The organism is Rhizobium sp. 10PS4 (assembly GCF_032464805.1).
GTDB classification, from domain to species: Bacteria; Pseudomonadota; Alphaproteobacteria; order Rhizobiales; family Rhizobiaceae; genus Rhizobium; species Rhizobium laguerreae.
Genome location: NZ_JAWDIW010000004.1, coordinates 282314 through 339105 on the forward strand (window position 1 = coordinate 282314; position 56792 = coordinate 339105).

Consider the following 56792-nt stretch of genomic DNA (forward strand, 5'->3'; position numbering starts at 1 on the left):
ATACCAAAGCCCTCCACGGAGACGATCATGTCGAATGGTCCCAGCGCGGTTCTCACTTCCGATGAGATCGACGCGATTGCACGTGACGTCGTTGCAGAAGGACAGGCGGGCCGCAGGCAGGCGGCATGGCAGAAGATCCAACCATTTCGAAAGGCCCAGCGCCACCAGACTGAGGCCGCGATGGCATTGTTATGGATAGTCGAGGAACAAAGCCTCGCAAGGGAAGAGGCGACAGACGTTCTTTCCGAGATCGCAGATGCCCACGCTGACAACATCGATATCCTTTCGGCGCTTGGGCTATGCCTAGAAGCCGTCCGCGACATCGATGATCTGAACGCGCCACCGCCGGAACACCCGATATTTCAGACGATGGTCGCGAAGCTGGACCGCTTAGCCAAGCTCCATGAGGGGCGGCCTGAACAGGAGCAGATACTGCGTGGGCTCGCCACGTCGGCGCGAATGATGGCGCGCCAGATGGATGCAATCGCCGAGAACAGTCTCTGGAAACTCACCGAAATCGATCCACGGAATAGCGCGTATCAATACAATTTGGGCCTTTTCTACAAGACGCGGGGCAGATTCGCAGAAGGCGCAGCGGCAGGCCGGGCTGCTGCAAGCCTGCAGCAGGAGGTTATTGACAGCTCCGAGTGGAACCTTGGAATCTGCGCCACCGGCGCAAGGGACACCGATACCGCTTTGAACGTGTGGAAGCGGATGGGACAGAAGATCGAGCTTGGACGGTTCGGGCTACCGGAAGGTGGGTATCCGGCCTGCAAGGTGAGGCTTGCCCAGCGGCCCCTTGCTGAGCGGACGGCGGAATCTGATGATCCAGGGGAAGAGGAGACAGTATGGATCGAACGTTTAAGTCCGTGTCATGGCATTATTCGCAGCGTGTTGTACGGCAATCTCAGCGTCGACTATGGCGATGTCGTCCTCATGGACGGCGCCCCGATTACGCACCACACCTACGGTGAACAGCAGATACCGGTCTTCCCGCATTTGGCAACGCTTCTGCGCCGGAACTACCAGTTCTTTGCTTTCGCGGGCACGCAAGAGACAGCGCGGCAATTGGTCGATCTGAGTGAGGAATTGGATGGGGACGCCGTTATCTATTCGCACACCGAGAGCCTTAAGATCATGTGCGCAAATTGCTGGCGCAACCCCGATACTGATCACGTAGATCATGAGAAAATGGAAAAACACGTCGTCACCGGTCGCATTGCGGCGCCGCCCGACATCGCACCTGCACGACTTCTGGATCTGATCGACAGGGGAATCGAAAAGCGAGGAACTTGCCAGCTCTATGCGCCCGATCTTTGCGCAGCAGCGGGGCAGTTGGCGCGCGAGCGGATCGACAGACGTCGGTTTGCTCTATTGACGGACAACTAGCGACATTCCTGCTCGGAAAAATCGCGGCCAAGCGCGCGCTGGAGTTCTCCACGAACACGCTGATCCCGGTCCATCTCCGCGAGAAGACTGCGGAATGCTGGAGTTGACAGCAGTCGGTAGTGCGCGATTGTATGCAGTCCTGCACCACCACAGCCTGGACAATGCCCACCCGAAATACCGAGAAGATGAAGCTCCATGACGATCCGCAGCGGCAACACCGATCGATCGACCCGGCTCTGCCGCGACGTGCTCTGCCTCGACGATTTTGAAATAAAGGCGCGACGACATCTGCCAAAGCCGTTGTTCGGTTATATCGCCGGCGCGACCGAGACCAATGCGTCGCTGCGGCATAATGCAGAAGCTTTCCAGGCCTATGCCTTCCGGCCTCGTGTCCTTCGGGACGTCTCGAAACGCAGCACCGAGACTAGCCTGTTCGGCAAGACCCATGCCGCGCCGTTCGGCATCGCGCCGATGGGTATCAGCGCGCTGATGGCCTATCGAGGTGACATCGTGCTTGCGCAAGGAGCGGATCAATCGGGAATCCCGATGATCATAAGCGGTTCATCACTTATCCCCTTGGAAGAGATAGCTGCAGTTTCGCCGCAAGCATGGTTTCAGGCCTATCTCCCCGGCGAGCCCGACCGTATCGACGCTCTCATCGATCGCGTCGGCGCGGCCGGCTTGCGCACGCTTCTGCTGACCGTGGATACAGCCACGCTGCCAAACCGAGAAAACAATGTAAGGGCAGGATTCTCGACGCCTCTGCGTCCCGGTCTCCGCCTGGCATGGCAGGGCATCTCGCACCCGCGCTGGACCACCGGCACATTCCTGCGCACGATCGTCCGGCACGGCATTCCGCATTTTGAAAATTCCTATGCCACAAGAGGCGCGCCGATCATCTCCTCGAATGTCGCGCGCGATTTCGGCAGGCGCGACCATCTCAACTGGAACCATCTGGAGCGGATACGCAACAGGTGGTCCGGCAAACTTGTGGTCAAGGGGATCATGCATCCTGATGACGCGGCCCGGGCTGTCGACACCGGGGCTGATGGCGTGATCGTCTCCAACCATGGCGGCCGCCAGCTCGACGGCACCGCGTCTCCCCTTCAGGCCCTTCCGGAGATTGCGTCCCGTGTTGGCGACCGCGTTGCCGTCATGGTCGATGGCGGTTTCAGGCGTGGAACGGACATCATGAAGGCCCTCGCGCTCGGGGCCTGTTTCGTGTTCGTGGGCAGGCCGTTCCTTTATGCCGCAGCCGTCGCGGGCCTACCAGGCGTGCTCAAGGCGGCCGATATCCTGAAGACGGAATTGCATAGCAATATGGCGTTGCTCGGCGTCAACAAGGTGGGCGATATTTCCGCGGACTACATCACCCGTGCATGAAAAGCCGTCGAGCCACCGAGCATGGCAAGCGACCCTGCCGGTATTCGTCGGCTACGGCCCAAGACGTAAAGCTGTTTCTCGCAGGGCTCACTTGCCCGAAAAAGTACCCGTCAGGACCAATCAGGTGGCCGTAAAACAATCTGTAACGTTGACCGGCTAACGATGGACGGGCGACATTTTGCGTCGCAATATGATTCCTTTCCAATCCGGGGCTTGATGATGCTTCAGTACGATCTCGTTGTGGTGGGCAGCGGTCCCGCAGGGCGCCGCGGCGCGATCCAGGCGGCAAAACTCGGCAAGAAAGTGCTTGTCATCGAGCAGGGCAAACGCGTCGGCGGCGTGTCCGTGCATACCGGCACCATCCCTTCCAAAACGCTGCGCGAGACTGCGCTTAATCTTTCCGGCTGGCGCGAACGCGGCTTCTACGGCCGGTCATACCGCGTCAAGGAAGAGATCAGTGCAGATGACCTGCGCCGCCGCCTGCTGATTACGCTCAATCACGAGGTCGAGGTGCTGGAACACCAGTTCGCCCGCAACCGCGTGCAGCATATTCGCGGCAAGGCGAGCTTCATCGATGCGTCGACGCTGCAGGTAATCAAGGATGACGGCGAGACCACGCAGGTCACCGCCGCCAGCGTGCTGCTCGCCGTCGGCACAAAGCCGTTCCGCCCCGATTACATGCCCTTCGACGGCAAGACCGTTCTCGACAGCGACGAACTGCTCGACATCCAGGACCTGCCGCGATCGATGGTGGTTATCGGCGCCGGCGTCATCGGAATCGAATATGCGACAATCTTCAGCGCGCTCGACACCGCCGTCACCGTCATCGACCCGAAGGCGACAATGCTCGACTTTATCGACAAGGAAATCATCGAGGATTTCACCTACCAGCTGCGCGACCGCAACATGAAGCTGCTGCTCGGCCAGAAGGCCGACAAGGTGGAGAGGCTCGAAAACGGCAAGGTCGGACTGACGCTCGACAGCGGCCGACGCCTGACGACCGACATGGTGCTTTTCGCCGCCGGGCGCATGGGGGCGACTGATGCGCTGAATCTTCAGGCCATCGGCCTCGAAGCCGACAGCCGCGGCCGTCTCAAGGTCAATCCGGAAACGTTCCAGACATCGGTTGCCAACGTCTACGCCGCCGGCGACGTCGTCGGCTTTCCGAGCCTTGCCTCGACCTCGATGGAACAGGGCCGCATCGCCGCCCGCGTCGCGGTCGGCGCAGTTGCCAAGGAGCCGCCGAAATATTTCCCCTACGGCATCTATGCCGTGCCGGAGATCTCGACCTGCGGCCTGACCGAAGAAGAGATGAAGGAGCGCGGCATTCCCTATGAATGCGGCATCGCCCGCTTCCGTGAGACGTCGCGCGGTCATATCATGGGCCTCGACACGGGGCTTTTGAAGCTGATCTTCTCGCTGAAGACCCGCCGCCTGCTCGGCGTGCATATCGTCGGCGAAGGCGCCACCGAGCTGGTGCATATCGGCCAGGCGGTGCTCAATCTCAAAGGGACCGTCGAATATTTCGTCGAGAACACCTTCAACTATCCAACGCTCGCCGAAGCCTACAAGATCGCCGGCCTCGATGCCTGGAACAGGATGGGCGACATCAAGTCGGAGCTCTAAAGTCCGTCGCGTCGTCAAGGGAACTGCCGTCTCAGTCCGGCCGCCAAAATGGAGGCGAATGACATTGCGCATCATCTCGCTGAACGCATGGGGCGGCAGGCTTCATGAGGCGCTGATTGAATATATGACGGCGGTCGATCCCGACGTGCTATGCCTGCAGGAGGTTTTGCGCGCACCCGGCACCCGCTCGGGCTGGTCGGTCTATCGGGACGGCGATGTCGAGCTGCCGCAGCGCTTCAATCTCTTTACCGAGATCAGCACCGCCCTGCCCGGCCACGACGGCTTCTTCTGCCCGACATCGAGAGGCGAACTCTTCGACGGCGATACCGCCATTGTCGCCGAATTCGGGCTGGCGACCTTCGTGCGCAAAACGCATTCCGTCATCGCCCAAGGGTTGGATTTCGTGCATGGCCGTTTTTCCGCCGATGGCTGGGGCGAGCATCCACGGCCGCGAAACGCCCATTGCATCCGTCTCTTCAGCCATGAGCACGCTTCTACCGTGACCATCGCCCACATGCATGGCCTGCGCGATCCCGCAGGCAAGGGCGACACACCGGCGCGCGAAGAGCAGGCCGCAGCGCTGGTCAAGCTCATCGAGGGCGTCTGGTCCGGCGACGAAGGGCTCATCGTCTGCGGCGATTTCAACGTACTGCCTGATAGCGCGACCTTTGAGATGCTCGCCAGACTCGGGCTTTCCGACCTGGTCACCGGAAGCGGCCTTGTAGACACGCGAACCTCCTACTATCTGAAGCATGGCCGCTTTGCCGACTACATGCTGGTGACGCCGGAGGTGAAGGTTGCCAAATTCGAGGTGGTCGAGGCGCCCGAAGTCTCCGACCATCGCGCATTGCTGCTCGATATCGGGTAGTATATTGAGGAATGATACACCTCGCGAAGCGTTTGCGCGCCGTACCGTTTTTTTACGCCTTAGTTTGACCTACTAAATCGCATTGGTATGTCGTGCCTGTCTATGCCTTCAACGCCATTTTTTGCCTTCGGGCAAAAGCTTCTAAAGAAAGATAGATACTCTTGTCCCATGTCTTGGAAGCTGCGCGCAGACGTTTTCAGCTGATCCTGATCAAGCCGTCGCATTATGACGACGACGGCTACGTCATCCGCTGGTGGCGGGCGATGATCCCCTCCAATTCGCTGGCGGCGCTCTACGGCATTGCCGCCGAATGCGCCGAACGCAAGGTGCTCGGAGACGATACGGCGATCGATATCACCGTGATCGACGAGACCAATACGCGGATCGATATCGCCGGACTGCTGGCGCAGTTCAAGCGTCACGACAATTTCGGCATGATAGCGCTCGTCGGCGTCCAGACCAACCAATATCCGCGCGCTCTCGATATCGCCCGTCCCTTCCGCGATGCCGGCCTGCCGGTTTCGATCGGCGGCTTCCATGTTTCCGGCTGCCTGTCGATGCTGGATGGCAAGGCGGTCGGGCTCGACGCCTGCCGCGACATGGGCATCTCGATGTTTGCCGGCGAAGCCGAGGGCCGGCTCGACATGGTGCTGCGCGATGCCGCCGCCGGTGAGCTGAAGCCGCTCTATAATTTCATGAACGACCTTCCCGGCATCGGCGGCACGCCGGTTCCCTTCCTGCCGAAGGACAATATCCAACGCACGCTCGGGCTCAGCACCAGCTTTGATGCCGGACGTGGCTGTCCCTATCAGTGCTCGTTCTGCACCATCATCAACGTACAGGGACGCAAGTCGCGCTTCCGCTCGGCCGACGACGTCGAAAAGCTGGTGCGGATGAACTGGGCGCAGGGCATCCACAAATTCTTCATCACCGACGACAATTTCGCCCGCAACAAGGATTGGGAAGCGATCTTCGACCGGTTGATCGAACTTAAGGAACGGGACGGCATTCCGCTCGGCCTGATGATCCAGGTCGACACGCTCTGCCACAAGATCCCCAATTTCATCGAGAAATCCAGGCGCGCCGGTGTCACCCGCGTCTTCATCGGCCTCGAAAACGTCAATCCGGACAATCTGACCGCCGCCAAGAAGAACCAGAACAAGATCACCGAATACCGCAAAATGCTGCTCGCCTGGAAGGCGCAGGGCATCATGACGCTCGCCGGTTATATCCTGGGCTTCCCCGCCGACACGCCGGAATCGATCCGCCGCGACATCACGATCATCCAGGAAGAGTTGCCGCTCGACGTCATCGAATTCTTCATCCTGACGCCGCTGCCCGGCTCCGAGGACCATCAGGTCCTGTGGAAGAAGGGCGTCGAGATGGATGCCGATCTCAACATCTACGATGTCGAGCACGTCTGCACCGCCCATCCGAAGATGAGCAAGCAGGAATGGGAGGACATCTACCACGAGGCCTGGGCGCTCTATTATTCGCCTGAACATATGAAGACGCTGCTGCGCCGCGCCGTGGCGACCGGCGTACCGCTCGCAAGGCTCGTCAAGGTTCTGGTCTCCTTCGCGACCACCGTGCCGCTGGAAAATGTGCACCCGCTGCAAAGCGGCCTGCTGCGCCTGAAGACGCCGTCGGAGCGGCGCCCGGACCTGCCGCGCGAGAATCCGCTCGTCTTCTGGCCGCGCTTTGCCTGGGAAACCTTCCGCAAACATGCTTCGCTCGCCGGCACGATCATTGGCCTGACGATTTCGGCGTTCTTGATTTCAAGGGACGCGAAGTCGAAGACCTACATGGATCAGGCCCTGACGCCGGTCGCCGACGACGAAGAGGAAACGCTCCACCTCTTCACACAGACCGCCGGCGGCGCCGCAGCCGTCAACCACGTCAGGAAGGTCGCGCAACTGACCGCGCATTGAGTGGCAATTCTTGAACGGCGGCTGACGCCCGAACACATGGGCGGCAAGCCGATACATGTCGCTAAAGCGCGTCGCATCAATCAAGTTTGACAACGCGCTTTGAAAGCTCCGACTTGCCGTTTAAGCGACTTGGATCATCTTTGTGGTCTCGGCCACTTGCAGCGTGTCGACGAATTCGACGATCTTGACCGGTTTCCCATCTCGGAAATGGATCTTGTCGACGAATTCCGTATGGAAGCTCACGCCCGATGGGATGTGCCTGACCTCGCCTTCGCGGTGGGCAAAGACCATATGCTCATCCTCGTCCACATAGATACCGGCTGTCCTGATATTCGATAGATCCCATACAGTGATAAGCTGCGTTATCGCCTGGCGAAAAGCATGCCCGCTTGATTCAGTCGAAAAAGGCGCCAGCCGTGTATTGCCGACCATGCGAAAGGTGCAATTCTCGCCGATCAGCGCAAGGGTAGCTTCGACATCGCCACGGTCACGCACAGCATAGATTTCCTCCACGAGCTTCTTCATGTCTTGCTTTGCGGTCATTTTCAGGTCCCTCCACCATTAGCGAAATTTGCATCTAATTATACTTCCATGCAACTCTTTGTTGTTCCTAATGAATAAACACAATGGAGTAGGCGGCGAGAATGAAACTGACCTGGACAATAGAAAAAGGCCCCGCACGACGGCGAGGCCTTCCAAACTTCTGAACTGAAAAGCGATTATTCGGCGCTTTCGTCAGCCGCCTTCTTCTTCGGAGCAGCCTTCTTCTTCGGCGCGGCCTCTTCGCCTTCACCGGCGTCAGCTGCTTCGGCCTTGGCGGCAGCCTTCTTCTTCGGTGCTGCCTTCTTGGTTTCGGCCTTCGCTTCGCCTTCTTCCTCGGCGAGCAGCTCTTCCTTGGTCACCTTCTTGTCGGTGACGTCGATTTCGGTCAGCAGGTGATCGATGACCTTCTCTTCGAAGATCGGGGCGCGGATCGAAGCGGCGGCACCCGGCTGGCTGCGGAAGAATTCGAGGATCTGCTTTTCCTGGCCCGGATACTGGCGCAGCTGATCGTAGATGGCGCGCTGCATCTCGTCTTCGCTGACTTCGACGCCGGCCTTTTCGCCGATTTCGGAGAGAACGAGGCCGAGGCGAACGCGGCGCTCGGCGAGCGTCTTGTATTCCTCGCGAGCCTTCTCCTCGGTCGTGTCTTCGTCCTCGAAGGTCTTGCCGGACTGGGCGAGGTCGTTGTTCACCTGGCTCCAGATGCCGTTATATTCGGCGTCGACGAGCGAGTTCGGGGTCTCGAACTTGTACATCTCGTCGAGCTGGTCGAGGATCTGACGCTTCAGCTTCTGGCGGGTCAGCGAGCCGTACTGCGATTCGATCTGGCCACGGACGATTTCCTTCAGGCGGTCGGCGGATTCGATACCGAGCTTGGAGGCGAGTTCGTCGTTGATCTCGACATCGGCAGGTGCGGCGACTTCCTTGACTGACACGTCGAAGGTCGCTTCCTTGCCGGCAAGGTTCTTGGCCGGATAGTCGGCCGGGAAGGTCACAGTGATGGTCTTCTCGTCGCCGGCCTTGACGCCGATGAGCTGGTCTTCGAAGCCCGGAATGAAGCGGCCGGAGCCGAGCACCAGCTCAGCGCCCTGGTCGGTGCCACCTTCGAAGGCTTCGCCATCGACCTTGCCGACATAATCCATGGTGATGCGGTCGCCGTTCGCGGCCTTGCCGGTCTTGGTTTCGTAGGCGCGGGCGCTTTCGGCGACCTTCAGGACCTGCTCGTTGACTTCGTCGTCCGAGATGTCGATGACTTCGCGCGTGACCTTGATGCCCTTGACCGACTTCAGTTCGATCGGCGGCAGCACTTCATAGGAGAGCGTGAATTCGAAATCCTGCTCGGCGGCGAGGATCTTGTCGGCTTCGTCCTTGTCTTCCGTCATGGCGATTTCCGGCTGCGTGGCCGACTTCTCGCCGCGGCTGGACAGGATGGCCGCCGGCTGCTCGCGGACGATCTCGTTGACGAGGTCAGCCATGATCGACTTGCCGTAGACCTTCTTCAGGTGAGCGGCGGGGACCTTGCCCGGACGGAAGCCGTTGATGCGAACCTTGTCCTTCACATCGGCAAGACGCTCATTCATCTTGTCTTGCATGTCCTTGGCCGGGATAACGACCTTGATTTCGCGCTTCAGCCCTTCAGCGAGCGTTTCGATAACCTGCATGTCTTCCTACCTTCATTTCGTGGCGGCCGTGCCCAGACGCCGTTCGTTTCGATGAGCACGACGCCGGCGATCCTGCCGCGCGTGGCTTTTCCCAATTCCATATCATTCCGCCCAAAGCGGAATGGCACTCGCGGGCTATTCGGGACAACTCTCAATTGTTCTGGAACAACCGATTCCTAGTCTCCCGCCTGCAAACAGCTTGGTGCGGGTAGAGAGACTTGAACTCCCACGCCTTGCGGCACCAGAACCTAAATCTGGCGTGTCTACCAATTTCACCATACCCGCGTTCACAAAACCGCATGCCTATGCCTGCACATGAGGCCTTCCGGAGCGCGGCGTCTCTATATCACCCGATTTGGTCGAGGCAAAGGAAAAATGAACGGGAAATGACAGGGGATTTGCGGCCCTGGAGCCGCCCTGCCCCGAAGTGTGACGAGATCAGTAAAGCGGCTCGTCGTAAACCGGCTTGCCGTCAACGAGAAGGCTGCGAATCTGTGCGCTTCCATCAGGCGAGACACGCACTGCGATGGCGACGTTGCCGTCATTGCGGGCCTGCTCGAGCGGCTTGCCCTCGCCTTCGGGAACGTAGTAGCGCTCGATGCCGTATTCGACACGCATGCTGTCGCCGGCGGCAAGGCCGCCACTATAAAATGGCTGGCTGCGCAGGATTACGGTTTCCGGCTGCGGAGGCAGGTCGTGAAAGGACGATTCGGTCACCGTCCAGAAACCGTCCTCCTGCTTCTTCAACCGGACCCATAACATCCGTTCGCCGGCCTCGGCTGGAATACCGCCGGACACCGTCTGCACCGGCACCGAGGAAATGTCGTAATTCAAGACGACATAGTCGCCGCGCAGGAAATCGCGCGGATCGACGGGCGCCGTCTTCAGCAGCACCTCGGCGCCGTCGCTGAGGATCGATGCCCGGCTCTGGATGATCGTGCCGAGGATAAGGGTCTGCAGACCGGCGACGATGATGGCCGAAAGCAGATAGCCCTTGCCGGATTGCAGCCTTGCGATGAACGAGTTCATGCCCGCTCCCCCTGTGCATTCGCCGAAAAACGCCGTTCGAGACGGATGACCATCCAGGCGACCAGCGCGACCACGAGACCGGAGAAGAGGAAGAGGCTCGACGTGCCGAGGATCGAGCCGACGGTGACGGAGGCGAGGTAGAGCATCTCCGCGGCAAAGGTCGTATAGGCGAGATATCGCACCGCGCCATTATCCCTGCCGCGCAAGACGATCGCCAGCACGGAAGCGGCAAGCGTCGCCACTCCGAGCACCACCAGCCCCCAGCCGTCCTCGATCTCGAAATGCAGCAGCAGGAAGCCGATTACGGCGACGAGGAAGCTGTAGAAGGCTGGAGCCGCACCAGCGCTTCTGACCAAGGAGGCAATGGGCCGGAGCGGCAACGCCGTAAGGACGAAGGCCGCCATGCCGCCGATCGCGAAGGCAAGCGCGACGGCGATCTCCTCATAAAGAGTATAGAGCCAGGCGAGCCAGCCGATCAGCAGCAGATAAGCCAGGTGGCGGGCTCGCTCGGCGCCGGTATACCGCACCAGTCCGATGACGATCACCGCCATGATGGGCGCCATCCAGGGATCGAGACCGATCCAATGCGTCTCGTTATTCTCAAGATAGACGGCGAAGGACGCCCAGGAGAGGAAGCCGGCGACGACGGTCACGGCGCCCGAACGGAACAGGATCGCCGAGATCGTCGCAATCGCGAACCACAGATACATCACCGTCTGCTCGTCGCCGGAGAGATGATACATCTGCCCGACCAGCGAGATGGCCCCGCCGAAACTCATCGCGCCGATGACCAGCAAGCCGCCTGCGGCGGCTGTCGCACCGCGGGCAAGCATTCGGGCGGCGGCGATATGCACCACCCATATCAGGACAAGGATGCCCACCACGCGCACCAGGCGCGGGATGGCCTCCCAGTTGGAGGCGACGACCAGCAGGATGGCAGCTGCAAGCAGCACCGCTGCCAGCGCCATCAGCACCCGGCCGAGGCTGAAGCTTGCCGGGCGGCTGTCATATTCGGCGAGAAGCGCACCTGCCGTTTCCTGCCCGAGCAGGCCCTTGCCCACCCAGAGCGAAAGATCCCGCTCCAATCTGCCGCGATACATGCTCAACCCCTCGAATTCCGCAACGTCGACTGCGGCGCTGCAGCTCACGCCGTTATAGACGCAGCACGGATGTTCGCAAACGCTCTTGCGACAATTATACAAGTTCCTCACTGGTCTAAATAGTATCGAGTGTTAACCGGCCGCTAACGTCAGAAGCGCCAATATAGGCATATGGACGGAGAGGCATGCGATCCATGCATATCCCCCATGAATTTATTGCACTGCACAATACTCATTAGTCATACTATTGATCAGCGCATCGAAGCACGGGGATGGCGCCCCGGCCCGGCATCAGCCGGACGCCCGCGGATGCATTGTCCGTGACGAGATTCGCAGCCGCGCACTCCTCCTCCCAGCGCGCTGCGATAGACTGGCAACACTCCTCCTCCCAGTTGTCAGTCACCATAACGCGCCCGCCGGATCCTCCCCCGGCGGGCGTTTTTGTTTAGCCAGAGCTTCATTAAAGCCTTGGCGGCGAGAGGATTTTGGTCGCATGGCGCCGTCATGCCACATTGTCGTCACGCCGCCCCACCAACTCCGCGAGGGGATGGGCGACTTCCGATCCGAAGCGGAACGGCTCTTTGCAGCGGACGCACAGGCGGAATCGCCGGGGGAAGGAGCGTTTTCTGTTATGGCACCCCATTCGCCTCTCTCAATCGAACTGCTTTTCAAAAGTCATTCTGCCTATTCGTTGACCAAAAAATGGTAAGTCTGCGTCAAATACCCTTTGAGCAATGCATGCATGGCATAGGTGATCTGAAAACTTGTCTATTTTAGTCTTTCGCGTCGCAACATATATTCCAGTCATCAAATAGAGGTCAGCGCCGATCGGTAGCTGCTGGCGGATGAAACCCTCGGAAAGGGGCTTAACATGAACTTCTCTCGCTCTTTCAATAACTGGCGCAAGTATCGTCAGACCGTCACCGAACTCGGCCGCATGACCAACCGCGAATTGCACGATCTCGGCATCGACCGTTCGGACATCCATCGCGTTGCCCGTGAGGCTTCTCACCGCTAATTCCAGGCGATCCGCTGCTCCTCCCAAGCAGGATTGTTCTCGATTTAAACGCCCGCTGTACCCGCAGCGGGCGTTTTCTTTTGCCTGCATGGGGCTGTCGCGGCGGTTGCAGGTTTTTCCCACTCCTTAGCCCGCTCAAAAAATATCCTCTGCTTAATTGAAGAGCATCATAGTGCACAATTGCATGGCAGACGCCTTTTATTTGCACTGCACAATCGGACGGTTCTCGCCTATATAAACGTCAACCGCAGAGAGACAGGCGATCCCGCCGTCCCGCGGACATAGGAAGAAGACAATGAACCCGATCCGCATTGCAAGAAGCTGGCTCAGCTACCGTCGTACGCTCAATGAACTCGGCGGCCTTTCGAACCAGACCCTGTCCGATATCGGCGTCAGCCGCTACGACATCCGGAATATCGCATCCCGCTCGTTCCGCTAATAGCGAGTACGATGCTTCCAAGACGGCGCCCAAGGGCGCCGTTTTTGATTCCGGGGTGTTGGATCGCACCTGCCGACATGATATCAGCCGTGAATGAACACGATCTCCTCCTATTCCCCTATCCATGTCGTCGGCGGTGGGCTTGCCGGCTCGGAAGCCGCCTGGCAGATCGCCAATTCCGGCGTTCCGGTCATCCTGCATGAAATGCGCGGGGTGCGCGGCACGGATGCGCACAAGACCGACGGTCTTGCCGAACTCGTCTGCTCCAACTCTTTCCGGTCCGACGATGCGACCAGCAATGCCGTCGGCGTCATCCATGCCGAGATGCGTATGGCGGGCTCGCTGATCATGGCCGCTGCCGACCGGTGCCAGGTACCGGCCGGTGGTGCGCTCGCCGTCGATCGCGATGGCTTCTCCGAGGCGGTGACCAAAGCGGTCCATGACCACCCGCTCATCACCGTCGTGCGTGAAGAGATCACCGGCCTACCACCGAAGGACTGGGATCTAACCATCGTCGCCACCGGACCGTTGACGGCGCCGTCGCTTGCAAGCGCCATCCAGACGGAAACCGGCGAAGATTCGCTTGCCTTCTTCGACGCCATCGCGCCGATCGTCTATCGCGAGAGCATCGACATGGATATCTGCTGGTATCAGTCGCGCTACGACAAGGTCGGACCCGGCGGCACCGGCAAGGATTACATCAACTGCCCGATGGACGAGGCGCAGTACAATGCCTTCGTCGACGCGCTGATATCAGGCGACACGGTCGGTTTCAAGGAATGGGAGGGCACGCCTTATTTCGACGGTTGCCTGCCGATCGAGGTAATGGCCGAACGCGGCCGCGAGACGCTGCGCCACGGACCGATGAAGCCGATGGGGCTGACGAACGCGCATAATCCGACGGTCAAGGCCTATGCCGTCGTGCAGCTGCGGCAGGACAATGCGCTCGGCACGCTCTACAATATGGTCGGCTTCCAGACGAAGCTGAAATATGGCGCGCAGGCAGATATCTTCCGGATGATCCCAGGTCTGGAAAATGCCGAATTTGCCCGTCTCGGCGGTCTGCACCGCAACACCTATATCAACTCCCCCACCCTGCTCGATCCGTCGCTGACGCTGAAATCGCGGCCCGGCCTGCGCTTCGCCGGCCAGATCACCGGCTGTGAGGGTTATGTGGAAAGCGCCAGCGTCGGGCTGATGGCCGGGCGTTTCGCTGCCGCGGAACGCAAGGGCGAGGCGATCTCGCTACCGCCGGCGACGACGGCGCTCGGCTCGCTGCTCGGTCATATCACCGGCGGGCATCTCGTCACCGACGAGGAGCCGGGCAAACGATCGTTCCAGCCGATGAACATCAATTTCGGGCTGTTTCCGGAGCTTCAGCCGGGTTCGATCGTCAAACCCGAAGGCGTCAAGCGCTTCCGCGGCAAGGACAAGACGATCATGAAGCGGCAGCTGATCGCACGCCGCGCGCTCGCGGACTGCGCCGCCTGGCTCGGCCAAAATTCGACGTTTGCCGAAAGCGCGTGAGCAGCCACTTCTACTGCTGGTTCGCCGCCGAAATATTGCCGGGCGGCAGGTCCTTATCGGGCTCGGCGATATAATTGCCGAGCAGCCAGAGCGAAACCTCCGAGGCTTCCTTGGCGGTAGCGAATTCGAAATTGCCGTTGTGATGGGGTGCATCGAGGAAGTCGATCACCAGTCCCCTGCCCGTTTCCGAGCCGATGACGCGCACCCGGCCCGGCTCGATCACGTGGCAGGAGAAATGGCGCGACATATTGCGCATGAAGCCGGCCTTGTTGTCGTGCAGGCGCACAAAGACGGCCTGGCCGTTTTCCGTCGCCTGCAGCTGACGGATCGCCTCGTTCGGAAAGGCACGGCCGAACTCGATGATGGCGAGGCCCGTGTCATGCAGGCCATCTTCCTTGTTCTGCGAGGCCATGCGCGTTGCCACGAAAGCAAAAAAAATGACGATGACGAAAAGGACGCACCAGACGATAATGCCCACGCCGAGTCTCCGTTCAAAGGGTAGCGGTGGAAGCCTTGTAACGCGCGAGACTTGCGCGAATTTGACCGATATCAGATTTTTCGGCGTGCGGCAGCCAGCCCCATCCGCAGCTGGCGGCGCCATTGCGGCGGCTGCAGCGACCGGTCGAACACCAAGGCCCCGCGTTTCTGCGCCATGACGAGCACCGGTTCGGCAAGCGTCGCCGGCAGGAAGGCTGGAAAGACGGCCGGCGCAATCGGCCCCGCCGCCCTCGCCTTTGCCAGATGTTCGCGACCGAGGCCGGCGAAGGCCTCGATGGCGGCAGAGATGCGCGGCCTGTCTTCGCCGGCGAGGAAGGCATCGCGGTCGAGACCGGTGGCGGAAAGGATCTGCAGCGGAATATAGATCTGGCCGCGGCGGCGATGCAGCGGCATCAGCAGCAACAGCCCGGCGACCGCCTGGGCGACGCCGGCATGGCCGGCGGCGTCGGCCGAGCGTGCGGCCTCCTCCGGCGAAAGCACCAGGCTTGCGAGCTGAATCAGCGCCGATGCCGTTTCGCCGGCATAGCCTTCAAGCGACAGACGTGTCTCCATCGGATCGTCATAGAGATCGAAGGTCCGGGCCTCGATCATGTCGATCAGCGTCGTGCGCGGCAGGCGATGCGTTTCGATTGCGGTGAGAAGTGCTGCGGCGACGGGATTGGCCGCCGTCGAGCCGTGCGCGCTGCCTTCCAGAAGATCGTGCCAATATTGCAGCCGCACCTGACCGGGCAAGGGCTCGTGGACGAGATCGCGGATGCGGGCAAGCTCGGCGTTGAAGGCGTAAAGAGCTGCGAGCGCGCCGCGCTTTTCCTCCGGCGACAGCAGACAGGCGAGATAGCGGTCGCGATCGCTGTCACGCAGCATCGCCAGGCAGATCTCCTGGTTGGTCGCAATATGCGCATCAGTCATCGTCAGACCGCAATCAACGCCGCGGCGACGGCACGCTGCTCTGCGAGCATGATGTTGAAGGTGCGCACTGCAGCCCCGGTGCTCATCGGATCGGAGGAGATGCCGCGCGACTTCAGCGCCAGCCTCAATTCTTCGGGCAGACGGCGAAGCTCGGTTCCAGTACCGACGAGCAGAACCTCGATATCGGCGGCCTCATCCAGCACCCGACGAAAATTTTCAGGCGACAGCGGTTTCGACATGTCCATATCCCAGCCATGAATGCCGGAGGGCAGGCAAAGGATCGAGCCGCGATGCGACATGTCGGCAAAACGAAAGCCGCCATTGCCGTAAGCATCGATCGGAGCGCGCCCGGGGAAATGCGCGGCGCGGATTTCTATGCCTTTTGCCATGTTTTCAAACCACCGTGCCGGATTTTACACCAGCATCCGTCTTGTTGCTCTCTTCCCCGTCGGGAGCCTCTGGCCGCAGCCGGAAGACGATCAAGACAGGAGCGGCGATATAGATCGAAGAGAAGGTGCCGAGAGCAACGCCGAAGAGCATCGCAAAGGTGAAGGAACGGATGACTTCACCGCCGAAGAGAAGGAGCGCCAGCAAGGCGATCAGCGTCGTCGCCGCGGTCAGAACGGTGCGCGACAGCGTCTGATTGATCGAAGCATCGATCAGGATCGACAGCGGCATCTTCTTGTATCGCTTCAGATTCTCGCGCATTCGGTCGTAGACCACGACCGTATCGTTCAGGGAGTAACCGACGATGGTCAGCACGGCGGCGACGCTCGTCAGGTTGAACTCGATGCCGGTGAGGACGAAGAGGCCGAGCATGATGATGACATCGTGCAGCGTTGCGACGATGGCGCCGACCGCGAACTGCCATTCGAAGCGGATCCAGATGTAGATCAGGATCGCCGCAAGTGCTGCAAGCACGCCGAGCGTCGCCATCATCGTCAATTCGCCCGAGATGGCAGGGCCGACGACCTCGACGCGGCGAAAATCATAATCTTCCTGGAACTCGCCGCGCACCAGCGTCGCCGCCGACTGCTCGGCATTTTCGCCGCCGCCCTGGGAAGCGATGCGGATCCGCGCGTTCGCCGGCCCGCCCGTGGGCTCGACATTGATCTCACCGAGATTGAGATCATTAAGGCGCGCGTTGAGATCGGCGATGTCGGCATTGCCTTGCTTCGCCGTCACCTCGATGAGCGAACCGCCGGTGAAATCAATGCCGAGATGCAGGCCGACGGTGGCAAAGGCGGCCATGGCGATCAGCGAGATGACCGCCGACGCCGTAAAGACATAACGGCGGATCCCCATGAAGCGGATATTGGCGTGTTCGAAAAGGTGCGTCAGAACGCTCTTCGGCAGATGCCGGGGATGGCGCCTTCTCAACCAGACGGCAACGATCGAGCGTGTCAGCGTGAAAGCCGTGAAAACGGTCGTCAGGATGCCGATCGCGAGCGTCACGGCGAAACCGCGGATGGATTCGCTGCCGAGGAAGAAGAGGATGATGGCGGCAATGAAGATCGTGACGTTCGCGTCGACGATGGTTGCGAATGCGCGCGAGAAACCGCGTCCGACGGCCTCCGCAAAGGAATGGGTGGTTTTTTCCTCTTCGCGAATTCGCTCATAGATCAGAACATTCGAGTCGACCGCCATGCCGACGATCAGCACGATTCCGGCAATCCCCGGCAAGGTGAGCGTCGCGCCGGCAAGGCTGAGCACTGTGACGATGAGGATCAGGTTGAGGAAGAGCGAGGCGACGGCGATGAGGCCGAGGATGCGATAGAGCGCGATCATCAATGCCGCGACCAATACGACGGCGACGAGGCCGGCAACGAGACCGTTGAAGATGGAATCGGCGCCGAATCTCTGACTGACGCTGCGTTCCTCGACGCTGGTCAGCGTCGCCGGCAAGGCGCCGGCGCGCAGCATGATCGCAAGGTCGCGGACGCCACCCTCGGAGAAGTTTGCCGAAATCCGGCCCTCGCCGCCGGTGATCGCCGCATCGATGACCGGTGACGACATCACCTGGTCGTCAAAGACGATGGCAAGGTGCTTGCCGATATTCTGCCCCGTCGCCTGCGCCAGCCGCTCTTTGCCTTCGGCATCGAGACGGTAGGCGATCGAGGTGTCCTGTGTCTGTGGATCGACGACAGGCTCTATATCGACCATGTTGCTGCCGGTGATGAACGCTGTGCGGTCGACAAGGTACGGCACCGGCGGATCGTCAAGCGAATAGAGCACCTGCGATGTCGCCGGCCAGCGGCCGTTCAGCGCCTCCTGCCCGGACATGCTTTCGTCGATCAGATGAAAGGAAAGTTTGGCCGGCTGGTTGAGGATGTTCTTCAGCCGCTCCGCATCGATCGATCCCAGCACCTGCACGACGATGCGGTCGGCGCCATCGGGGCGAACGAGGAAATTATCATTGCCCAATCCGGCGATGCGGCGGCCAACGATATCGAGCGAGCGGGTCCGGGCGGAAGCGACGTCAGCAGTAATGCCGGCGTCGGAAATCTGCAGCGAGAGCTGCCCCTGATCACCCTGCTGCAGAGCGACCTCAGGTCCCGAATGTCCACCAGCCATCGTCAAAGGCTTCAGGAGATCGACCGCCGCCTGTGTCTGGGCCGCATCGGTGATCCGCACGGTAACGGTCTGGTCATTGCCGGTGAGCCCGGTATAGCGGATGCCGGCGCCGCGCAGCGCGTTGCGCACATTCGCGACCACCTCTTCCAGGCGGTCCCTGACGATATCGGAACGCTCGACCTTCAGAACGATATGCGAGCCGCCCTGCAGGTCGAGACCAAGCACGACGCGGTCGTGCCGCAACCAGTCCGGCAGGGAGGATCGCTGCGCCTCGGTCAACAGATTGGGCGCAGCGATGACGATGGCCGCAAACGCGGCCAGCCAAATCAGAAGTGTTTTCCAGCGGGAAAAATGCAACATTCTCTCGACGATCTTCCGATCCGGCGATCCTGCCGTTATCGCTTGTTACGCCGCGTCGGCCTTGACCGGTTCACCCTTGACGCGAATTTCGGAGATGCCGCTGCGGACGATGCGCACGCGCACGCCGTCAGCGATCTCGACTTCGACTTCCTTTTCGTCGATCACCTTGGTGACCTTGCCGACGAGGCCGCCACCGGTGACGACCTGGTCGCCGCGACGGATCGCCTTCAGGGTTTCCTCACGCTTTTTTGCCTGTGCGCGCTGCGGACGGATCAGCAGGAAGTACCAGACGACCATCAGCGGCACGAACAGGATGATCATTTCGAAACCGGAGCCGCCGAATCCCGTTGCGGTATCGGTCGCGCTCTGGGCGAATGCCGGGGTGATGAACATGCTAAACTCCTCAGGCTTGGGCGGCGGAACTCCGCCTCTCTTTTCAGGTTGCCGGACTATAGTTACGGCTTCGATGAATGCAACAGAAACAGCCGGAAACAGTACCGATTCCGCTGCCTCATAACCTTTCCGCCGCCAAAACGCCATGCTAAAGCGCGTCGCATCGAACTTGATCGATGCGACGCGCTTTAGCTCTTTTGTTTTCAAGCATGTCGTTATCCCGGAACCGTTCCACACTTCCGGGCGACATACATTAGCGGCATCGAAAGATCAAAGCGGATTGCCGCAGTGAGACATCAGGAGGCCACCGATGACCGAGGAAATCAACACAGCCCTGCTTGCCGAGCTGAAACGGCTCGCAGACGCCGTCGAGCGTCTTGCCGGACCGGCACCCACCCTCAACGACTGGGATGCTGCCGACTGTTTCGTCTGGGCGCCACTGCGCCAGCATCTGCAGCCGGTCAAAAGGCCGAACCGGGTGGCGTTGACGCTCATCCGCGGCGTCGATCACGTGCGCGACATCCTGCATGAGAATACGGTGCGTTTCGCCGAGGGCTATGCCGCCAACAATGTGCTGCTCTGGGGCGCGCGTGGCATGGGCAAATCCTCACTGGTCAAGGCCGTGCACGAGGATGTCAGGCGCGAAAACAGCGCCTCGCTGAAACTGGTCGAAGTCCATCGTGAAGATATCGCCAGCCTTCCCAATCTGCTCGACCTCCTGAAGGACACGCCGTACCGCGTGATCGTCTTCTGCGACGATCTCTCCTTCGATCACGACGATACCGCCTACAAGTCGCTGAAGGCGGCGCTCGACGGCGGCGTCGAAGGGCGGCCGGACAATGTGCTCTTCTACGCCACCTCCAACCGGCGCCATCTCCTGCCGCGCCACATGATGGAAAACGAGCAGTCGACGGCGATCAATCCGTCGGAAGCGGTCGAGGAGAAGGTTTCGCTTTCCGACCGCTTCGGCCTCTGGCTCGGCTTCCACAAATGCAGCCAGGAGGATTATCTCGGCATGATCGACGGCTATGCCGATCACTTCAAACTCGGGCTCGAACGCGACAAGATGCATGCCGAAGCGCTGGAATGGGCAACGACGCGCGGCGCACGCTCCGGCCGCGTCGCCTGGCAGTATATTCAGGACTTGGCCGGACGCATGCGGGTTCACATAGACCGGGACTGAAGCGCGTCGCGCCAATTCAAATTCAGGCGACACATGTCGTTATCCCAAAACCGCTGCACGATTTGATCGGCATCCAAAAGACAAAAGCCCGGCTGATGGCCGGGCTTTTGCGATTCCTGGCACGCTGTACCTATTCCAGGAAAGTCATCGGATTGACCGGAGACGCGTCCTTGCGCACCTCGAAATGGACCTGCGGCTGCTTGACGTCGCCGCTCATGCCGGAGACGGCGACGGTCTGGCCGCGCTGGATCTTCTGGCCGCGGGTGACGCTCAGCGTATCGGCGTTGCCGTAGACGGTGACGGTGCCGTCGTCGTGACGGACGAGAACCGTGTTGCCGAGTTCCTTCAGGCCGTTGCCGGCATAGATGACGACGCCGTTTTCGGCGGCTTTGATCGGCGTGCCCTGCGGGACCGAGATGTCGATGCCGTCATTGCGGTTGCCGTTGACGTTGGCGCCATATGAAGCAATGACCTGGCCGCGTACCGGCCAGCGATATTTGCCGATGCCGGTCGATTCCGGCGCGGCGGAGCTGACGTCAGACTTCTTCTCGACATCGTCGACGGTCTGAGTGGCGGCCGGTGCCTTATAGGGCGCGGGCTGAACGGAAGCCGTCTGCTGGGCAGCCGCCGGCTGGGTCGGCTTCGGATCGACCTTCTCAGCCGGGATCGAGGCGGTCTTGATATTGTCGGCGGTGCCGTTCGGGATCTTCAGAGCCTGACCGATGCGGAGCGAGCTGGCCGAAAGATTGTTGGCGGCCTTGAGGTCGTCGACATTGCTACCGGTCGCCTTGGCAATCTTTGCCAGGGAATCGCCTTGCTTGACGACATAGGTGCCGGCAGGCGCCTTCGGATCCTTGCCGGCGCCGGCGGGAAGTTTGCCGGTGACATCGCCACTCGCCAGCGTCTTGTCGCGGGCGGAATTGGCGTTTGGAACGACGGCGACGTTCTGCTCAGGTGCCTTCGGCGCCGGGATCTTGCCGGGCTTGGAAAGATCAGCCGCCTGCGACGCCGCCTTGGCGGCATTGCCGCCGTTGAGGGTCGGGATGAGGACCGCCTGGCCAGGCTGGGCGGCAGATGCCGTCTTCAGGTTGTTGACGCGCAGAATTTCTTTTTCGGGTACGCCAAAGCGCCTCGAGAGCGTGGCGATGCTTTCACCCGGACGCAGCGTCACCGATGGAGCGTTGGTCGCGGACCAGCCGGAAACCTTCGGCGTCGTGCCGGTCGTCAGCGCATCAGGCATCACCTTGGGTGCCGCCGGCGCCACCAATCGGGGCCTTTCGACCTGCGGCGCAGCTGGGAAAGGCTGGGCGAGCGCAACTTCCTTTTCCCGCTGCCGGGATGGTGCCGCCGCGGTCGGCGCGGCCAGATCTGAACGCTGCACTGAGACCGGCGCGGAAGCGAGACGTGCGCTCGAGCTCGACGTGCGGGTCGGATCGTAACCCTGGCGGGCGGGATAAGGCTGGTTCAGTGCGTCATTGCCGCCGCCGTAGCCTGACTGGCCGGCAACGGCCGAACTGCTAAGATCGGCGCGCGGCACCGGATCGCCCTGAGAACCGTTCATATTCCTACGCGGAATGGAACTTGTGGTGATCTGGTCCTGCCCGGAGGAGGAAAACAAGCCGCCAAACCGTGTCACATCGGAACTGCAGCCTGTTGCGGCACTTGCCAGCAGGCTAACAACCAGAAGATTACCGGCCGACTTCCCGAACTTTGGCGAAAGACTGAAACGCATGACTCGACCCACTGAGAACGCAACCATTTGTGAGTCTATTAAAACGCGTTAGTATTACCACGCGGTTAAGATGCTGGAATCAGTGCGATTTTTTTGAGAAGTTGATAACCATAGCTTACAGGTGAAAAATCGCAGTGCCTAAAGCAGCGAGGCAAGCCGCGGAACGATCGGCAGATAGGGCGCCTCGAATAACTCCTCGCGTTCGAAGCGGCTGCCGGTTTTCGTCAGTCGCACCATGCGACACTCGTTCTCGGAAATCATCAGCGGCGCGATCATCGAGCCGCCGGAAACGAGCTGGTCGGTATAAAAGCGCGGCATCGCGTTGAAGGCGGCCGTCACCAGGATGCGGTCGAAGGTGCCCTCACCCTGCATGCCGGCGCTGCCGTCGGCCTGGCGGATGACGACGCTGCGCAGACCAAGCGATTCCATGCGCCGCTGCGCGGCTGATGTCAGCGTCTTGTAGCGGTCGATGGACAGAACACGCTCGGCCAGGCGGCCCATCACGGCGGCGGTAAAGCCGCTTCCAGTGCCGATCTCCAGGACGCGCTGGCCGGGCTTGAGCTTCAGGTGATGCAGGATGCGGACGGCAAAATCGATGCCTTCGAGGAAGGAACCGCATTCGATCGGGATCGTCCGGCTCGAATAGGCGTCGTCGGCGAATTGCGGCGGCACGAACAACGAACGCTGCGTCTGCTCGACCGCCGTCAGCAGATCGAGGTCCGAGATGCCTTCGGCACGCAATCTGAGGACGAGCGCCGCAAAGCCCTCCTTCTCCGCCAGTCTTGCCGTCAAACTTGTGCTCCGTATCCCAAGGCCCGCGCCACGCGGTCCGTCACGGAATAATCGGTCAGATCCAGTTTCAAAGGCGTTACCGAAATCTTATTATGCTTCAGGGCGTGAATATCGGTGCCTTCAACGAAGGCGCCGGCGCGTTCGCCAAACTTCAGCCAGTAGTAAGGAAAGCCCCGGCCGTCGGAGCGGGCGTCGACCTGCAGATTGAAGGCGAGCTTGCCCTGCATGGTCACCTCGGCGCCGTCGACCTCGTCGGGACGGCAGTTCGGGAAATTGAGATTGAGGAACGTGCCCTCCGGCAGGTCCAGAACCATCAGCTTTTCCAGAAGAGCCGGCGCATGCGTCTCGCAGACCTCCCAGGGTACGATGCGTGCGCCGTCCTCATAGAGATAGGCCTGGCTCAGCGCGAAGGAGCGCACGCCCTGCATGGTTCCTTCGATGGCGCCGGCGATCGTGCCGGAATAGGTCACGTCGTCGGCGACGTTCGAGCCTGAATTGACGCCTGACAGGACGAGATCCGGCTTGATGTCCATCACCTGCCTGATGCCCATGATGACGCAATCGGTCGGCGTGCCGCGCAGGGCGAAATGCTTGTCGGAAATCTTGCGCAGCCGCAAAGGTTCTGAAAGGCTCAGCGAATGGGCCAGGCCGCTCTGGTCGGTCTCGGGCGCCACGATCCAGACATCGTCGGACAGCGTGCGCGCGATCCGCTCCAGCGCGGCAAGACCTTCGGCGTGAATGCCGTCGTCATTCGTAAGCAGGATGCGCATCGCCTCAGGCCGCCCGTTCGATCTTGGTCAATCCGCCCATATAAGGCAGCAAAACGTCCGGAATCGTGACCGAACCGTCCTCGTTCAGATAATTTTCAAGGACGGCGATCAGGCAGCGGCCGACGGCGGTGCCGGAACCGTTCAGCGTGTGGACGAACCTGTTGCTCTTGTCTTCCTTGCCGCGGTAGCGCGCATTCATTCGGCGGCCCTGAAAATCGCCGCAGACCGAGCAGGAGGAGATTTCACGGAAGGCATTCTGTCCCGGCAGCCAGACTTCGAGATCGTAGGTCTTGCGCGCGCCGAAGCCCATATCGCCGGTGCAAAGCGTCATCGTGCGGAAATGCAGGCCGAGGCGCTTCAGCACTTCCTCGGCGCAGGCGGTCATGCGCTCATGCTCGGCAACGGCGCTCTCGGCATCGGTGATCGAGACGAGCTCGCATTTCCAGAACTGATGCTGGCGCAGCATGCCGCGCGTATCGCGGCCGGCGGAGCCTGCTTCCGAACGGAAGGACGGCGTCAGCGCGGTGAAGCGCAACGGCAGATTTTCCTGATCGAGGATTTCCTCGCGCACCAGATTGGTGAGCGTCACTTCGGCCGTCGGGATCAGATAGCGGCCATCCGTGGTCTTGAAGAGATCCTCTTCGAACTTCGGCAGGCTGCCGGTGCCGAACACCGCTTCAGCGCGCACCATCAGCGGCGAGCTGACTTCGGTATAACCGTGCTCGCTGGTGTGGAGATCGATCATGAACTGGCCGAGCGCGCGCTCGAGCTTGGCGAGCGGTCCGGTCAGAACCGTGAAGCGCGAGCCGGAGAGCTTGGCGGCGCGCTCGAAATCCATATAACCGAGCGCCTCGCCGATTTCGAAGTGCTCCTTCGGCGTGTGGTTCCAGCGCGGCTTTTCGCCGACGGTGCGAGTGACGACATTGTCATGCTCGTCCTTGCCGACCGGGACATCGTCGAAAGGTATGTTCGGGATGCGCGAGAGCGCGTCATTGAGTTCGGCCGTTAGTTGCCGATCCTCCTCCTCGATCGCCGGCAGCAGAGTTTTGAATTCGGCGACCTCCGCCTTCAGCTTATCGGCAAGCTCGCTATTCTTTTGGGCCATCGCCGCACCAATTTCCTTGGAGGCGAGGTTGCGGCGGGACAGCAAGTCCTGCGCCTTCTGCACGGCGGAACGCCGCTTTTCATCGAGAGCGACAAGGCTTTGGGCAAGAGGTTCCGCGCCGCGCTTGGCTAGGGCGGCATCGAGCGCTTCGGGATTCTCACGGATCCATTTGATATCGAGCATCGTCGTTCCAGGTCGTTGCAACAGAGGTGGCCCGGCCAAAGCCTGATATGGCCTCGACCGGATGTTACAGCGCCGCCCTGTCTTTTCAGACGCGCAAAGGACACCGCAACACTTTGAATTGCTGCCTAAATCCTTAAACCGATTCCGATTTAAGGAATACGCAGTCGACGGCGTTCATGAAGGGATTTCCGGGATCGCCGCTCAGACGCTGTCCGTCTTGGCAACGTCTGCGGATCCGGTTTCCTTTTCGACCGCCCGCCGGGCACGCTGGCGCTCCACGAGTCGCGCCGCATAGATGGAAATCTCGTAGAGAAGGATCGTCGGTATCGCAAGGCCGATCTGGGACATCGGGTCCGGCGGCGTCAGCACGGCGGCGACGACAAAGGCGAGGACGATGGCAAACTTGCGCTTTTCGGCGAGCCATTGCGACGTCAGAAGACCGACACGGGCGAGCAGCGTGGTGATGACCGGCAGCTGGAAGACGAGGCCGAAGGAGAAGACCAGCGTCATAATCAGGCTCAGATATTCCGAGACCTTCGGCATCAGCGAGATCGCTATCTCGTCATGACCCGGCGCCTGCTGCATCGACAGGAAGAACCACATGACCATCGGCGTGAAGAAGAAATAGACGAGCGCACCGCCCATCAGGAACAGAACCGGAGAGGCGACTAGGAACGGCAGGAAAGCCTGACGCTCGTTCTTGTAGAGGCCGGGCGCCACGAACTTGTAGACCTGGGCAGCGATGATCGGGAAAGCGACCACAAGGCCGCCGAACATCGCCACCTTGACCTGGGTGAAGAAGAATTCCTGCGGCGCGGTGTAGATGAGCTGGGCCTTCTCGACGTCGAGATTAGCCCACTGGACCGCTGTCTTGTATGGGATGACCAGATAATTGAAGAGATCCTTGGCGAAAAAGAAGCATGCGATGAAGGCGACGAAAAATGCGCCGATCGACCACATCAGCCGCGTGCGCAGCTCCATCAGGTGCTCGATCAACGGCTGCGGCTTGTCTTCGATATCACCGCTCATGCCTCGTCCTTCTTTGTCTGCGCAGGCTTCTTCGGCGTTGGAGGCTTCCTGACTGCCGTCATGCGTTTCGGCTTTTCCATAGGCACGGCAACGGCGGCCGCAGCATCGACCTGGTCGGCAGGCTTGACGCGCGGCTTGCGCACGGCCTTCGGCTTCGCGACAACCGTATCAGCTTGCACAATCGCTGCGGCGACGGGTTCCGACGGCGCAGGTGTCGCTACCAATGGCGGCGTTTCTGGCAAGCTCATCGAAGGCGTCGGGGCTGCGACGGCATCGGGCGGCACCTCGGTCTTGTTTTCCGTGACCGTGGTCGCCTTCTGCAGGTCGGCCTTGATCTCGTTGCCCATCTGCCGAAGCGGATTCATCGCCTCGCGCAGACTGTTGACCGGGTTGAGCTTCTGGGCGTCGCTGATCGTCTGGCGGACATCGTCAAGCTCGGCTTCGCGCAACGCTTCATCGAACTGCGCACGGAAATCACCCGCCACCTTGCGGGCGCGCTGCGTCATCTTGCCGAAAGCGCGCAGCATCGGCGGCAAATCCTTGGGACCGACGACCACGATCAGTACGACCGCGATGACCAAAAGCTCGGTCCAGCCAATATCGAACATGCAAGGCTCCTGGACGGGAAGCGCGGGGGCTGCGCTTTTTCCCGGACTTGGTTACTTCGTTTCGTCGGCCTTGTGATCGACGGTCTTTGCCGTGTCCGGCGCGTCTTCGTCCGTCATGCCCTTCTTGAAGCTCTTGATGCCCTTGGCAACGTCGCCCATCAGTTCCGGGATCTTACCGCGACCGAACAACAACAGCACGATGACCAGAACGATCAACCAGTGCCACATGCTAAAACCACCCATTACGCTAACTCCCTGTTTCTATGTTCTCACGATGTAAGGATTTCCGACACCGTTTCCAACATCAAGCCCTTTGGATTGAGCTTAATGTCACGGTATCGCCCTTTGTGACAAGCCGTTGACCCATCGAAAAGTGGTGGCCGCCATTGTTTTCGCCATGCATGGCGAAAGCAAGACGCAGACCCCTCAATCTTCAGGGGTGCCGCGCGGTGCCAGCAACCCCAATTCCTCGAGGTCCATCTGGGTGATCGGGTCTTCGTCCTCGGTCAGTTCGTCGTTCATCAACGGCGAGGGAATGTTGAAGTTCGCCGGAATGCGGCCCGACAGCAAGCCCGCTCCCTTCAACTCTTCGAGACCGGGCAGGTCACGCAGCTCTTCGAGCCCGAAATGGTCGAGGAAATCGCGCGTCGTGCCCAATGTCACCGGCCTGCCCGGTGTGCGCCGGCGGCCACGGAACCGCACCCAGCCAGCTTCCATCAGCACGTCAAGCGTGCCGCGCGAGGTCTGGACGCCGCGGATATCCTCGATTTCGGCACGCGTCACCGGCTGGTGATAGGCGATGATCGCGAGCACTTCCAGTGCGGCGCGCGAAAGCTTCTTCACCTCATTGTCATCACGGCGGATGACGAAGGACAGGTCGGCGGCGGTGCGGAAGGCCCAGGCGCCTTCGACCTGCACGAGATTGACGCCGCGCGGCGCATATTGCTCCTTCAGGCGCAGCATGATCGCGTGCACGTCGGTCTTCTCAGGCAGGCGCTCGGCGAGGAAGCCTTCGGAGACCGGTTGCGAGGAGGCGAAGACCAGCGCCTCGGCAATGCGCTCGGCCTCGATCTCGGCCTGCAGGTCGCGGCCCCTGTCTTCGAAATCGCCTTCGAAATCCTCTTCGCCCTTCAGATCGATCAAGCCGGCCGCTCCTGTTCGACCACCTGCAGCGTGGCATGTTTCGGACCGCGGCGCATGTATATCGGCTGAAAGGCGCCGTCCTGGCGGATTTCGAGCTTGCCCTCGCGCACCAGCTCCAGCGAGGCGGCAAAGGCGCTGGCGATTGCCGTGACGCGCTCTTCGGGCGCTGCGAGATACCGCAGCAGATAATGTTCCATCGCCGTCCAGTCGGCGACCTCACCGATCATCTTGGTCAGCAGTTCGCGGGCATCGGTCAGCGACCAGACGGTGCGCCGCTCGATCGTCACCTGGGTGACGGCATGGCGCTGGCGCAGCGCCGCATAGGCGGTCAGGAGATCATAAAGGCTCGCCGCATAAGCGGATTGCTGCCGGTCGGGAATATGCTCGGGCGCGCCGCGCACAAAGATATCGCGGCCGAGGCGATTGCGGTTGACGAGGCCGTCTGCCGCCTGGCGCATGGCTTCGAGGCGTTTCAGGCGGAAGGCGAGCGTTGCCGCCAGTTCCTCGCCGGAAGGGCCGTCATCCTTGACCTGCTGGGGAATGAGCAGCTTCGATTTGAGATAGGCAAGCCAGGCCGCCATGACGAGGTAATCCGCGGCAAGCTCAATGCGGATACGCCGGGCGCTTTCGATGAACAACAGATATTGCTCGGCGAGCGCCAGCACCGAAATGCGCGACAGATCGACCTTCTGGTTGCGGGCGAGATAGAGCAACAGGTCGAGCGGGCCTTCGAAGCCGGCGACGTCGATCACCAGCGCCGGCTCGTGGCTGGCGCGCTCGGCACCGTTATCCTGCCACAGCTTGTCCATCGGCGTTGCCGCCTGCGGACGTTCCGTGCCCTTGACCGTGTTCACCTAACTGCTCCCTTACGATCAGACCGTCGCAAACATCGCCTCGAATTCCGCCCTCAATTCCGCTTCATCGGCGGTATCCGGCGCCGCGAAGCCCGCTTCCACCGCTTTTGCGCGGGCAAGCGATATGCCGGCGAGCGGCGGAACATTTGCCACAACCTCCCGCATCTCGTCCATATTGCCATTGCAATGCAGCACGATATCGCATCCGCCTGCAATGATATTCGCTGCACGTTCACCGATCGTGCCGGAAAGAGCGTTCATCGAGCTGTCGTCGGAGAGCAGCAGACCGTTAAAGCCGATGTGCTCGCGGATGATGTCGTCGATCACCTTGCGCGAGGTCGTCGCCGGATTGTCCGGGTCGATCGCGGCGAAAACGACGTGGCAGGTCATGGCCATCAACTCGTCCTTCATCGCGACAAAGGGCGGGAAATCATGGAGCTCCAGCTCATCGCGCGAAACGGCGACGACGGGCAGTTCCAGATGTGAATCCGCAAAGCCGCGACCATGGCCTGGCATATGCTTCATGACAGGCAACAGGCCGCCGGCCCTCAGCCCCTCGGCAGCCGCCCGGCCCATCGCGATGACGGTCTGCGGATCGCCGCCATAGGCGCGGTCGCCGATGACGTTGCTGCTGCCCGCGACCGGCACATCGAGCACCGGCAGGCAATCGACATCGATGCCGAGGCTCGAAAGGTCGAAGGCGTGCAGCCGCGACATCAGCCAGGCGGCGCGCAGGCCGAGTGCGGGATCGCGGCGATAGAGATCGCCGAGCGCCTGACCGGAAGGATAACGCGCCAGAACGGGTGGACGGATGCGCTGGACACGGCCACCCTCCTGGTCGATCAGCACCGGCGCATGCCAGCCGACGCTGTCGCGCAATTCGGCGACGAGATCGGCGATCTGCCGTGCTTCGGAGATGTTGCGCCCGAAGAGGATGAAGCCCCAGGGTCGTTCGCTCCGGTAAAAGGCTTTCTCTTCGGATGTGAGGGCAAGGCCGCTACAGCCAAGGATCATCGCTTTTGATTCGGTCATGCAAGAATCATAGACGGCGCCCGGCCAAATGCGAGCAAGGTCGGGCTCGATGCACAAAAAAGAGCGGCGGGCCGATCCGGCCCGCCGCTCTTATATTCAGACGCGATCCTACCTGGAGATCAGGCAGCTTCCACCCGCCGCGCGATACTGTTCGCAGAGTGCTGCGGCCTCATCCTTGGAACCGGCCGGAATGCGGACACGGTAGAAAGTACCCTTGCCGGCGATATCGGCCCTGCGGATCTCATGACTGCGGCCGCCAAGCACGCTGGCGAATTTCTTCGACAGGTTGGCATAGGATTTGGTCGCCTCGTCTTCCGAAGGCAGGGAGGCGATCTGGATGCCGTAGCCGCCGGCGGATGCGGCCTGCTGCGGCTTTGCGGCGACTGGTGCTGCGGCCGCGACCTCCGTCGTCTTCGGTTGCTGGGCGGGCGGGCGGACATTGCCCTTCTCGGTCACTGTGCCGACGACGTTGACGGGCTGGTCGGCCGGACGCGCTGTCGGAATGGGAGCGGTATCGGCAATCCCCGAAGTCTTGACAGGGCGCACCGGCGAAGCGACCGGAGCCGGGTTTGCGGCCTGCGCGTCGGCACTGCCGGCGAGCGGCGGCTGTACCGGCGCGGTTTCGACGGGGGCTGCAGAACGCGCATCGGCGGAAGCAACCTCGGCGCTTGCCGGGAAGCTTGCGGCCGTTCCACCGACGGGAGGTACAGCCGGGGTCGATTGCGCGGACGGGGTCGACGGAGCCGTCAATGCCGGCTGAGCCGGCGTCATCGGCTGGGCAGACGGCGTCGCCTGAGCAGACTGCGTCGCCTGGGCAGACTGTGTCGGCTCGTCGACGGGTGCCGGTTCCTCGCGGGCGACCAACGTACCGTCAGGCTTGACGATCATCGTGCGGACCTTGCGCGGCGAAACGGATGGCGTCTTGTCAGTGTTGGTTGCCGAAGCGTTGTCGACGTTGTCCTGGGTTGGCAGCAGACGCGGATCCTCCGTCTCACCGACCGCAGTCGGCGTGACCTGATCGTCGACGCTGGCGTTCTCGTCGTCCTCGGGCAGCGCTTCCGGTGTCAGCGTGCGCTGGACGACATCGACGGGCGCCTCATCGGAAGAAACGAGCGCCTTCTGCTTCGGCTCTTCGGCAGAACCCGCAACGCGGTCGTAGACCGCCTTATCCTGGTTCGGCACGGTCTTGCCGCCAGGATTTTCCGGAACGACCTTGACAGGCTCCTTGTCGGCGGTGATCACGCGCGGCTCGCCGATTGCTACAATGCCGAGCCCTTCGCCGTTCCAGACGGAGGAATAGACGCCATAACCGACGCCGGCAAAGACCACGAGCACGACGGCCCCGGCAAGCAGTTGGCGCATCGACCGAGCGCGGCTGAAATCAGCGGCCTGGCTTGCCGATTCAATGCGGACCTCGGAGGTCTCGCGGCGCTCGACAGGCTCGCGCACGCTGCGGCGGAAATCTTCCTCCAGCGCCCGTTCGAAATCATCGAGGCCATCGGCGATGGTGGGCTTGACCGGCTTTGCAGCGGCGGCGGCCGTATCCCGGACCGGCGTCGGCGTTTGCCGCGGTTTGGCCGGTTCAAAGAAGCTGGCAATCTCGGCGTCGAGATCGAAATCGAAATCCGCAGATTTCGCGACCGGCGCGGGCTGCTCGACCGGCGGCAGCGCCGGCACGTGCATGTCGTCGACGGCCTCGGGACGATCCTCCGGATCGGAGATCATCGCCGGATCGAATGGCAGATCTTCGGTCGATTCGGAGACAGGCGTCCAGTTGAAAGCCGGAGCCGGAGCTTGAGCTTGAGCCTGCGGCTCGGGAACGAAGGCCGGAGCGGACCGTGCAGGAGCGGCAGCAGCCTGCTCAAAAGCAGGAGGAGCCGGCGGCTCAGGAGCAAAAACCGGAGCGGGCCGAGGAGCGACGGCAGCGGCCTGCTGGGGAGCAGGGGCTGGCGGCTCAGGCTGCGGTGCTGGCTCGGACGGCTCGGAGAAATCGAGATCGGTCAATTCCAGCTCGATGCCGGCAAGATCCAGCTCGAAATCATGGCCGGCGAAGGGGTCGTCGGCTTCCGGTGCCGGCTGCGGCTCCGGCGAATATGCCGCTGCGGCAGGCTGAGGCGTACCGACCTCGGTATGCGGCGCGATCGGTCTTGCGGCTTCGGCCGCATAGACCGGAGCCGGCTCAACCGGGGCAGACCGGACGGGTGCTACGGCGAGCGGTGCGGGCGCGATCACCTCGGACTGAACAGGTGCGGCGGCGGGAGCGGCCGCTGCCTCGATCGATGCGGGCTGTGGCGAGACGGGCGCCGGATTGGCACGTTGCGGCACCGGATAACGCGAGATGTCGGCGAGCAGATCGTCGAGATCGAAAGTGCCGGCGGTGTGCGGAACTTCAGGCACGACCTCGGTCAGCGCAGCATCGGCCTGGATCTCGCCTTCGACGGCGGCGGCGATGAGATCGAAACCGGCCTCGGACCCGAAATCCTCCAGCTCTTCCTCGACTTCGACGAATTCTTCGGCCTCGGCGGTCTCTTCCGGCGCGATCACCTCATCATGGCGATCGAGCTCGGCGGGAAAGCCAAGTGACGGAGAAGCGGATTCGAATTCCTCGGAAGGCTCGACAGCGGCGACAAGCGCCGGCGGTTCGACGACAGGTTGAGGCTCGACCACAGGAAGATCAGCGGATAGCGCTTCAGCAACCGGTGCGGCGACCGTTTCGGCCACAGGCTCCGGCAAAACAACCGGCTCCTCGCGCCTCGGGGCATGGAAATTGGCAAGCGGCAGCCTGATGCTGGCAGCCGACCATTGCGGCGCCTTGGCGGGCTGCGCCAGCGAAGAGACCGGTGCTGCGCCGATCGACAGCTCAAGCTCCTCGATCAGGTCGCGCGCCCCGCCGAAGGCCGATTGCACCGATGCCTCGGGCTCGGGGGAAGACTGCTCCGCCCAGTCGGCGGCAGATGCGTCCTCATTCCCTGCGGCGGGCAAAGCTTCTTCGGCCTCAACAGCGGCGACGGAAACCGAAACCGGCTCAGGAGCCTGCGCATGTTCGGCAGCGGAAGAAGCATCGAGAACGGGCTCGACGTAATCTTCAGGCGTGAGGTCGTCAGAGATCGGCTCGGCGGGCCGGTCGAGCTCTGCAAGCGGACGTGGCGAATCGTAGCGGTCGAACTCGCGCCCAAGCTCGTCCTCGAGATCGAGGGCAGGCTCGCGGCGTGCGGTCTCCGTCACCGTATTCGCTGCAACACGCGGCTCGAAGCCGACGATACGGGCCAGTTCAGCCAACGGATCATCGTCGGCAAACAGATCGCCTTTTCCGCGCGTATCATACGCAAGTTGTTTATCAGCCATGCCTATTCCCACTCGCAAACGCCAACGCTCAAATGCCAGCGCATTGTGGGGAAATGGTGACGTTATCGCATTTCGTCCGGTGCGGCAGTGCCTGTAATGGCAAGTCCCGACTTCAAAACCGACGCGACGGCGTACACCAGCCCAAGTCTGGCAATACTTGATTCTCGGTTTTTATCATTAACAAATCGTAATTCCGGCTGATCTTTACCTTTGTTCCAGTGCGCGTGGAAGGAACTGGCGAGGTCGTAGAGGTAAAAAGCGATACGATGCGGCTCCTGCGACTGGGCCGCCGCCTCGACGATACGCGGGAATTCAGCGAGCTTGGCGACGAGCTGCAATTCGGCGGGATCGCCAATGCCTGCAACGGTTTTCGCCAGTTTCTCGTGGGAGAGGTCGAGGTCGGGAAAAGCCTCCCTCGCCTGCCGGAAGACCGACATGCAGCGAGCATGCGCATACTGCACATAAAAAACAGGATTATCTTTCGACTGTTCCGTCACTTTGGCGAAATCGAAGTCGAGCGGCTCGGAATTCTTGCGATAAAGCATCATAAACCGGACCGAATCACGGCCGACTTCTTCGACGACGTCCCGAAGCGTGACGAAATCGCCCGAGCGTTTCGACATCTTCACCGGCTCGCCGTTGCGATAGAGCTTGACGAGCTGGCAGAGCAGTACCGTCAGCTTCGCCTTACCATCCGAAACACCGCGTGCAACCGCTTCCAGGCGCTTGACGTAGCCGCCGTGGTCGGCGCCAAGCACATAGATCATCTCGTCGAAACCGCGGTCGAACTTGTTCTTGAAGTAAGCGACGTCGGCGGCGAAATAGGTGTAGGAACCGTCCGACTTGATCAGCGGTCGGTCGATATCGTCGCCCACCTCGGTCGAACGGAACAATGTCTGTTCGCGATCTTCCCAGTCCTCGGGAAGCTGGCCCTTCGGCGGCGGCAGCGTGCCCTTGTAGACATAGCCCTTGAAGGTCAGGTCGTTGATCGCCGTGCGGATCGCAGCTGCAACATTGGCATGCAGGGTGCGTTCGGAGAAGAAGACGTCGTGATGGACGTTCAGAGCCGCCAGATCCTCACGGATCATCACCATCATCGCATCGATGGTGCGATCCTTGACGATCGGCATCCATTGGTCTTCCGGCATGTTGTGCAGCCGCACGCCGTAATCGGCGGCAAGCGACTGGCCGACAGGCACGAGATAGTCGCCGGGATAGAGACCCGAGGGGATTTCGCCGATCTTTTCGCCGAGCGCTTCGCGATAGCGCAGGAAGACGGAACGGGCGAGCACGTCAATCTGCGAGCCGGCATCGTTGATGTAATATTCCTTCTCGACGCCGTAACCGGCAAAAGCGAGCAGGTTGGCGAGCGCGTCGCCCACGACGGCGCCCCGGCAATGGCCGACATGCATAGGGCCGGTCGGATTGGCCGAGACATATTCGACATTGACCTTCTTGCCCTCGCCGAGCGTCGAGCGGCCGTAATCGGTGCCGGCGCCGATCATCGAGGCGAGCAACCGCTGCCAATAGCCGACCGCGAGACGGATGTTGATGAAGCCGGGACCCGCGACCGAGACATCGGCGACGTCAGCATCCTCCTTGAGCTTGGCGATGATGACGTCGGCCAGCGCGCGCGGATTGGTCCCGAGCGGTTTTGCCAGCACCATTGCGGCATTGGTCGCGACATCGCCATGGCTCGCGTCACGCGGCGGCTCGACGGTGATGCGGCCGAAATCGAGCTCGGATCGCTTTTCCCTGACCAGATCGATCTGTTCAAGGGCGGTTTTGATCCTGGCTTCGAAGTCGGTAAAAAGGTTCATCGCACTCTTCCATGCATAGGCTGTGCCAAAGGCTCAAATCGGCCCTCAGCGTGGGCGACCGCTGCCTATCGCAAATCCGGAGTGTGGTCAAACAACCGCCTGTGGGCGCTGATGGCATAGGTGTCGGTCATGCCGGCGAGATAATCGCCGACATGACGGGCCTTCGGCGCATCGGACAGGCCGGCGATATGATCGACCCAGTAATGGCTCTGCATCTCCTTGGGATTGGCCATGTAGGCGTCAAAGAGATCGGTGACGATCTGGGCTGCACCGGCACGGATGCGCATGATATCGGGATTGCGGTAGATGCGTTTGAAGAGCATGGCCTTGATCTGCTTGTCGGTCTCGGCCATCCCCTTGGAAAAGGTGGCGATAACCTGGTCGGCAGCGCGGATGTCGGCCGCATTCTCGGGGCGGAGGAGCGACAGGCGCTGCTGTGCCACGCCAATCACGTCTTCGACCATGCGGGTAATCTGGCGGCGCATGATCTCATGGGTGAAACGGCTCGGCTCCAGATGCGGATATCGCGCCCTCACCTCGGCCATCAGCCCGGCAAGAAACGGGATTTCCTCCAGCATGTCGAAAGTCAGGTAGCCGGAGCGCAGGCCGTCGTCGATATCGTGGGTATTATAGGCGATGTCGTCGGCAATCGCCGCGACCTGGGCCTCGAGGCTGGCATAGGTTGCAAGCTCGAGATCGTGCAGCTCGCAATAATCAAGGATCGGCTGCGGAACGGGACCGCGGGTACCGACACCATCAGCCGTCAGAAGTGGGCCATTGTGCTTGACGAGACCTTCGAGGCTTTCCCAGGTCAGGTTGATGCCGTCAAATTCGGCATAACGCCTCTCCAGTTTGGTCACGATGCGCAGCGATTGGGCATTGTGATCGAAGCCGCCATAGGGCAGCAGCACCTCGTGCAGCGCGTCCTCGCCGGTATGACCGAACGGCGTATGGCCGAAATCGTGCACGAGCGCCACGCCTTCGGCCAAATCCTCGTCGAGCTTCAGGGCGCGGGCAAGTGCGCGGGCGATCTGGGCCACCTCGATCGTATGCGTCAGCCGGGTGCGGTAATGATCGCCGTCCTGGGCGATAAAGACCTGGGTCTTGTGCTTCAGCCGGCGGAAGGCGGTGGTGTGGACGATGCGGTCGCGGTCGCGCTGGAAATCGGAGCGCGTCGGGCTTCCATCCTCCTGATAGAGCCGCCCGCGCGTCGTCCAGGGGTCGGCCGCATAGACCGCCCTCTCACTGCTGCCGAAACCCAAAGCACGCGTATCGATCTTCATTCTTCACCGTCATCCCGCATGTTGCCGCATCTGCCCATTGACGCCGCCTAACGCTCTTCATACCTATAGCCCGATGAAACGGCAAAGAGGCGCTTTCTTAATCGCTTCGGCGCATCATCGCCTTTTCGCGAATATCATGGTAAGTTTCTTTGATATCAGGCATTTGAACATTCAAGTGCCAAAACCCATTCTCTCCGGATCTTGACCCCGGCAGGAGGAAACATGACGGATACGAGTGTAACCCTTTCAGATGCGGCGGCAAAGCGTATCGCTGCGATCGTCGGCGCCGAAGCCGGCAAGAGCGCCTTGCGCGTTTCCGTCGAAGGCGGCGGCTGTTCGGGCTTTTCCTACAAATTCGATCTTGCCGACAGCGCCGCCGACGACGACATCATCGTCGAAAAGAACGATGCCAAGGTACTGATCGACAGCCTTTCGCTGGTTTATATGGCGGGCTCGGAGATCGACTTCGTCGACAATCTGCTTGGCCAATCCTTCCAGATCAAGAACCCGAACGCGGTGGCAAGCTGCGGCTGCGGCACCAGTTTCTCGATCTGAGCGTCTAAACGCACATACGTCCCATCAAACCGGCCGAAGAATTGCTTCCGGCCGGTTTATCGTCTTGTCCGGGGATGAAAGACCGCGATAAAAGAAGCGCACGCAGCGAACAGGGCGAAGAGATGAAGATCGCGACTTGGAACATTAACGGCGTCAAGGCGCGCATCGACAATCTCACGCAATGGCTGAAGGATTCCGATCCGGATATCGTCTGCCTGCAGGAGATCAAGACGGTCGACGAGGGTTTTCCGCGGCTGGAGATCGAGGCGCTCGGCTATCACGTCGAGACGCACGGCCAGAAGGGCTTCAACGGCGTCGCGATCCTCTCCAAGAGTTCACCTTTCGAAGTGAACCGCGGCCTGCCCGGCGATCCCCTGGACGAACAGGCGCGTTTCCTCGAAGCGGCGTTCACGCTGTCCGACACGCGCATCCTGCGCGTCTGCTGCATCTACCTGCCGAACGGCAATCCCGTCGAAACGGAGAAATATCCCTACAAGCTCGCCTGGATGGAGCGCCTACGGACGTTCGCCGCCGAACGGCTGGCCTATGAGGAAATGCTGGTCCTTGCCGGCGATTACAACGTCATCCCGGAACCGCACGACTGCTTCGACCCCAAGGTCTGGGAAAACGACGCGCTGTTTCTGCCGCAGACGCGGGAGGCTTTCCGCCGGCTTGAAAATCTCGGGCTGACGGATGCGGTGCGCGCCACGACGGACGCGACGCAGTTCTATTCCTTCTGGGATTATCAGGCCGGCGCCTGGCCGAAGAACAACGGCATCCGCATCGACCATCTGCTGCTGTCGCCGGAAGCTGCCGACCGGATGACGTCGGCTGCGATCGAAAAACATGTGCGGGCTTGGGAAAAACCGTCCGACCACGTGCCTGTCATCGCCTATTTCGATTTCGCGGGCTGAGGCCTTCCGCCCAGCCTCAGTCGTCGGAACCGCTCGCGATCGTGTGCGACAGCGATACCGCTGTGCGGCGGTCGGACTCGTTTGCAACCGAGAAGGCCTGCTCCTGCAGCGCTTCCATCCAGCCGCAGTCCTTGGGCTTGCAGCGGTCGAGTGCTGCCGTCATCAGCGCCAGACCACGGGCCGTCTGGCCCTCATCGAAAAGAATATTGCCGAAGACCGCCATGGCGCCAGGATGGCCGCTCTTGCGGGCCTGGTTCAGCCATTTCTTCGCCTGCTGCGGGCTGGACTTGCCGCCCTCGCCGGCCAGCATCATCTGAGCCAGCTGGAACTGCGCCTCGGGCACGCCAAAGGTGGAGGCCACCTGAAAATAGAGCTGGCGCGCCTGGCTGAGGTCGGTCCTGACCGGACTGCCGGCGATGCCGTGCTTGTAATAGTTGGCGAGGGAGAGCAGCGCGTTGACGAAGAAGCCGGTATCTTCCGAGCCGGGTTCGACGCCCTGCTGGGCGATCTCGCTGTAGATCTTGAAGGCTTCGAAATCGTCCTGCGTGACACCGTCGCCATCGGCATACATGTTGGCGAGCGCCCAGCGCGAGCCGGTGTGTCCCTTTTCGGCGGCGTATTTATAGGCTTCGACCGCCTCTTCCTTCTGGCCGTTCTTATAGGCCTTGAAGCCGAACTTGAAGAGATCGAAGGGTCCGGATTCCTTGCTGACGCCACCTTTGATGTCGAATGCGCGGCACGGACCGGACAGCGCCAGCGCTATAGACATGCCCACCAGCATGAATTTGAACAGTTTGAACTCGGACGTCACCATTTCAACCGATTTCTTTCGCTCATCCCAGGCAGGCGGCAACGGCGCTCATGCCGTGCATCCCGCGGATGTATTTCTTCGAGGCGAGCGATCCCGCGGCGAGCTCCATGGCTCCTTTACCCGCGTCGCATTCAGCCCACTGGCCTTTTCTCAAAGGCGATATTCTCAGCCCATCCTTCAGAACCACCCGGCTCCCGGCATGGCTCGACTGCAATCTCTGTGGCACTCTTCCGGCAGGTGCGGCATCCGCCTTCCCGCCTTTATCGCATTCGTAAACGGCAAATGTGACGAAAGCGGTATCGACATTTCCGGCAAAGCCGGGCTGCTCAGCTGAGCGGGTCGAAAATAACCACAATGCATGAACCGACGACCTCATCGCGAGGTCGGATCGGCGACCGGAACAGCCTTGTTCGGAAAGCGAAACGACCGCAATCAAACGATTGTCGCCAATCGCGCCGTACGATCTGATGTACCCGGAAAAAAATCGACCCATACTACTATTTACACGCACCGTATGCCTGCCGTCACCTCGCCCGCAAATATCGCTGCGCCCTCTTTGTGGCGGGAAATGGACAAATTCGCCCTACCGCCACCATAAGCCAAACGTCGTAAAAATGTGTTGCTGAATCGTCACAAATTGGAACGTCGATTTGTCTTGCGACGCCCAAAGAAAAACCCGGCAACCTGCCGGGCTCTAAGACTTCTACTTGGGCTGCAAGATCAGAACTTGACCTTTACGCTGGTGGAAAGAGCCGCCACCAGATCGTCGTCGAAGGAATAGGAGACGTCGTTGCCGTAGGTCCGGCCATTATAGACGTAGGTGCCGGATTCCCCGCCGGTCATGATGCCGAGCGCTCCGGCCAGACGCCACTCGACATTCTCCACCGGCGTATAGGAGACACCCGCGCCGAGCGTCCATGTGTCGGTCTGGGCGCCGTAGCCCTGGCTCGTACCTCGATCCCAGGTCAGGCTGAGGGCGCCGGCCCATTGTTCGTTGAACTTGTGGCCAACGCCGCCGCTGATCGTCCAACCGTCGCGGTAGAAGAGATCGAGCGACGTGACTTGGTTGTTGGCGGTGCAGGCGACGGTGCCCCTGGTGGCCTTCGCGCAGAAGGCGATCGACTGCAGCACGCTCCAGTTCGTCCACTTGACCGAACCGAAGGCAAGCCAGTCGGGCGCAATGCCGCTCTGCAGCTTGAGCTCGACGGAATCGGGCGCCTCAGCCGAGCCGTAGACCGGCGTCACGACGCCGAGATAGGGATTGCCGGGACTGACGACCGTCGGCACCTCGGTCAGGTCAACCGTGCCGCTGAGGTCGTCGTACTTGACCTTGCTGTTGTAGACTAGGCTGGCGCGGAAGGCATATTCCTCGATCTCGTAGGCGATGCCCGCCCGCCATCCCATGGCCTGATCGGCAAGGTCCAGACGACCGGTGCCGTCATAGACCAACGCGGCCGCCCCTGTGATCGGCGCGACGAGGCGTGTCTTGAAACCATCGACCGTCTGATAGAAGCCGCCGCCGATCAGGCGAAGTTGGCCGGGGCCCATATCGAAACGATAGGAGCAGGTGGCGCCGTAGTTGCGGGTGCTGATCTTGGTTTCGATGTTGTCGTTGACGCCCAGCCAATCAGCACCGGGATTGGTGTGTGCACCAAAGGGTGTCGAAAAATCGCCCATACAGTCGATGGCATCGCCGAAACCGACCTTCACCCCGAGATAGGGGATCCAGTAATCCTCGGTATCATCCGCCGTGGTCGAACCGCCGCCGATGCCGTTGGTGCCGAGACCATCGGTGGGATCAGTGTCCCTGACGTTCTTCAGCTTGCGCTGCGGCATGACATAGGTCGCGCCGGACTGGACGGCAAACCTCGAATTGTCGAAGAGAAGGTCGATATTATATCCGCCGCGCTCCAGACCGCCGGCGAAGGACGGCGATGCAAGCGACGAAAGAAGAACGACCGATGTTATGCCCTTGGAAAACCTACGAGATGCCATTGTGTCTCCCCCACTCCAGCAATTGATGTGACCCCACTCTAGTAAGTGTTCGCGTGACATGGCAACGCGCGCCACGGCAGCGCTCCCAGGCATTGCAGCGGCCAACTTACGTAAAGAGATTGACGGACACGTCAAAAAACCTGGTTAATAAAATTTTATTCCAGACTTATCGAATTTCAGCTGGTCTTTTGGGTTTTCATTCCAACATTGTAGAAGCTGTATCAATCCGACAACAGTGGCGGTTTTCGCCCACTGGATGCCCGTTCAACCACAATCCACAGGCTCCGCGCCTGGAACCAGCCGCTTTCAGGGCCGAATCGCATGCGCCCAGAACGACAAAAAGACGCGCCGGCAGAGGCGCGTCTTTGAAATAACTTACCAAATGGGCCGGTGAAATTTACCCGGCTTCGCTCACCCTGGAGAGAGCGATCCTCAAGCTCGCAATCTGACCTTTCAGTTCCTCGAGACGATCGCGCTCGGCATCGACGACTTCGGGATTGGCGTTGGCGACGAACTTCTCGTTGGAGAGCTTGTCGTCGATGCGGGAGATCTCGCTCTCCATCTTGGCAATCGCTTTTTCCAGACGAGCCTTTTCGGCGGAAAGGTCGATCAGATTGCCGAGCGGCAGGCAGATGGTGGCCTCGGCGATGACGATCTGAGCGGCACCCTTGGGCGCATCGTCAGCCAGCGATATCGCTTCGACGCGCGCAAGGCGCTTGATGGCGGCGTCGTGGCGGAACAGCCGTTCACGTGTCAGGTTGTTGGCCTTGACGACGACAAGCGGGGCTGTCGCCGATGGCGGCACATTCATTTCGGCCCGCACCGAGCGGATGCCGGAGACGAGGTCGATCAGCCAGTTGATTTCGTCGGCGGCCCCGTCATCGGCATAGGACGGCGCCGGCCATTCGGCGTGGCAAACCAATGTGTCGCGCACTTTGCCTTCGCCTGCGGTATGGGCCCAAAGCTCTTCGGTCATGAAGGGCATGAAGGGATGCAGCAGCTTGTAGATCTCTTCGAGAATATAGGCGCTGCAGGCCTGCGCTTCCGCCTTGGCGCCCTCGTCCTCACCATTGAAGACCGGCTTCAACAGTTCGAGATACCAGTCGCAGACCTCGTTCCAGACGAAGCGGTAGAGCGCGCCGGCGGCATCGTTGAAGCGGAAGGCTTCGAGTGCTTCCGTAACGTCACGTTCCGTGCGGGCAAGTTCCGTCAGGATCCAGCGATTGATGGTGAGCTCGGCGGCTTCGGGCACGAAATGCGGGTCGCTTTTTGCGCCGTTCATTTCGGCGAAGCGCGTGGCGTTCCAGAGCTTAGTGCCAAAATTGCGGTAGCCGGCGATGCGGGCCGGATCGAGCTTCACGTCGCGGCCCTGCGCCGCCATGATCGCCAGGGTAAACCGCAGCGCGTCGGCACCGTATTCGTCGATCAGTTCGAGGGGATCGATGACGTTGCCCTTCGATTTCGACATCTTCTGCCCATTCTTGTCGCGCACCAGCGCGTGGACATAGACGGTCTGGAAGGGCTCGACGGGTTCGCCGTCCTCATCCTTCATGAAGTGCAGGCCCATCATCATCATGCGGGCAACCCAGAAGAAGATGATATCGAAGCCGGTGACGAGAACGTTGGTCGGATAATAACGCGCCAGTTCGGGCGTCTCGTCCGGCCAGCCGAGCGTCGAGAAAGGCCAGAGTGCTGAGGAGAACCACGTGTCGAGCACGTCCTCGTCACGCGTCAGTATCTCGCCCGGCTTGAAGTTTTCAAGCAGGTCCTCGACATAGGCCTTCATCGGCCCCTCGTGCGAAAGGTAATGCTGGATCGCCGCCTGCAGCGCCTCTTCCTCGGTCTTTTCGACGAAGACCTGGCCGTCCGGGCCGTACCAGGCGGGGATCTGGTGACCCCACCAGAGCTGACGGGAGACACACCAGGGCTGGATGTTTTCCATCCATTCGTAATAGGTCTTGTCCCAGCTCTTCGGCACCATCCTGGTGCGACCTTCGCGGACCGATGCGATCGCCGGTTCGGCGAGCGTTTTTGCATCGACATACCATTGTTCGGTCAGCCGCGGTTCGATCGGCACGCCGCCGCGGTCGCCGTGCGGGACCATGTGCTTGTGCGGCTCAATCTTGTCGACGAGGCCTGCCTCTTCGAAAATCTCGACGATGACCTTGCGCGCATAGAAGCGGTCCTGCCCTTCCAGGCGGTCCCAGGCGCCGTGCAGCGCCGCCGGATTGTCGAGACCTTCAAGAAAGTCCTCATTGTCCTTGATGGTGATCGTGCCGTCGCCGTTCATGATATTGATGACGCGAAGACCTGCGCGCTTGCCGACGTCGAAGTCGTTGAAATCGTGCGCGGGCGTTATCTTCACCGCGCCGGTGCCGGCAGCCGGATCGGCATAATCGTCAGCAACGATCGGAATTCTGCGGCCAACGATCGGCAGAATGACATGCTTGCCGACAATGCCCTGATAGCGTTCGTCCTTCGGATTGACGGCAACACCGGTATCGCCCAGCATGGTCTCCGGTCGTGTCGTTGCGACGACAACATAATCGCGCGTCTCGAATTCGGCCGGCTTGCCTTCCTCATCGAATGCAATCGGGTATTGGTAGGTTACGCCCTTTTCCAGCGGATAGCGCAGGTGCCAGAGATTGCCCTTCACCTCGTGCTGCTCGACTTCGATATCGGAAATCGCCGTCAGCAGCTTCGGATCCCAATTGACCAGGCGCTTGTCCTTGTAGATCAGGCCTTCCTTGTAAAGGGTGACGAAAACCTCGAGAACCGCCTTCGACAGGCCTTCGTCCATGGTGAACCGCTCACGCGACCAGTCGCATGACGCACCCAGGCGCTTCAGCTGGTTGAAGATCAGGCCGCCCGATTCCGCCTTCCACTCCCAAATCTTGTCGATGAAGGCTTCGCGGCCCATGTCGCGGCGGCCCGGCAGCTGCTGTTCCATCAGCTTGCGCTCGACGACCATCTGCGTGGCGATGCCGGCGTGGTCCATGCCCGGCTGCCAGAGCACGTCCTTGCCGCGCATGCGCTCGAAGCGCACCAGTATGTCCTGCAGCGTGTTGTTCAGCGCGTGGCCCATGTGCAGCGAACCCGTGACATTCGGCGGCGGGATCACGATGGTGAAGGTCTCGGCTCCGGGCCTGGCGTTCGCGCCGGCGCGGAAAGCGTCCGCCTCATCCCATATCGCGGCGATTTTCGGTTCGACGGCAGCGGAATCATAGGTCTTGTCGAGCATTTTCTGACCAATTTCGAGGTTCGAGGGTGGCGTTTGTAAATAGGATGGTCACGGCCAAGTCAATAAAAAAGCCGCCCCGGAGACCGGAGCGGCTTTTCAGGAAAAAGCAATCCGATCAGCGGCGCGGGCCGCGTGCCACGCGCTCGATTTCTTCGCGCACCAATCGCTCGACCAGTGTCGGCAGATTATCATCGAGCCACTCACGCAGCATCGGGCGCAGCATGTCTTCTGCGATCTCGTCCAGTGAGCGGCGCTCGGCACCGTCGATCGCAGCGGCGAGCTCCTCGAAGGAGCGGCTGATCTGCAGGCCGGCATCCTCCGAAAGCAGCGTCGGCTGGACCTCATCTATAACACTCGGCAGGAAACGCTCGGTCGACGACTGAGCAGGATCCATGGCCGGCAGCGCTGTTTCGACGGCAGGCGCAGGCTCGGCGACGGCAACCCTTTGCGTTTCCGTAAACGCCGGCTCGGCCGGCTGCTGGATCGCAACATGCTGAATGGACGCCGCGGCATCCGGGAAAACAGGCTGTGGCGGCTGCGGCTGCGGTGCCGCGGCGCGCGGCGGTTCCGGCATCACAGCCGACTGCGGTTCGGGCTGACGGAAGCCGCTCGGAATTTCACGCAGGGCCTGACCGGCCTGCACAGCGCTGCGCTCGGAGGCGGCGCGGACGCGGGCGGCGACATCGGCAAGCGACAGAGCGCGGGCCGGCACTTCTGCTTCGGGGGCGGTGCCGGCCGAATTGGCGGCGACGAAACGCGGATCGGAGGAGCGCATGACCGGTTCGGGGAATTCCACGCCGGCATAGGCATCGTCGACCGTCAGGTGAATTTCGGAGCCGTTATCATCCTCGTCGGCACCGTAGACCGGCGGCAGGGATGCGGAAATCGCCTTGCCGGCGCCGGGCTCATTGCTTTCGATGATCTGGCGGATGGACGCCAGAATTTCTTCCATGGACGGTTCACGCGCTACACTTGGCTGAGCCATTTCTATCCCCGTTATTCCAAAACAACGACCGGATGGTGTGGAGCATTCATCCGAATCACCACGACCTTAGAATACCCCAGACGTGAAAAAAATCATCGCGAATCAAATGAATGCGGCCATGCACAGTTTTGTTACCTGATGTTTGCCACCCGCAAAGCCTGTCGCGATTTTGCGGCGGAACATCCCATAAAACCGAGGTTGAAGCGCATAACATCCGTCCGATCCGCCGTGGCGGCGTCAGGGTAGATGATGTTTGTGAAGACTTTCCAGCGGCGTTGACAAAAAAACGGGCGCCGATGACGCCCGTCGCTGAATGTCATCGACAAGAACGATGTCAGAAAACGAATTCGCGCGCCTTGGCGAAACCCGGCAGCGGCTTGACCGAGGCGTTGAAGAAGACGTTTTCCGAAATGGCGCCGCGCTCGGCGACGAAGACCTTGGCACGGGCGGCATTGCCGTAACCTTCAACGGTGATCAGACGGCCACCATCGCGCAATTGACCGAGAAGGGCAGCTGGAACCTCTTCGACTGCGCCGTTGATGAAGATCAGATCATAGGGAGCGCCGGCAGCGTAACCCTGTTCCAGCGGGCCGGTCACCACCTCGACCTTGGCGTAGCCGGCAAGCTGCGCCTTCGCTTCAATGGCCAGCGTCTCGTCGCATTCGAGCGCGATGACGGAGCCGGCAATGATCGACAAGAGCGCCGATGTATAACCCGTACCGCAGCCAACCTCGAGCACGAAGTCGTCTTTGGTGATCGCTGCCAACTGCAGCAGCTTGGCAAGCGGCGACGCTTCCATCAGGAAGCGGGCAGGCTTTCCCGGAGCGGCTGCGGAGATCTCGACGTCATTGTCGATATAAGCCAGCAGCTTCGCCTTCTCCGGCACGAAAGCCTCACGCGGCACCGTGAGAAACGCCGTCAGCACGGAATGCGAGGTAACGTCCGTCGTGCGAACCTGGGTATCGACCATCTTTGCGCGCGCTGCTTCGAAATCCATCATGTCCTCTGGCTCTTGAAAAGCGGTTCCTGTCCCCCGTCTCTTAATCCCCGCCACGGATGCTTTCAAGGCTTGCCAGGCGCCGGCGAAAAGAATCCGGCAGGCGCCTCTTCCGCGCTACAGGGGCAGGACGGACGCTGCAACTCCGGCGTGGAATCTTTTGCCCCTTCATGTTATGATTTGTGACGGAGGAAATAGGAGGAGCATGCCATGTCTGCGATTATCGAATATTTCACGCTGTTCGATTTCTTCATCGTCGCGGCGCTCATCGGGATCTTCTGTTGCGGGCTGCTGGACGGCGAAACGACCTGGAAGCGATAGGGCGCCGAAGCGCACTCGGAAATATCCACGCATCGCGTCTGCGGCAATGCATATCGGCGGACGCAGCTCTGACATGCGTTCGTTTCCTTTGAAATTCAGCCCTCGACAGCCGCACGCGCATCAACGTTACGTCAACCATTTTGTTGCGGCGCCCTCGCCGTCCGCTATGGGTGTGCACATGCAAACCTTCATGATCCAATCGCGCGGCAGGAAGCGCTTCACTACAATGCCGATGCCCGACTGCTGCTGATCAAATACAGCAGCGGCGAGATTCGCAGCTTCACCCGCATTTCGCCGCAAGGCATGCGACGGCTGCTTGGCTCCGGCCCCGAATTCGACGACGGACCCGAATTGAGCGATCTGGATTATCAGGCGGAAACCCGCAAACGCGGCCTGAGAGCGCTCTACCGCCTCACGGGAATTTAATCCGTCACAGTTCGATTTTTCGCCGAGCCAGCGGGTTTGGTAGCTTAGCAAACGGCGATGCTGCACCGCTGAGCCAGCAGCGTTTCACATAGATTCTGTCATGTGGAAGATGTTGGAGGTCTCGCCCAGAATTCGCAAGCGGGCGGCGTCAAATGGTTAGCGAGTTTTTAGCCACACCTTAGCTGAAATATTTCCCTTGAGAAATCAAAGGCGGCTGCCACACTCTGCCACACCTCAGAGGAATGCAAAGCTCGCCAAGATGCCGTCCGAAGGCAGCACCGTCCCCGCCGGTGCGCATCATCTCTCAAACCCCTGTTGAATAACCGTGCAGTTGGTAACCATGTCACAAAAGTCCAGAAATAGTGCTTGTGCAAATTACTCGCGTGAGCTGTAGCTAATTACTTGGGTGGGGAGAATCAATGAACATAATTAATCACGCAGGCATGTCCTCTGCGGCTGCCATAGCGTCACTGGACGAAGATGTTATTCAGCTTCTGTATATGACAGCGAAGGAAGTCGATCTCTGCTGTCTCATGACTGATGGGGAATGGGAAGATTACGACAAAACGGTTGTAAATCGCGCATGCGATCTTGGCCTCATCACCATTCATAGTCCTGGTGGCGGATGGAGTTACGTCACCGGCTGGCGGCTCACAAAGCTCGGCAAAGAAACAATAGGAATCCCGGTCAAGCTTGGCATCCTATCGCGGCTTCTCGCAGTCTTCACCCGCTATTCGACCTCATAAACCGCCGCATTGTCCTGCCTTCGCCGAGGCCTTTATAAGACGAATGCCGCAGCTTCGGCGTCAGTGCAAATACAGTTGAGTCATGGTCGCGAAGATCTGCCCTGTGTCGAGAAGAACAAGAGCCGTCACGTCACGGTGCGCTATTCTGCCGCCTTCCCGAGGACATCGACAGCGAAGGATTCTCCAAAGCCTCCTGGAAGGCCCGCAACGCCGCCCTGCCGGCCGTCGACATGGCGACGCAAGACGCGAGGCGATGCGGCTTGAGCCCGTGAAACCGAAAGACAACCGCCTGTTTGGCGATATGCCCCTCGCCCACGTCGACCACACTCGAGGTCCTGCGCGATAGCAAGAAGGAAACGCCCTTCGGGGCCGACGAACGCCTGAAGGCGCTGCGGCAGTCGTTCGACACCAGGAAGGACGGCAAGGCGATCGTTCCGAACGTCGCCCACCTCGTCTAGCCCTTGGCCGCCCATACAGACGGCCACGCGACGGCGACGCCCGAGGAGCTGGCCGAAGTTCATCGAACACCATGGAATGCGCTCCAAGGCCGTCCTGTGTGTCGCTATCATGATGTTCACTGGCTTCCGAGTGTCCGATGTCTCGCGGCTCGGCCCGCAGCATCGCCGCAGGGACATGTTCAAGCGTCGCCTGTTCAAGAACTGCAACCTCAATCCCTACGACATCGAGATCGCCATCCACCCCATCCTCGAGGCGGTGCTCGCCATGCACATGGTGACGGACCTCACCTACATCGCCACCGAATTCGGCAAACCGTTCTCCATCAGGGTCTCGGAAACAGGATCTCGGATTGGTTCCGTCAGGCCGGCCTCGGCCACCTCAGCGCCCATTCCGTCCGCAAGGGACTGGCGACCGACGTTGCCCACAAGGCGACCGACAGCATGATCGAGGCGATGTTCGCCTGGCGCGATGGAAAGACCTCAAAAATTTATACGTAAAATGCCGATCGCGCCCGCCTGGCTGGCAGACGGTCGCACGAATCAACTGGGATAGCTTCGGTACGAAACTGCTGGCGCTGACCGACGAAAGCGACGTGGCGAACGGATAAACCGGGAACACACTGCCACACCTGGCTTTTGGTGTGGCGGGACGGTTCAAGTTCGAACTGCTACACCTCGAAAATTACCGAGGTTTTGCAATACTTATCGATGCGGTGAAAAGATGTTTGGAGGCCTCGCCCGGAATTGAACCGGGGTACAAGGATTTGCAGTCCTCTGCGTCACCACTCCGCCACGAGGCCTCACGCGCTCGTTATCTGAGCCGTGGCGAGCGTTTAGAATGATCGTAAGGAAATCGCAAGAGGGCATTTCGGAAAAACGCTATTCTGCAGCTGCCGAAACGACCATTTTTCCATCCCATAACGGCACCCGCGCAGACAGGAATTTCCGTGGCCATGACGATGCCCCATTTCCTGCCAATGATTGCAATTGAAACAAATTCTTGACTTGACTTCGATCCTCGTCCGGGCCTCAATTATCCTCGGGAGGGTATAGGAGCTTGCGATGGATTGGGCTGCCCTCAAATCGAAGCACGTGCACGCGGCATACGATGCTGAAACCCGGGATCTTTATGTAAAATTTCCCGGTTCTGCGCCGGTGAAACATGCGGATATTCCGCCGCATGTCTACCAGAACCTGCTGGAAACGAATGATCCGCACTTCTACTACAAATATTATATAGCGCCGTGTCGCGTATCACCGGGCCATCGACAGCCGGTCTCCGCGGCGTCCTACGCAGTGAAGCTTGTGCTGCTCCTTGCCGCCTGCAGCCTGTTGATGGCGACAGGTCTCGATCAGGACCGTGGCGGAATTTACGAGGAAAGCGAGCTGAGAGCGAATTAGGTCTGAAGCGCACACTGCATTCCCGTCATGGGCGCGCTACGCGTTGACGACATTGAACGCAACGATCCTTCGACGATCGTGGCTGCGACCAGGCGGCTGGTGGTGTCATCGAGATTGTCGCTCCTGTTCTGATGACGAAAGCGGCGACCGTCTCGGCCGCGGTCGTTCCTGTCGTCGCGGTCATTCCGGCCGTTGAAATTGCGATAGTTGCGAGGCCCGTTGTAGCTGCCGCCCTGACCGTGGTCGACCACGCAGCCTTCGGGACGGCGACAGATGCCGCGAGCGTCGAAACCGCGGCTGTCGATGGCTTGGGCCTCGGCGGAAATGCCTGAGAGAAGCGCCGCTGCCGACAGGACGACAACAAAGGATACCTTCATTTCCTCACCTGGACCATTGTGACGCAATTTTTTGCGTTTTACATTCAATAAACCACGAATGCGAAAAGCGATCCACGGTTCCACGCCCTCCTTGCCGATCAGTCAGCCGGTTTCCGCCGCCTGTGCCACCAGACCGCAAGCCGCCGCCGGAGCCGGCGCGCGAACGGCAAATCGTGCGAGAGCACGAGGAAACCGAGCGGCAGCATCCAGAAACCTAGGATGGGCAGGAAACCCAACACGCCGCAGAAAATGAGGGCCATGCCGAGCGCCATCCGCGCGATGCGCGAGCGCGGCATGCCGATGCTGAAAGAGCCGAGCACAAGCCTGCCGTTTGCATGATCGATGCCGAAGCGCACTGCCCGTGGCTTGCGCTTCTCACCGCCTCTCGTCTCCTCACGATCATTCACATTTGCCATTTCCCAGAGATGGGCGCAGGCATCCCAAATACAAGTTCATTTCATTTTTTTGAAAAAACCGCTTGGCAAATCGGGAAAGCGTTTGTATTAGCCCACTCACACCGCGCCAAGCAGTGATCCCTGGTAGCTCAGCGGTAGAGCATTCGACTGTTAATCGACAGGTCGCCGGTTCGAATCCGGCCCGGGGAGCCATTTTTCAAGTTAAGCGCCTGTTTCGTTGAGAACTCCGAATGCAGGCGCTTTTTTCCCCACTTTCCCTCCCGCTTTTGAAATGCGCCCGGAGCGCAAAGCATATGCGTCAAAACTGATGGCAGCGGACGTCAGCGTTTCGTTTTTTGGGTAAGGACGGGACCGAAGCGGTCGGCGGAACATTCCCGTTGGTGCATCGAACCACATTTGAGAAAGCAGTCGATATAGGAAAATATGACACTAAGGTTTTGCGGTCGCCCCGATGATCGACTGGACGGGTCGGCCAAGCAACTATCGCCCTCAGAGCGCGTGTCGTACTTCTCGTCGCACCGTGGTTATTGCGCCTCCCTCACCTAGCCCTAAATCAGCACCCCCTAATCCTTGCGAAAATTCACGAGGCGCATAAATTCAATCTATCAGATGGCTTTTGCTGGTGACCACGGATGTACTGGCACTGTGCTGACGCAATCAAAGAAGGGTCGGCGCGAGCATTCGCCCGACCTTTCTTGCTCTCCAAGACCGTTCTGTCGCTACTACCGGCTAAAAATCGAAATACACGGTCACACCTGACCGACGACGATACGGGTAATGGTCGCGATAGCCGTAATAGTCGCGACTGCCGTAATACCGCGGACGATAGCGCGAGCCGTAATACCGGCAGTCGCGGTAAGCGTACCGGTGTTTCTTCCAGTGGCCATACGCATGTCCATTACCGTGGCGACGGTGTTTGACCTGCTCGACGTCGAGGGTGTGCATATGTACTGCATTCGGCACAACGATCGGCGTGGCGTTTAGCGGCAGGGCGAAAGATGCAGACAAGACCATGGCTGCAAGTGAGGAAAAAAGCATTTTCATCGGCGCATCCTTTCAGGCTGCGATTTGGGTTAATGAGGATTAACCTCCGATGAACGGCTGCAGCATCTACGACAGCTAGGCATTCGCTGGCCAACCAACCGCCGGAGGTGTACAGCAAAGACCATGGCTCTCGATCCCGAAAAAGCATTTTTAGATTACAGTGCGGCAGACTGCAGCGTGCAGTTCTGGACCGCCAAGGCACCGGCCGTGCAATTCACCTCTTTGGAAGCCGCGGTCAGGTTCGCAAAAGACCATGGCGGCAGGTGGGAAGAGATTGAGATCACAGTCCATCTGCCGCGCGAGGACATCGCGTTCGCCACCGGGAAAGTGCATCAACTCATCGACGCTTTGCCAGCTGACCTCCGGAAAAAACGGTAGCGGTGGATTGGCATTCAAATAACGACCGGCCGGCTCGCCGCTGGTGTTGGCCACGGGAGGACGAGCGAGATCGGTCTTCCGGCGCCCGCCGCATCGCGGCGAAAGGGGAAGGTTGACCGCAGCAGTGCGCAGAGACGTGCCTGACCGCTGCAGCACGTGGCGGGTCGGTGCTGCGGCGGTGTTTGTCAGGCCTCGACCTCGATGACCATCATCAGGCCGCCGCCCCCTTCGCTTTCGGTATTGTTGTTGGTCGTGTGGTGCCCGATGTGGCAGTGAATGAGCCATTTGCCGGGATTGAGCGCCGTCCAGATAACGTCGTAGCGCTGTCCTGGGCCGACATTGACGGTGTCCGCCTGAAAGCGCGCCATTGGCGAGAGGTTGATGCCGTCACGGGCAACGACGGTAAATGGTCCACCATGAATATGCATCGGATGGATGAAGCCATTGTTCGACCCGACAAAGCGCACCTTCAGGGTTGCGCCGACCTTTATTTTGATGATGTCGGTTTCGGGATAGGCACGGCCGTTGATGGTAAAGTAGTTGGGCTGCCCGCCATCCATCGGCATGGCTGGATAGGTGAGGCCCTCGCGCTTCAGCCATTCCTGCAAGAGAATGACATATTCGCGGTCTGCCATCGTGGTCGGATCGGCTTGCGCCGGATCGATCATCAGCGCGCCATAGAGGCCCAGAGCCTGCTGCCGGTCGACGTGGTCGTGCGAGTGATAGAAATATGAACCCGACTGCCCGGCAGTAAATTCGTAGACGTAGGTCTCGCCCGGATCGATCGGCGGTTGGGTGATTTCTGCCGGTCCGTCCATCTCATTGGGAAGGACCAAGCCGTGCCAATGCACTGACGTGCTTTCGGGCAAGCTGTTTTTCACGTTGATGCGGACGCGATCACCCTCATGGATCTGAAGCTGCGGACCGGGTAGCTGGCCATTGAAGGTGTAGGCATCGACGGTGATCCCGGGCAGAATCGTCCAGCGAACGACCTTAGTCTCCATGTCGAAGACCTTGACGCCATCCTCGATGCGCGGTTCGAGCGCACGGTCGCCGCGCGTTTCGAGGCCATAGGTGGCAGTGATATAGCGCGGATGGATCGCCGCCATATCCAGCATTGCCTCGGCCGGCGTGTCGCGATCCATGATCATGCCCGGCGGCATGATGGCGCCCCCGACATCGCGCGCACTCAAAGTCATATTGACCCAGTTGGCAGGGGCGACCATCCCGATCAGCAACAACATCAGCGAAACGCCGCCAACGGCGGCGAGTTGTGGCACAGGCGCATCCGGGACCATGTCGTGGTCGGAACCGTGGCCATTGTGATGGGGAGCGGTGCCGCGGCGCGGCGACCGCGGAGCTTCCATCGCCGCGTGTTGATGGTTTTCCTTGGGCTCATGCGCTGGTACGGCGGGCTCCGAACGGTTTTCGCGCGCATGCTCGGCATCATCCGAATCGCCGCGATCGGTCATCAGACCGTGCTTGAGACCACGGGCGACCATCCAGACATTGGATGGGTAGGCGAAGGCGAACCCGGCCATGACGCCCAACGACATGACGCCCCAGAATAGGAGTTCGGTCGGTTCCATGGCGCGCATATCGCGGCCCATCATCAGGAAGCTCATGACGGGCGCCATGCCGGCCATCATGAAATTCATGGAGATGAACTCAGGCAGGAAGGACTTTCGTACGTTTTCCCAGTAGGTGCCGCCCATCATGTTCTTCATGAAGAGGGCCTGGAAGATGAAAAGGCCGACCGCGAACCCGGCGATGTACTCGACGATCAGGTCGAGCCACATTGGCAGACCCAGTAGCGCGACGATCACCGCGGCGATGATGATACCGGTGGCATCTCCCGCCACGCAGTGGATCGTGGAGCCGATGCCCTGCTTCCACAACGGTTTGACGAACTCCTCGTGCGTGCCCGGCCGTGGCTCCTTGTCGGCGAGCACATAGATCAGCAACCCGAAAGGACCGAGGTAGAGCGTGACGAGGATGAAGCCCCACTTCATCACCACCGGTTCGGGATTGTTGGCGTACTGGTCCCAGGCAACGTACAAGGTGGACGCAAGGGCAAGTGCAAACCAAACAAGCAGAAAGTAATCAACTGGCTGAATGAGCATCGTTCCGCCTTTGATAACATTGGCACTTGATTTGGAGCGGGCGCCGCCGCCGGCAAGGGCGACGCCGTCAAGTCAAACGCTTCAACTGGAAATTCGCGCCGTGTAGCCGAGGTCGTTCACGGTATCGGCAGCCGGTTCGCTCGCCCTCCGCCGTTGAGTTACTTGATCGATTTCTCAGGTCGGTGGAACGCTCCAGGAACGTTAGGCGTTCGGTCTCAACAGCAACTCACGGCATGGGGAGCGACATCATGCGCATCGTCATCGTCGGCGCTGGCATTGCAGGTTTGGCTATGGCAAGGGGTCTTAGCCTCATCGGCCACGAGGTCGAAATCTATGAACAGGCGACGGAGTTAAAGCCGATCGGCGCGGGCCTGAGCCTCAGTGCCAATGCGTTGCGCGCCTTGCGCACGCTCGGTCTCTGTAATGCCGTGCTGGCCGAGGCGCAGCATATTGACTGCATCGCTTTGTTGGATCACAGCGGTGACGTGCTGCAGACGACGGACCTGGCGGACTTCAGCCAGCGCTATGGCCATCTCAGTATGGTGGTGCTTCATCGCGGCGGCTTGCACCACGCTCTGTTATCGGCGGTGCCTCAATCAGCCATTCGCCTCGGCATGGAATGCGTGGGCGCACGAACGCATGAGGCCGGTGCCGTACTGAGGTTTGCAAATGGCCATACCGTCGAAGCCGACCTCGTGCTTGCCTGCGATGGCGTCCATTCCGTCATACGCAAGGCGGTATTCCGCGAAGCGCGTGAGCGTTTCGCGCGCTATACGTGCTGGCGCGCAATCTCGCCTGGAATACCGGCGGGATTTGATCCGACCCGCCTCTCGGAGAGTTGGGGTGCTGCCGGCAAACGTATCGGCCTAGCCGCCATTCCGGGCGAACGGATCTACTGGTTCGCGTGCTGCGGCGCCCGCAGAATCAAGGATCCTGACTTGGCCAAGATTGGGCTCACCGAACTCCAGGCCATGTTTGCCGAATTCCACGATCCTGTTCCGGAGGTGCTCGCCAGCACCTCTTCAGACGCCGTGATCTGGACTGACATCGAGGATCTCGACCCCATGCCGTCCTTCACGCATGGCAGAATTGTCCTGCTTGGCGATGCTGCTCATGCCGTGACGCCCGATCTCGGACAGGGCGCGGGCTTGTCGATAGAGGATGCAGCGGTACTCGCATCGCTTCTCGGCCGCCTTCCGATCGATGAGACCCTGCACGAATACGATGCCCGGCGCGTCGGTCGCGCGCATCGCCTCGCCTCCGGGTCCCGCCTCTACGCAAAGGTGGCCCAGTGGCAAAATCCACTCGTTGTTCCACTTCGCAATCGCGTGGTGAAGAGTATCCCGGAGCGCTTCATGGATCGCCAACTCGACGCGGTCCTCGACATCGATTTCGAGCCGGTGCAGGCTGCGGCCTAAACAGATCGTACAACGGTGCGCAAGGTATTGCGACAACGACAGGCTGGTCTGGAGGCGATCAACCGCCCCTGGGTGTTCTGATTAAGACACGCAATATACCCGCTTAATTCCGTTTTCACCGGAACTCTCGCAGCCGGCAGCTGTTTTGCATCCAGGCAACGAAACGGAGGAAAATCATGACTTCCAAACATCCCAAGTCAACTCGCCCTACCGATGCAGATCTCGAGCGAGATCCGGGTATCGGACAATCGAAGGGGCTGCATCGTGACACGGGCGCGGACGATATTGCCGGGCAGAACACTGAAGAAGGCGATGTGGCCAACGACACCAACCGATTTGGCGGCATAAACCCCAAACAGCGCGGTCGCGCAAACAAGTAGAAAAGATCCATGACGGACGATTCCGCCATCGCGCACTGAACAACCACGAGAGCAGGCATGCTCGATAAAATCACCGGCTGGCGCGCTTATGTTGCGGGTCGCCAACCGGCGAAATAGCCCGCCGGTGCCACGCCGATTTCACGCTTCAGGAACCTGAGCGCTGAAGCGTCCGGACAGCGCATGCTTGTACCGACAAACAGACGCCGGCCTCTAGTAGCTGCATGAACGGCCGTCGCCGGGTCGGAATCCATCCGCACAGGCTGGGTTCATTGAATCGCCCGGATGATATCCTGATGCTGAGCCATATGAATTTGGTGGTGTCGAGCAGGCCGAGGTCATGGCGGCAAGGCTGATTGCCGCGGCTGCTACAAATGCCTGAAATCTGTTCATCTATGCTTCTCCAGTTTTCGACGCGATGAGAGCCTCTCCCCTTCGGAATGCCGGGAGAAATTTTCCCAGAACTCATCTGCTCCCAGATATCTTGAGCCTCAACATATAGGCGCGCTCCTCGGTTGGCGTTAGCTCCGAACGTGCAAGATTCTCTTCGACCTTCATAGGCTCTGCAACGGCAACCGGGGCTCTCGAACTGTTTCCATTTAAAAGCGACGGAAACTCCGCTTCGGCCACTCTTGACTCGCGAGCCGAGCGGAACATAATAGGAACATCGGCTTAGTGGCCGCCAATCTGAAAACTTGCGGTGGAAACTCTGAAGGAGAGCGAGGTCGTGCGTCCGCAGATAGCTGAAAAACTGGCAGAAGAAGCGCTAAGAGGAGAAGTCGACGCAGTTGTCGCCTTTCACGATGGGGACATCCGCGCCGCCATTACGACATTGCTGCTGGATTGCCGTCACCTGCGGCTTCAGCTTGCTCTTGCGGAAAGAGGGATGAACTGCGGCATGACACGTAGGTGGACACCGACTGTCGAACGGGCATGAAACATCGCCGCAGTATTGAGCTCGCACCCCCTGATAGCCATGCAGTCGAAATCGAAAAGGAAACGCTGTCGACCCTGCCGCGGTGGTATATCATCCATGCTCGTTGCCGCAGATGCCTTCACGAAACATCTATCGACCGGCAGGAAATTGCCCGGCGCTGCGGCGATGACCTGTCTCTCGCCAAGCTCGCCAGGTGCCTCAAATGTCAAGGATGCGGCAACCGGTCCGACAATGTGCTGTTACTTCAGAAGCTGCCGCGCGATTGAAGGAGATTGCGCACCAGATCGTGTTGGCTTTCGGCTGAACCGCGCGAGCGGCTCGGTCCCGCTGATGAAACGGCCCGTCTTAGGCGCATCATCCCAGATAGAACCCGTTCGGGAACAAACGCCGTGGATAAAAGTTGAGTGGCATCAACCACGTAACGTCAGTTTCTGACAGGAGGTCTCTCATGGGTCGCGGTATTCTGCTTTGGCTGCTTGGTGTTCCACTGCCGATCATCATCCTTCTTGCTCTGTTTATGCGATAGGAAGAGATCATGTCGGTTTCAATGACAGGTTCCGGGGAGATTGCTACCCCAGTCGAATCCTCCAATTCCGCCATGACATGGGGGCCAATCTTCGGGGGCGCCGCTGCGGCCATCGGCGTGACCCTCATTCTTTTGCTGCTTGGATCCGGGGTCGGGTTGACGATGGTGTCGCCCTGGTCGGGGCAAAGTAGTTCGCTCGGCACGGTCGGGGTGACGGCG

The 56792-nt window shown here is 60.4% G+C and carries 53 protein-coding genes, 3 tRNA genes and 1 pseudogene (1 of these 57 cut by a window edge); 22 read left to right on the forward strand and 35 right to left on the reverse strand.

Annotation, left to right across the window (positions count from 1 at the left end; genetic code table 11):
- The first annotated feature begins 27 nt into the window (after positions 1 to 27).
- From RWJ89_RS09500 to RWJ89_RS09520, 5 genes are all read left to right on the forward strand, one after another.
- Positions 28 to 1389, forward strand: a complete 1362-nt coding sequence (locus tag RWJ89_RS09500) for a prenyltransferase (protein WP_131663895.1) — start codon at positions 28 to 30, stop codon at positions 1387 to 1389.
- Positions 1390 to 1584: 195 nt separating this feature from the next.
- Complete coding sequence (locus RWJ89_RS09505) at positions 1585 to 2772, forward strand: alpha-hydroxy acid oxidase (RefSeq protein ID WP_131663894.1); 1188 nt, start codon at positions 1585 to 1587, stop codon at positions 2770 to 2772.
- 219 nt (positions 2773 to 2991) lie between these two features.
- The gene (gene sthA / locus RWJ89_RS09510; RefSeq protein WP_131640227.1) at positions 2992 to 4398 is read left to right on the forward strand and encodes a Si-specific NAD(P)(+) transhydrogenase; all 1407 of its coding nucleotides are present in this window, start codon (positions 2992 to 2994) and stop codon (positions 4396 to 4398) included.
- Between the two features lie 58 nt (positions 4399 to 4456).
- Positions 4457 to 5266 (forward strand): endonuclease/exonuclease/phosphatase family protein, encoded by an 810-nt coding sequence (locus RWJ89_RS09515; RefSeq protein ID WP_206105874.1) that lies wholly within the window; start codon positions 4457 to 4459, stop codon positions 5264 to 5266.
- A gap of 161 nt (positions 5267 to 5427) precedes the next feature.
- Complete coding sequence (locus RWJ89_RS09520) at positions 5428 to 7197, forward strand: B12-binding domain-containing radical SAM protein (protein WP_077981157.1); 1770 nt, start codon at positions 5428 to 5430, stop codon at positions 7195 to 7197.
- Positions 7198 to 7317: 120 nt separating this feature from the next.
- Here the strand turns inward: RWJ89_RS09520 and RWJ89_RS09525 are convergent, their stop codons facing one another.
- The 5 genes from RWJ89_RS09525 to RWJ89_RS09545 form a co-directional block, all read right to left on the reverse strand.
- On the reverse strand, positions 7318 to 7740 hold the full coding sequence (locus tag RWJ89_RS09525; RefSeq protein ID WP_131663893.1) for a nuclear transport factor 2 family protein: 423 nt from the start codon (positions 7738 to 7740) through the stop codon (positions 7318 to 7320).
- A 176-nt stretch (positions 7741 to 7916) separates the two neighbouring features.
- Entirely contained in the window at positions 7917 to 9401 is a 1485-nt protein-coding gene (tig, locus tag RWJ89_RS09530) for a trigger factor (RefSeq protein ID WP_168270824.1), read from the reverse strand.
- 200 nt (positions 9402 to 9601) lie between these two features.
- Positions 9602 to 9686, reverse strand: a tRNA-Leu gene (locus RWJ89_RS09535).
- Between the two features lie 153 nt (positions 9687 to 9839).
- Positions 9840 to 10430 carry a GDYXXLXY domain-containing protein gene (locus RWJ89_RS09540; protein ID WP_316030870.1) on the reverse strand — a complete coding sequence of 197 codons (591 nt, stop codon included), beginning with the start codon at positions 10428 to 10430 and terminating at the stop codon, positions 9840 to 9842.
- Positions 10427 to 11530, reverse strand: a complete 1104-nt coding sequence (locus RWJ89_RS09545; RefSeq protein ID WP_316030871.1) for a DUF2157 domain-containing protein — start codon at positions 11528 to 11530, stop codon at positions 10427 to 10429. The genes RWJ89_RS09540 and RWJ89_RS09545 overlap by 4 nt, the downstream gene beginning before the upstream one ends.
- 871 nt (positions 11531 to 12401) lie before the next feature.
- Here RWJ89_RS09545 and RWJ89_RS09550 point away from each other — a divergent pair.
- From RWJ89_RS09550 to trmFO, 3 genes are all read left to right on the forward strand, one after another.
- Positions 12402 to 12548, forward strand: coding sequence for a DUF1127 domain-containing protein (locus RWJ89_RS09550; RefSeq protein ID WP_003539019.1), 147 nt, complete (start codon positions 12402 to 12404; stop codon positions 12546 to 12548).
- A 295-nt stretch (positions 12549 to 12843) separates the two neighbouring features.
- A complete protein-coding gene (locus tag RWJ89_RS09555) occupies positions 12844 to 12987 on the forward strand; it encodes a DUF1127 domain-containing protein (RefSeq protein ID WP_003539017.1) in 144 nt (47 codons plus the stop codon).
- 93 nt (positions 12988 to 13080) lie between these two features.
- Positions 13081 to 14514, forward strand: coding sequence for a methylenetetrahydrofolate--tRNA-(uracil(54)-C(5))-methyltransferase (FADH(2)-oxidizing) TrmFO (gene trmFO / locus RWJ89_RS09560; protein WP_168281773.1), 1434 nt, complete (start codon positions 13081 to 13083; stop codon positions 14512 to 14514).
- 10 nt (positions 14515 to 14524) lie between these two features.
- Here trmFO and RWJ89_RS09565 read toward each other — a convergent pair whose 3' ends face one another.
- The 5 genes from RWJ89_RS09565 to yajC all read right to left on the reverse strand — a co-directional run bounded on the left by RWJ89_RS09565 (position 14525) and on the right by yajC (position 19248).
- Entirely contained in the window at positions 14525 to 14992 is a 468-nt protein-coding gene (locus RWJ89_RS09565) for a hypothetical protein (protein WP_131663888.1), read from the reverse strand.
- 71 nt (positions 14993 to 15063) lie between these two features.
- The gene (locus RWJ89_RS09570) at positions 15064 to 15921 is read right to left on the reverse strand and encodes a phytoene/squalene synthase family protein (protein WP_077981163.1); all 858 of its coding nucleotides are present in this window, start codon (positions 15919 to 15921) and stop codon (positions 15064 to 15066) included.
- A gap of 2 nt (positions 15922 to 15923) precedes the next feature.
- A complete protein-coding gene (locus tag RWJ89_RS09575) occupies positions 15924 to 16310 on the reverse strand; it encodes an Mth938-like domain-containing protein (protein ID WP_003539009.1) in 387 nt (128 codons plus the stop codon).
- 4 nt (positions 16311 to 16314) lie between these two features.
- On the reverse strand, positions 16315 to 18855 hold the full coding sequence (secDF, locus tag RWJ89_RS09580) for a protein translocase subunit SecDF (RefSeq protein WP_316030872.1): 2541 nt from the start codon (positions 18853 to 18855) through the stop codon (positions 16315 to 16317).
- A gap of 45 nt (positions 18856 to 18900) precedes the next feature.
- Positions 18901 to 19248, reverse strand: a complete 348-nt coding sequence (gene yajC / locus RWJ89_RS09585; protein ID WP_003539006.1) for a preprotein translocase subunit YajC — start codon at positions 19246 to 19248, stop codon at positions 18901 to 18903.
- A gap of 310 nt (positions 19249 to 19558) precedes the next feature.
- Between yajC and RWJ89_RS09590 the strand changes: the two genes are divergently transcribed.
- The gene (locus RWJ89_RS09590; RefSeq protein ID WP_168339324.1) at positions 19559 to 20431 is read left to right on the forward strand and encodes an ATP-binding protein; all 873 of its coding nucleotides are present in this window, start codon (positions 19559 to 19561) and stop codon (positions 20429 to 20431) included.
- Between the two features lie 130 nt (positions 20432 to 20561).
- Here RWJ89_RS09590 and RWJ89_RS09595 read toward each other — a convergent pair whose 3' ends face one another.
- The 13 genes from RWJ89_RS09595 to RWJ89_RS09655 all read right to left on the reverse strand — a co-directional run bounded on the left by RWJ89_RS09595 (position 20562) and on the right by RWJ89_RS09655 (position 36127).
- Entirely contained in the window at positions 20562 to 22163 is a 1602-nt protein-coding gene (locus RWJ89_RS09595; RefSeq protein WP_131663884.1) for a peptidoglycan DD-metalloendopeptidase family protein, read from the reverse strand.
- A 138-nt stretch (positions 22164 to 22301) separates the two neighbouring features.
- The gene (locus RWJ89_RS09600) at positions 22302 to 22955 is read right to left on the reverse strand and encodes a protein-L-isoaspartate(D-aspartate) O-methyltransferase (RefSeq protein ID WP_011651660.1); all 654 of its coding nucleotides are present in this window, start codon (positions 22953 to 22955) and stop codon (positions 22302 to 22304) included.
- Positions 22952 to 23725 (reverse strand): 5'/3'-nucleotidase SurE, encoded by a 774-nt coding sequence (gene surE, locus RWJ89_RS09605; protein ID WP_017991200.1) that lies wholly within the window; start codon positions 23723 to 23725, stop codon positions 22952 to 22954. The genes RWJ89_RS09600 and surE overlap by 4 nt, the downstream gene beginning before the upstream one ends.
- 4 nt (positions 23726 to 23729) lie before the next feature.
- The gene (serS, locus tag RWJ89_RS09610) at positions 23730 to 25013 is read right to left on the reverse strand and encodes a serine--tRNA ligase (RefSeq protein ID WP_207158621.1); all 1284 of its coding nucleotides are present in this window, start codon (positions 25011 to 25013) and stop codon (positions 23730 to 23732) included.
- Positions 25014 to 25214: 201 nt separating this feature from the next.
- Positions 25215 to 26042 (reverse strand): twin-arginine translocase subunit TatC, encoded by an 828-nt coding sequence (gene tatC, locus RWJ89_RS09615; RefSeq protein ID WP_077981169.1) that lies wholly within the window; start codon positions 26040 to 26042, stop codon positions 25215 to 25217.
- On the reverse strand, positions 26039 to 26650 hold the full coding sequence (gene tatB / locus RWJ89_RS09620) for a Sec-independent protein translocase protein TatB (RefSeq protein ID WP_131663882.1): 612 nt from the start codon (positions 26648 to 26650) through the stop codon (positions 26039 to 26041). Before tatB ends, tatC begins: the two co-directional genes overlap by 4 nt.
- Before the next feature lie 51 nt (positions 26651 to 26701).
- Entirely contained in the window at positions 26702 to 26893 is a 192-nt protein-coding gene (locus RWJ89_RS09625) for a twin-arginine translocase TatA/TatE family subunit (RefSeq protein WP_017960199.1), read from the reverse strand.
- A 183-nt stretch (positions 26894 to 27076) separates the two neighbouring features.
- The gene (gene scpB / locus RWJ89_RS09630) at positions 27077 to 27793 is read right to left on the reverse strand and encodes an SMC-Scp complex subunit ScpB (protein ID WP_065279724.1); all 717 of its coding nucleotides are present in this window, start codon (positions 27791 to 27793) and stop codon (positions 27077 to 27079) included.
- Complete coding sequence (locus RWJ89_RS09635) at positions 27790 to 28647, reverse strand: segregation and condensation protein A (RefSeq protein ID WP_077981171.1); 858 nt, start codon at positions 28645 to 28647, stop codon at positions 27790 to 27792. Before RWJ89_RS09635 ends, scpB begins: the two co-directional genes overlap by 4 nt.
- 18 nt (positions 28648 to 28665) lie before the next feature.
- The gene (gene nagZ, locus RWJ89_RS09640; RefSeq protein WP_077981172.1) at positions 28666 to 29679 is read right to left on the reverse strand and encodes a beta-N-acetylhexosaminidase; all 1014 of its coding nucleotides are present in this window, start codon (positions 29677 to 29679) and stop codon (positions 28666 to 28668) included.
- A gap of 108 nt (positions 29680 to 29787) precedes the next feature.
- Entirely contained in the window at positions 29788 to 33024 is a 3237-nt protein-coding gene (locus RWJ89_RS09645) for an SPOR domain-containing protein (protein WP_316030873.1), read from the reverse strand.
- Between the two features lie 62 nt (positions 33025 to 33086).
- Entirely contained in the window at positions 33087 to 34844 is a 1758-nt protein-coding gene (argS, locus tag RWJ89_RS09650; protein WP_131663880.1) for an arginine--tRNA ligase, read from the reverse strand.
- A gap of 65 nt (positions 34845 to 34909) precedes the next feature.
- On the reverse strand, positions 34910 to 36127 hold the full coding sequence (locus RWJ89_RS09655) for a deoxyguanosinetriphosphate triphosphohydrolase (protein ID WP_131663879.1): 1218 nt from the start codon (positions 36125 to 36127) through the stop codon (positions 34910 to 34912).
- 222 nt (positions 36128 to 36349) lie between these two features.
- Here RWJ89_RS09655 and erpA point away from each other — a divergent pair, with 222 nt between their 5' ends.
- Both erpA and xth read left to right on the forward strand, forming a co-directional pair.
- Positions 36350 to 36682: an iron-sulfur cluster insertion protein ErpA gene (gene erpA / locus RWJ89_RS09660; protein WP_017960192.1), complete on the forward strand. Its 333-nt coding sequence runs from the start codon at positions 36350 to 36352 to the stop codon at positions 36680 to 36682.
- A 122-nt stretch (positions 36683 to 36804) separates the two neighbouring features.
- Positions 36805 to 37596 carry an exodeoxyribonuclease III gene (gene xth / locus RWJ89_RS09665; protein ID WP_020049685.1) on the forward strand — a complete coding sequence of 264 codons (792 nt, stop codon included), beginning with the start codon at positions 36805 to 36807 and terminating at the stop codon, positions 37594 to 37596.
- Positions 37597 to 37612: 16 nt separating this feature from the next.
- On the opposite strand, the gene exoR is transcribed toward xth, so the two are convergent.
- From exoR to RWJ89_RS09695, 6 genes are all read right to left on the reverse strand, one after another.
- Positions 37613 to 38410 carry an exopolysaccharide production regulator ExoR gene (exoR, locus tag RWJ89_RS09670; protein ID WP_131663877.1) on the reverse strand — a complete coding sequence of 266 codons (798 nt, stop codon included), beginning with the start codon at positions 38408 to 38410 and terminating at the stop codon, positions 37613 to 37615.
- Between the two features lie 19 nt (positions 38411 to 38429).
- Complete coding sequence (locus RWJ89_RS09675) at positions 38430 to 38900, reverse strand: hypothetical protein (RefSeq protein ID WP_131663876.1); 471 nt, start codon at positions 38898 to 38900, stop codon at positions 38430 to 38432.
- Positions 38901 to 39127: 227 nt separating this feature from the next.
- Complete coding sequence (locus RWJ89_RS09680; RefSeq protein ID WP_168281748.1) at positions 39128 to 40402, reverse strand: OmpP1/FadL family transporter; 1275 nt, start codon at positions 40400 to 40402, stop codon at positions 39128 to 39130.
- A 397-nt stretch (positions 40403 to 40799) separates the two neighbouring features.
- Positions 40800 to 43643, reverse strand: a complete 2844-nt coding sequence (locus RWJ89_RS09685; protein ID WP_316030874.1) for a valine--tRNA ligase — start codon at positions 43641 to 43643, stop codon at positions 40800 to 40802.
- A gap of 115 nt (positions 43644 to 43758) precedes the next feature.
- Positions 43759 to 44628 (reverse strand): PopZ family protein, encoded by an 870-nt coding sequence (locus RWJ89_RS09690; RefSeq protein WP_168339319.1) that lies wholly within the window; start codon positions 44626 to 44628, stop codon positions 43759 to 43761.
- Between the two features lie 334 nt (positions 44629 to 44962).
- Positions 44963 to 45628, reverse strand: coding sequence for a protein-L-isoaspartate O-methyltransferase family protein (locus RWJ89_RS09695; protein ID WP_206112567.1), 666 nt, complete (start codon positions 45626 to 45628; stop codon positions 44963 to 44965).
- A 484-nt stretch (positions 45629 to 46112) separates the two neighbouring features.
- Here RWJ89_RS09695 and RWJ89_RS09700 point away from each other — a divergent pair.
- The 4 genes and pseudogenes from RWJ89_RS09700 (at position 46113) to RWJ89_RS09715 (ending at position 48021) form a co-directional block, all read left to right on the forward strand.
- A pseudogene (locus tag RWJ89_RS09700) lies at positions 46113 to 46415 on the forward strand (hypothetical protein).
- A gap of 376 nt (positions 46416 to 46791) precedes the next feature.
- Positions 46792 to 47118 (forward strand): hypothetical protein, encoded by a 327-nt coding sequence (locus RWJ89_RS09705; RefSeq protein ID WP_131663873.1) that lies wholly within the window; start codon positions 46792 to 46794, stop codon positions 47116 to 47118.
- Positions 47119 to 47411: 293 nt separating this feature from the next.
- Entirely contained in the window at positions 47412 to 47576 is a 165-nt protein-coding gene (locus RWJ89_RS09710; protein ID WP_165504411.1) for a hypothetical protein, read from the forward strand.
- 109 nt (positions 47577 to 47685) lie between these two features.
- Positions 47686 to 48021 carry a hypothetical protein gene (locus RWJ89_RS09715; RefSeq protein WP_316030875.1) on the forward strand — a complete coding sequence of 112 codons (336 nt, stop codon included), beginning with the start codon at positions 47686 to 47688 and terminating at the stop codon, positions 48019 to 48021.
- Between the two features lie 281 nt (positions 48022 to 48302).
- Here RWJ89_RS09715 and RWJ89_RS09720 read toward each other — a convergent pair.
- Positions 48303 to 48376: transfer RNA gene (locus tag RWJ89_RS09720), tRNA-Cys, on the reverse strand.
- A gap of 262 nt (positions 48377 to 48638) precedes the next feature.
- Here RWJ89_RS09720 and RWJ89_RS09725 point away from each other — a divergent pair.
- Entirely contained in the window at positions 48639 to 48977 is a 339-nt protein-coding gene (locus tag RWJ89_RS09725; RefSeq protein WP_131663871.1) for a KTSC domain-containing protein, read from the forward strand.
- Here the strand turns inward: RWJ89_RS09725 and RWJ89_RS09730 are convergent.
- Both RWJ89_RS09730 and RWJ89_RS09735 read right to left on the reverse strand, forming a co-directional pair.
- Positions 48974 to 49354, reverse strand: a complete 381-nt coding sequence (locus tag RWJ89_RS09730; RefSeq protein ID WP_221998925.1) for a hypothetical protein — start codon at positions 49352 to 49354, stop codon at positions 48974 to 48976. The genes RWJ89_RS09725 and RWJ89_RS09730 overlap by 4 nt on opposite strands.
- A 98-nt stretch (positions 49355 to 49452) precedes the next feature.
- Complete coding sequence (locus tag RWJ89_RS09735) at positions 49453 to 49770, reverse strand: hypothetical protein (RefSeq protein WP_131663870.1); 318 nt, start codon at positions 49768 to 49770, stop codon at positions 49453 to 49455.
- Between the two features lie 117 nt (positions 49771 to 49887).
- Between RWJ89_RS09735 and RWJ89_RS09740 the strand changes: the two genes are divergently transcribed.
- Positions 49888 to 49962, forward strand: a tRNA-Asn gene (locus RWJ89_RS09740).
- A 537-nt stretch (positions 49963 to 50499) separates the two neighbouring features.
- Here the strand turns inward: RWJ89_RS09740 and RWJ89_RS09745 are convergent.
- Positions 50500 to 50814, reverse strand: a complete 315-nt coding sequence (locus RWJ89_RS09745) for a hypothetical protein (RefSeq protein WP_316030876.1) — start codon at positions 50812 to 50814, stop codon at positions 50500 to 50502.
- A 123-nt stretch (positions 50815 to 50937) separates the two neighbouring features.
- Here RWJ89_RS09745 and RWJ89_RS09750 point away from each other — a divergent pair, with 123 nt between their 5' ends.
- On the forward strand, positions 50938 to 51192 hold the full coding sequence (locus tag RWJ89_RS09750) for a hypothetical protein (RefSeq protein ID WP_131663869.1): 255 nt from the start codon (positions 50938 to 50940) through the stop codon (positions 51190 to 51192).
- A gap of 185 nt (positions 51193 to 51377) precedes the next feature.
- Here RWJ89_RS09750 and RWJ89_RS09755 read toward each other — a convergent pair whose 3' ends face one another.
- Positions 51378 to 53315, reverse strand: a complete 1938-nt coding sequence (locus RWJ89_RS09755; RefSeq protein ID WP_168339316.1) for a DUF4396 domain-containing protein — start codon at positions 53313 to 53315, stop codon at positions 51378 to 51380.
- A 248-nt stretch (positions 53316 to 53563) separates the two neighbouring features.
- Here RWJ89_RS09755 and RWJ89_RS09760 point away from each other — a divergent pair, with 248 nt between their 5' ends.
- Together RWJ89_RS09760 and RWJ89_RS09765 are read left to right on the forward strand one after the other, a co-directional pair.
- Positions 53564 to 54733 carry an FAD-dependent monooxygenase gene (locus tag RWJ89_RS09760; protein WP_168286543.1) on the forward strand — a complete coding sequence of 390 codons (1170 nt, stop codon included), beginning with the start codon at positions 53564 to 53566 and terminating at the stop codon, positions 54731 to 54733.
- A 176-nt stretch (positions 54734 to 54909) separates the two neighbouring features.
- Positions 54910 to 55113, forward strand: a complete 204-nt coding sequence (locus tag RWJ89_RS09765) for a hypothetical protein (protein WP_168281720.1) — start codon at positions 54910 to 54912, stop codon at positions 55111 to 55113.
- Between the two features lie 210 nt (positions 55114 to 55323).
- On the opposite strand, the gene RWJ89_RS09770 is transcribed toward RWJ89_RS09765, so the two are convergent.
- Complete coding sequence (locus RWJ89_RS09770) at positions 55324 to 55503, reverse strand: hypothetical protein (RefSeq protein ID WP_168339315.1); 180 nt, start codon at positions 55501 to 55503, stop codon at positions 55324 to 55326.
- A 307-nt stretch (positions 55504 to 55810) separates the two neighbouring features.
- Between RWJ89_RS09770 and RWJ89_RS09775 the strand changes: the two genes are divergently transcribed.
- Positions 55811 to 56047 (forward strand): hypothetical protein, encoded by a 237-nt coding sequence (locus RWJ89_RS09775; RefSeq protein WP_077981189.1) that lies wholly within the window; start codon positions 55811 to 55813, stop codon positions 56045 to 56047.
- Between the two features lie 535 nt (positions 56048 to 56582).
- Positions 56583 to 56792, forward strand: the 5' end (the start) of a protein-coding gene (locus RWJ89_RS09780) for a hypothetical protein (RefSeq protein WP_077981192.1). Its footprint extends 690 nt past the window's final position; 210 of the gene's 900 nt are visible here — the first part of the coding sequence; the start codon lies at positions 56583 to 56585; its stop codon lies off the right edge, out of view.

Excerpts from the sequence above, each read along its gene's own strand:
- RWJ89_RS09725 (WP_131663871.1), top strand. The coding sequence starts at position 48,639 with ATGGATTGGGCTGCCCTCAAATCGAAGCACGTGCACGCGGCATACGAT.
- RWJ89_RS09755 (WP_168339316.1), bottom strand. The coding sequence starts at position 53,315 with ATGCTCATTCAGCCAGTTGATTACTTTCTGCTTGTTTGGTTTGCACTT.
- tatC (WP_077981169.1), bottom strand. The coding sequence starts at position 26,042 with ATGAGCGGTGATATCGAAGACAAGCCGCAGCCGTTGATCGAGCACCTG.
- RWJ89_RS09705 (WP_131663873.1), top strand. The coding sequence starts at position 46,792 with ATGAACATAATTAATCACGCAGGCATGTCCTCTGCGGCTGCCATAGCG.
- secDF (WP_316030872.1), bottom strand. The coding sequence starts at position 18,855 with ATGTTGCATTTTTCCCGCTGGAAAACACTTCTGATTTGGCTGGCCGCG.
- RWJ89_RS09675 (WP_131663876.1), bottom strand. The coding sequence starts at position 38,900 with ATGGGTCGATTTTTTTCCGGGTACATCAGATCGTACGGCGCGATTGGC.
- argS (WP_131663880.1), bottom strand. The coding sequence starts at position 34,844 with ATGAACCTTTTTACCGACTTCGAAGCCAGGATCAAAACCGCCCTTGAA.
- RWJ89_RS09685 (WP_316030874.1), bottom strand. The coding sequence starts at position 43,643 with ATGCTCGACAAGACCTATGATTCCGCTGCCGTCGAACCGAAAATCGCC.
- erpA (WP_017960192.1), top strand. The coding sequence starts at position 36,350 with ATGACGGATACGAGTGTAACCCTTTCAGATGCGGCGGCAAAGCGTATC.
- RWJ89_RS09515 (WP_206105874.1), top strand. The coding sequence starts at position 4,457 with ATGACATTGCGCATCATCTCGCTGAACGCATGGGGCGGCAGGCTTCAT.
- RWJ89_RS09695 (WP_206112567.1), bottom strand. The coding sequence starts at position 45,628 with ATGATGGATTTCGAAGCAGCGCGCGCAAAGATGGTCGATACCCAGGTT.
- RWJ89_RS09730 (WP_221998925.1), bottom strand. The coding sequence starts at position 49,354 with ATGAAGGTATCCTTTGTTGTCGTCCTGTCGGCAGCGGCGCTTCTCTCA.
- RWJ89_RS09570 (WP_077981163.1), bottom strand. The coding sequence starts at position 15,921 with ATGACTGATGCGCATATTGCGACCAACCAGGAGATCTGCCTGGCGATG.
- RWJ89_RS09765 (WP_168281720.1), top strand. The coding sequence starts at position 54,910 with ATGACTTCCAAACATCCCAAGTCAACTCGCCCTACCGATGCAGATCTC.
- nagZ (WP_077981172.1), bottom strand. The coding sequence starts at position 29,679 with ATGACCGAATCAAAAGCGATGATCCTTGGCTGTAGCGGCCTTGCCCTC.
- RWJ89_RS09575 (WP_003539009.1), bottom strand. The coding sequence starts at position 16,310 with ATGGCAAAAGGCATAGAAATCCGCGCCGCGCATTTCCCCGGGCGCGCT.
- RWJ89_RS09760 (WP_168286543.1), top strand. The coding sequence starts at position 53,564 with ATGCGCATCGTCATCGTCGGCGCTGGCATTGCAGGTTTGGCTATGGCA.
- RWJ89_RS09590 (WP_168339324.1), top strand. The coding sequence starts at position 19,559 with ATGACCGAGGAAATCAACACAGCCCTGCTTGCCGAGCTGAAACGGCTC.
- trmFO (WP_168281773.1), top strand. The coding sequence starts at position 13,081 with ATGAACACGATCTCCTCCTATTCCCCTATCCATGTCGTCGGCGGTGGG.
- RWJ89_RS09550 (WP_003539019.1), top strand. The coding sequence starts at position 12,402 with ATGAACTTCTCTCGCTCTTTCAATAACTGGCGCAAGTATCGTCAGACC.
- RWJ89_RS09555 (WP_003539017.1), top strand. The coding sequence starts at position 12,844 with ATGAACCCGATCCGCATTGCAAGAAGCTGGCTCAGCTACCGTCGTACG.
- tig (WP_168270824.1), bottom strand. The coding sequence starts at position 9,401 with ATGCAGGTTATCGAAACGCTCGCTGAAGGGCTGAAGCGCGAAATCAAG.
- RWJ89_RS09735 (WP_131663870.1), bottom strand. The coding sequence starts at position 49,770 with ATGGCAAATGTGAATGATCGTGAGGAGACGAGAGGCGGTGAGAAGCGC.
- surE (WP_017991200.1), bottom strand. The coding sequence starts at position 23,725 with ATGCGCATCCTGCTTACGAATGACGACGGCATTCACGCCGAAGGTCTT.
- RWJ89_RS09500 (WP_131663895.1), top strand. The coding sequence starts at position 28 with ATGTCGAATGGTCCCAGCGCGGTTCTCACTTCCGATGAGATCGACGCG.
- RWJ89_RS09750 (WP_131663869.1), top strand. The coding sequence starts at position 50,938 with ATGGCTCTCGATCCCGAAAAAGCATTTTTAGATTACAGTGCGGCAGAC.
- RWJ89_RS09690 (WP_168339319.1), bottom strand. The coding sequence starts at position 44,628 with ATGGCTCAGCCAAGTGTAGCGCGTGAACCGTCCATGGAAGAAATTCTG.
- RWJ89_RS09540 (WP_316030870.1), bottom strand. The coding sequence starts at position 10,430 with ATGAACTCGTTCATCGCAAGGCTGCAATCCGGCAAGGGCTATCTGCTT.
- RWJ89_RS09715 (WP_316030875.1), top strand. The coding sequence starts at position 47,686 with ATGATGTTCACTGGCTTCCGAGTGTCCGATGTCTCGCGGCTCGGCCCG.
- RWJ89_RS09645 (WP_316030873.1), bottom strand. The coding sequence starts at position 33,024 with ATGGCTGATAAACAACTTGCGTATGATACGCGCGGAAAAGGCGATCTG.
- xth (WP_020049685.1), top strand. The coding sequence starts at position 36,805 with ATGAAGATCGCGACTTGGAACATTAACGGCGTCAAGGCGCGCATCGAC.
- RWJ89_RS09770 (WP_168339315.1), bottom strand. The coding sequence starts at position 55,503 with ATGAACAGATTTCAGGCATTTGTAGCAGCCGCGGCAATCAGCCTTGCC.
- serS (WP_207158621.1), bottom strand. The coding sequence starts at position 25,013 with ATGCTCGATATCAAATGGATCCGTGAGAATCCCGAAGCGCTCGATGCC.
- RWJ89_RS09525 (WP_131663893.1), bottom strand. The coding sequence starts at position 7,740 with ATGACCGCAAAGCAAGACATGAAGAAGCTCGTGGAGGAAATCTATGCT.
- RWJ89_RS09745 (WP_316030876.1), bottom strand. The coding sequence starts at position 50,814 with ATGAAAATGCTTTTTTCCTCACTTGCAGCCATGGTCTTGTCTGCATCT.
- tatB (WP_131663882.1), bottom strand. The coding sequence starts at position 26,650 with ATGTTCGATATTGGCTGGACCGAGCTTTTGGTCATCGCGGTCGTACTG.
- RWJ89_RS09595 (WP_131663884.1), bottom strand. The coding sequence starts at position 22,163 with ATGCGTTTCAGTCTTTCGCCAAAGTTCGGGAAGTCGGCCGGTAATCTT.
- RWJ89_RS09545 (WP_316030871.1), bottom strand. The coding sequence starts at position 11,530 with ATGTATCGCGGCAGATTGGAGCGGGATCTTTCGCTCTGGGTGGGCAAG.
- yajC (WP_003539006.1), bottom strand. The coding sequence starts at position 19,248 with ATGTTCATCACCCCGGCATTCGCCCAGAGCGCGACCGATACCGCAACG.
- RWJ89_RS09625 (WP_017960199.1), bottom strand. The coding sequence starts at position 26,893 with ATGGGTGGTTTTAGCATGTGGCACTGGTTGATCGTTCTGGTCATCGTG.
- RWJ89_RS09680 (WP_168281748.1), bottom strand. The coding sequence starts at position 40,402 with ATGGCATCTCGTAGGTTTTCCAAGGGCATAACATCGGTCGTTCTTCTT.
- exoR (WP_131663877.1), bottom strand. The coding sequence starts at position 38,410 with ATGGTGACGTCCGAGTTCAAACTGTTCAAATTCATGCTGGTGGGCATG.
- sthA (WP_131640227.1), top strand. The coding sequence starts at position 2,992 with ATGCTTCAGTACGATCTCGTTGTGGTGGGCAGCGGTCCCGCAGGGCGC.
- RWJ89_RS09655 (WP_131663879.1), bottom strand. The coding sequence starts at position 36,127 with ATGAAGATCGATACGCGTGCTTTGGGTTTCGGCAGCAGTGAGAGGGCG.
- RWJ89_RS09505 (WP_131663894.1), top strand. The coding sequence starts at position 1,585 with ATGACGATCCGCAGCGGCAACACCGATCGATCGACCCGGCTCTGCCGC.